General features: G+C 40.0%; 42 protein-coding genes. 19 read left to right on the top strand and 23 right to left on the bottom strand.

Annotated elements, in window-relative coordinates; genetic code table 11:
* Window positions 1-257: 257 nt before the first annotated feature.
* Together msrA and acs are read right to left on the bottom strand one after the other, a co-directional pair.
* The gene (gene msrA / locus ABD985_RS02680) at window positions 258-890 is read right to left on the bottom strand and encodes a peptide-methionine (S)-S-oxide reductase MsrA (protein WP_345368975.1); all 633 of its coding nucleotides are present in this window, start codon (window positions 888-890) and stop codon (window positions 258-260) included.
* Between the two features lie 161 nt (window positions 891-1,051).
* Complete coding sequence (gene acs / locus ABD985_RS02675; RefSeq protein WP_345368974.1) at window positions 1,052-2,974, bottom strand: acetate--CoA ligase; 1,923 nt, start codon at window positions 2,972-2,974, stop codon at window positions 1,052-1,054.
* Window positions 2,975-3,375: 401 nt separating this feature from the next.
* Here acs and ABD985_RS02670 point away from each other — a divergent pair, with 401 nt between their 5' ends.
* Both ABD985_RS02670 and ABD985_RS02665 read left to right on the top strand, forming a co-directional pair.
* Window positions 3,376-5,010, top strand: coding sequence for an acyl-CoA carboxylase subunit beta (locus ABD985_RS02670; protein WP_345368972.1), 1,635 nt, complete (start codon window positions 3,376-3,378; stop codon window positions 5,008-5,010).
* A 176-nt stretch (window positions 5,011-5,186) separates the two neighbouring features.
* The gene (locus ABD985_RS02665; RefSeq protein WP_345368970.1) at window positions 5,187-6,440 is read left to right on the top strand and encodes a spondin domain-containing protein; all 1,254 of its coding nucleotides are present in this window, start codon (window positions 5,187-5,189) and stop codon (window positions 6,438-6,440) included.
* A 254-nt stretch (window positions 6,441-6,694) separates the two neighbouring features.
* On the opposite strand, the gene ABD985_RS02660 is transcribed toward ABD985_RS02665, so the two are convergent.
* The 4 genes from ABD985_RS02660 to ABD985_RS02645 all read right to left on the bottom strand — a co-directional run bounded on the left by ABD985_RS02660 (window position 6,695) and on the right by ABD985_RS02645 (window position 12,940).
* Window positions 6,695-8,086 carry a SpoVR family protein gene (locus tag ABD985_RS02660; RefSeq protein ID WP_345368968.1) on the bottom strand — a complete coding sequence of 464 codons (1,392 nt, stop codon included), beginning with the start codon at window positions 8,084-8,086 and terminating at the stop codon, window positions 6,695-6,697.
* A gap of 148 nt (window positions 8,087-8,234) precedes the next feature.
* Complete coding sequence (locus ABD985_RS02655; RefSeq protein WP_345368966.1) at window positions 8,235-9,407, bottom strand: YeaH/YhbH family protein; 1,173 nt, start codon at window positions 9,405-9,407, stop codon at window positions 8,235-8,237.
* Window positions 9,408-9,500: 93 nt separating this feature from the next.
* Window positions 9,501-11,426 carry a hypothetical protein gene (locus tag ABD985_RS02650; protein ID WP_345368965.1) on the bottom strand — a complete coding sequence of 642 codons (1,926 nt, stop codon included), beginning with the start codon at window positions 11,424-11,426 and terminating at the stop codon, window positions 9,501-9,503.
* Between the two features lie 479 nt (window positions 11,427-11,905).
* Window positions 11,906-12,940 (bottom strand): LacI family DNA-binding transcriptional regulator, encoded by a 1,035-nt coding sequence (locus ABD985_RS02645; RefSeq protein WP_345368964.1) that lies wholly within the window; start codon window positions 12,938-12,940, stop codon window positions 11,906-11,908.
* 576 nt (window positions 12,941-13,516) lie between these two features.
* Between ABD985_RS02645 and ABD985_RS02640 the strand changes: the two genes are divergently transcribed.
* The 5 genes from ABD985_RS02640 to ABD985_RS02620 all read left to right on the top strand — a co-directional run bounded on the left by ABD985_RS02640 (window position 13,517) and on the right by ABD985_RS02620 (window position 21,233).
* Entirely contained in the window at window positions 13,517-16,498 is a 2,982-nt protein-coding gene (locus tag ABD985_RS02640; RefSeq protein ID WP_345368962.1) for a SusC/RagA family TonB-linked outer membrane protein, read from the top strand.
* 15 nt (window positions 16,499-16,513) lie between these two features.
* A complete protein-coding gene (locus ABD985_RS02635; protein WP_345368960.1) occupies window positions 16,514-18,145 on the top strand; it encodes a RagB/SusD family nutrient uptake outer membrane protein in 1,632 nt (543 codons plus the stop codon).
* 49 nt (window positions 18,146-18,194) lie between these two features.
* The gene (locus tag ABD985_RS02630) at window positions 18,195-19,241 is read left to right on the top strand and encodes a SusE domain-containing protein (RefSeq protein WP_345368959.1); all 1,047 of its coding nucleotides are present in this window, start codon (window positions 18,195-18,197) and stop codon (window positions 19,239-19,241) included.
* A 220-nt stretch (window positions 19,242-19,461) separates the two neighbouring features.
* A complete protein-coding gene (locus tag ABD985_RS02625) occupies window positions 19,462-20,604 on the top strand; it encodes a THUMP domain-containing class I SAM-dependent RNA methyltransferase (protein WP_345368957.1) in 1,143 nt (380 codons plus the stop codon).
* 101 nt (window positions 20,605-20,705) lie between these two features.
* Window positions 20,706-21,233: an NUDIX hydrolase gene (locus tag ABD985_RS02620; protein ID WP_345368955.1), complete on the top strand. Its 528-nt coding sequence runs from the start codon at window positions 20,706-20,708 to the stop codon at window positions 21,231-21,233.
* A gap of 29 nt (window positions 21,234-21,262) precedes the next feature.
* Here the strand turns inward: ABD985_RS02620 and ABD985_RS02615 are convergent, their stop codons facing one another.
* The 4 genes from ABD985_RS02615 to hemL form a co-directional block, all read right to left on the bottom strand.
* Window positions 21,263-21,757: an inorganic diphosphatase gene (locus ABD985_RS02615; RefSeq protein ID WP_345368953.1), complete on the bottom strand. Its 495-nt coding sequence runs from the start codon at window positions 21,755-21,757 to the stop codon at window positions 21,263-21,265.
* A gap of 112 nt (window positions 21,758-21,869) precedes the next feature.
* Window positions 21,870-23,009 (bottom strand): ABC transporter permease, encoded by a 1,140-nt coding sequence (locus ABD985_RS02610; RefSeq protein WP_345369028.1) that lies wholly within the window; start codon window positions 23,007-23,009, stop codon window positions 21,870-21,872.
* A gap of 392 nt (window positions 23,010-23,401) precedes the next feature.
* A complete protein-coding gene (gene rfaD / locus ABD985_RS02605; protein ID WP_345368952.1) occupies window positions 23,402-24,367 on the bottom strand; it encodes an ADP-glyceromanno-heptose 6-epimerase in 966 nt (321 codons plus the stop codon).
* Between the two features lie 299 nt (window positions 24,368-24,666).
* The gene (hemL, locus tag ABD985_RS02600) at window positions 24,667-25,962 is read right to left on the bottom strand and encodes a glutamate-1-semialdehyde 2,1-aminomutase (protein WP_345368951.1); all 1,296 of its coding nucleotides are present in this window, start codon (window positions 25,960-25,962) and stop codon (window positions 24,667-24,669) included.
* Window positions 25,963-26,303: 341 nt separating this feature from the next.
* On the opposite strand from hemL, the gene ABD985_RS02595 reads away from it, so the two are divergent.
* Together ABD985_RS02595 and ABD985_RS02590 are read left to right on the top strand one after the other, a co-directional pair.
* Complete coding sequence (locus ABD985_RS02595; RefSeq protein WP_345368950.1) at window positions 26,304-26,936, top strand: TetR family transcriptional regulator C-terminal domain-containing protein; 633 nt, start codon at window positions 26,304-26,306, stop codon at window positions 26,934-26,936.
* A 19-nt stretch (window positions 26,937-26,955) separates the two neighbouring features.
* Complete coding sequence (locus ABD985_RS02590) at window positions 26,956-28,269, top strand: ABC1 kinase family protein (protein ID WP_345368949.1); 1,314 nt, start codon at window positions 26,956-26,958, stop codon at window positions 28,267-28,269.
* A 34-nt stretch (window positions 28,270-28,303) separates the two neighbouring features.
* On the opposite strand, the gene ABD985_RS02585 is transcribed toward ABD985_RS02590, so the two are convergent.
* From ABD985_RS02585 to ABD985_RS02575, 3 genes are all read right to left on the bottom strand, one after another.
* Window positions 28,304-29,206, bottom strand: coding sequence for a DUF58 domain-containing protein (locus tag ABD985_RS02585; RefSeq protein ID WP_345368947.1), 903 nt, complete (start codon window positions 29,204-29,206; stop codon window positions 28,304-28,306).
* 74 nt (window positions 29,207-29,280) lie between these two features.
* Window positions 29,281-30,720, bottom strand: coding sequence for a septal ring lytic transglycosylase RlpA family protein (locus ABD985_RS02580; RefSeq protein ID WP_345368946.1), 1,440 nt, complete (start codon window positions 30,718-30,720; stop codon window positions 29,281-29,283).
* 84 nt (window positions 30,721-30,804) lie between these two features.
* Window positions 30,805-31,545, bottom strand: a complete 741-nt coding sequence (locus ABD985_RS02575; protein WP_345368944.1) for a septal ring lytic transglycosylase RlpA family protein — start codon at window positions 31,543-31,545, stop codon at window positions 30,805-30,807.
* 393 nt (window positions 31,546-31,938) lie between these two features.
* On the opposite strand from ABD985_RS02575, the gene ABD985_RS02570 reads away from it, so the two are divergent.
* The 3 genes from ABD985_RS02570 to ABD985_RS02560 all read left to right on the top strand — a co-directional run bounded on the left by ABD985_RS02570 (window position 31,939) and on the right by ABD985_RS02560 (window position 34,787).
* Window positions 31,939-32,250 carry a DUF3276 family protein gene (locus ABD985_RS02570; RefSeq protein ID WP_345368943.1) on the top strand — a complete coding sequence of 104 codons (312 nt, stop codon included), beginning with the start codon at window positions 31,939-31,941 and terminating at the stop codon, window positions 32,248-32,250.
* Between the two features lie 199 nt (window positions 32,251-32,449).
* On the top strand, window positions 32,450-33,601 hold the full coding sequence (locus ABD985_RS02565; RefSeq protein WP_345368941.1) for an AI-2E family transporter: 1,152 nt from the start codon (window positions 32,450-32,452) through the stop codon (window positions 33,599-33,601).
* 469 nt (window positions 33,602-34,070) lie between these two features.
* Window positions 34,071-34,787 carry a response regulator transcription factor gene (locus tag ABD985_RS02560; protein WP_345368939.1) on the top strand — a complete coding sequence of 239 codons (717 nt, stop codon included), beginning with the start codon at window positions 34,071-34,073 and terminating at the stop codon, window positions 34,785-34,787.
* A 174-nt stretch (window positions 34,788-34,961) separates the two neighbouring features.
* Here ABD985_RS02560 and sufD read toward each other — a convergent pair whose 3' ends face one another.
* The gene (gene sufD, locus ABD985_RS02555; protein WP_345368937.1) at window positions 34,962-36,278 is read right to left on the bottom strand and encodes a Fe-S cluster assembly protein SufD; all 1,317 of its coding nucleotides are present in this window, start codon (window positions 36,276-36,278) and stop codon (window positions 34,962-34,964) included.
* Window positions 36,279-36,288: 10 nt separating this feature from the next.
* Window positions 36,289-37,053, bottom strand: a complete 765-nt coding sequence (gene sufC, locus ABD985_RS02550; RefSeq protein ID WP_345368935.1) for a Fe-S cluster assembly ATPase SufC — start codon at window positions 37,051-37,053, stop codon at window positions 36,289-36,291.
* Window positions 37,054-37,421: 368 nt separating this feature from the next.
* On the opposite strand from sufC, the gene ABD985_RS02545 reads away from it, so the two are divergent.
* From ABD985_RS02545 to ABD985_RS02535, 3 genes are all read left to right on the top strand, one after another.
* Window positions 37,422-38,522: a leucine-rich repeat domain-containing protein gene (locus ABD985_RS02545; RefSeq protein WP_345368933.1), complete on the top strand. Its 1,101-nt coding sequence runs from the start codon at window positions 37,422-37,424 to the stop codon at window positions 38,520-38,522.
* A gap of 91 nt (window positions 38,523-38,613) precedes the next feature.
* Window positions 38,614-39,957: an adenylosuccinate lyase gene (gene purB, locus ABD985_RS02540; protein WP_345368932.1), complete on the top strand. Its 1,344-nt coding sequence runs from the start codon at window positions 38,614-38,616 to the stop codon at window positions 39,955-39,957.
* Window positions 39,958-40,370: 413 nt separating this feature from the next.
* The gene (locus tag ABD985_RS02535) at window positions 40,371-41,276 is read left to right on the top strand and encodes a DMT family transporter (RefSeq protein WP_345368930.1); all 906 of its coding nucleotides are present in this window, start codon (window positions 40,371-40,373) and stop codon (window positions 41,274-41,276) included.
* Between the two features lie 132 nt (window positions 41,277-41,408).
* On the opposite strand, the gene ABD985_RS02530 is transcribed toward ABD985_RS02535, so the two are convergent.
* From ABD985_RS02530 to ABD985_RS02500, 7 genes are all read right to left on the bottom strand, one after another.
* Window positions 41,409-42,335: an alpha/beta hydrolase gene (locus ABD985_RS02530; RefSeq protein ID WP_345368928.1), complete on the bottom strand. Its 927-nt coding sequence runs from the start codon at window positions 42,333-42,335 to the stop codon at window positions 41,409-41,411.
* A gap of 87 nt (window positions 42,336-42,422) precedes the next feature.
* A complete protein-coding gene (locus ABD985_RS02525; RefSeq protein ID WP_345368926.1) occupies window positions 42,423-42,809 on the bottom strand; it encodes a DUF302 domain-containing protein in 387 nt (128 codons plus the stop codon).
* A gap of 174 nt (window positions 42,810-42,983) precedes the next feature.
* Entirely contained in the window at window positions 42,984-43,937 is a 954-nt protein-coding gene (locus ABD985_RS02520; protein WP_345368924.1) for a mechanosensitive ion channel family protein, read from the bottom strand.
* 315 nt (window positions 43,938-44,252) lie between these two features.
* Window positions 44,253-46,607: a DUF2309 domain-containing protein gene (locus ABD985_RS02515; RefSeq protein ID WP_345368922.1), complete on the bottom strand. Its 2,355-nt coding sequence runs from the start codon at window positions 46,605-46,607 to the stop codon at window positions 44,253-44,255.
* A complete protein-coding gene (locus ABD985_RS02510) occupies window positions 46,604-48,133 on the bottom strand; it encodes a proton-conducting transporter transmembrane domain-containing protein (RefSeq protein ID WP_345368920.1) in 1,530 nt (509 codons plus the stop codon). Before ABD985_RS02510 ends, ABD985_RS02515 begins: the two co-directional genes overlap by 4 nt.
* Window positions 48,134-48,629: 496 nt before the next feature.
* Window positions 48,630-51,302, bottom strand: coding sequence for a calcium-translocating P-type ATPase, PMCA-type (locus ABD985_RS02505; protein ID WP_345368919.1), 2,673 nt, complete (start codon window positions 51,300-51,302; stop codon window positions 48,630-48,632).
* A 489-nt stretch (window positions 51,303-51,791) separates the two neighbouring features.
* On the bottom strand, window positions 51,792-52,661 hold the full coding sequence (locus tag ABD985_RS02500; protein WP_345369027.1) for a sterol desaturase family protein: 870 nt from the start codon (window positions 52,659-52,661) through the stop codon (window positions 51,792-51,794).
* Window positions 52,662-52,916: 255 nt separating this feature from the next.
* Here ABD985_RS02500 and ABD985_RS02495 point away from each other — a divergent pair, with 255 nt between their 5' ends.
* Both ABD985_RS02495 and ABD985_RS02490 read left to right on the top strand, forming a co-directional pair.
* A complete protein-coding gene (locus ABD985_RS02495) occupies window positions 52,917-53,948 on the top strand; it encodes a DUF4856 domain-containing protein (protein WP_345368918.1) in 1,032 nt (343 codons plus the stop codon).
* 158 nt (window positions 53,949-54,106) lie between these two features.
* A complete protein-coding gene (locus ABD985_RS02490) occupies window positions 54,107-54,649 on the top strand; it encodes an acyl-CoA thioesterase (protein WP_345368917.1) in 543 nt (180 codons plus the stop codon).
* 96 nt (window positions 54,650-54,745) lie between these two features.
* Here ABD985_RS02490 and ABD985_RS02485 read toward each other — a convergent pair whose 3' ends face one another.
* Window positions 54,746-54,889, bottom strand: a complete 144-nt coding sequence (locus tag ABD985_RS02485; protein WP_345368916.1) for a hypothetical protein — start codon at window positions 54,887-54,889, stop codon at window positions 54,746-54,748.
* Window positions 54,890-54,943: 54 nt separating this feature from the next.
* On the opposite strand from ABD985_RS02485, the gene ABD985_RS02480 reads away from it, so the two are divergent.
* On the top strand, window positions 54,944-55,921 hold the full coding sequence (locus ABD985_RS02480; RefSeq protein ID WP_345368914.1) for a hypothetical protein: 978 nt from the start codon (window positions 54,944-54,946) through the stop codon (window positions 55,919-55,921).
* A gap of 663 nt (window positions 55,922-56,584) precedes the next feature.
* Window positions 56,585-57,193 (top strand): toxin-antitoxin system YwqK family antitoxin, encoded by a 609-nt coding sequence (locus ABD985_RS02475; RefSeq protein ID WP_345368912.1) that lies wholly within the window; start codon window positions 56,585-56,587, stop codon window positions 57,191-57,193.
* Window positions 57,194-57,671 lie beyond the last annotated feature (478 nt).

Here is a 57,671-nt window from a genome sequence, read left to right as displayed (position 1 = left end):
ACGCTCCATTTTTTTAATCGATTGGTTTTGTGTTAAATAGTTATTTGTCGTGTGTTAGGTGTAATATTTACACTACTAATGAAAGAAGAAAAAATAGGACTTGCAAGAGATCTCACTAAGGGTAGGAGTTGCAACCGGTTTCGATTTGAAAAAAAATAAAAATTGTTAAGGAAAGAAGAAAAAAATATCCCAAAGATAGGATTGTTAGATCACATCTTCGGGAACGTATGAATAAAATAGATTGAATAGAATATGGTCTATTTTTCCTTGAGTAAGTTAGGGAACTCACTTTCTAGCTTCTTTAATTTTGGAACAATCACAATGGAGCAATACGGCTGGTTTTTGTTTGTATTGTAATAATTCTGATGATAATCCTCTGCGACATAGTAATTACTCAATGGTCTAATTTCTGTCACAATAGGTTTATCCCATAAGCCGGAAGCATCCGTTTTTTTCAAGGAAGCTTCTGCGATTGCTTTTTGCTCTTCATTGTGATAATAGATACCTGAACGGTACTGTGTGCCTTTGTCAGCTCCCTGTTGGTTAAGGGTCGTAGGGTTGTGTGTATGCCAGAAGACTTCCAAAATTTCCTTAAAAGTAACAACCTTGGGGTCGTAAGTGAGTTGTGCCACTTCTGCATATCCAGTCATACCCGTACACACGTCCCTATAAGAAGGATTAGGAACTTGTCCGTTGGCATAGCCTGACTCTACTTTAACAACACCATTGACACGCTGAAAGACAGCTTCCACACACCAGAAGCATCCTGCTCCTAAAGTGATTTGTTCGTATTGATTATTTTCCATTTTCTTTGATTTCTGTGCATATCCTGAACTGCTCAACAAGCTGAAAGTAAATAAGGATAGAATGAATAAGATACCTTTTTTCATATTGGGATGATTTTAAGTGAGCATATCATTATTTACCTTGATTAACATCGCTAGGGAGGAGTTGTTGCGATTTTAAGAAAAAAAAACAGGACGATACATGATCGTCCTGCCCAATGTTTATTGAAGAGTTAAATTTTTCCCAACTCCTAACTCTTAACTTATTATGCGTTCACCGGTTGGTCTCTTACAACACCTTCCTTGATCGCCTCTACAATACTAGGGTCTAATAAGGTAGAAGTATCTCCAAAGTTGCTGGTTTCTCCTGCGGCGATCTTTCGAAGAATTCTTCTCATAATCTTCCCGGAACGTGTCTTAGGCAACCCTCTTACAATTTGTATCTTATCAGGACGTGCGATAGGTCCGATTTTCTCATTAACCGTTGCGGCGATTTCTGCTTTCAGGTCATCCATAGTAGAAACTTCCATCTTGGCAGCATCGCAAACCACATAGGCATAGATACCTTGTCCTTTGATGTCGTGAGGATATCCCACCACTGCTGATTCTACCACAGCCTCATGCATGTTGATCGCATTCTCAACCTCAGCAGTACCCAATCGGTGCCCAGATACGTTGATTACATCATCTACACGACCCATGATTCTATAGTAGCCATCTTCATCTCTACGGCAGCCATCTCCTGTGAAGTAATAGCCTTTATAAGTAGAGAAGTAGGTGTTTTTACAACGCTCATGGTCTCCCCAGGTTGTACGGATCATACTTGGCCAAGGGAACTTGATGCATAGGTTTCCTTCTACACCGTTTCCTTTTAGTTCGTTGCCCTCACTATCCAATAGTACAGGTTGAATACCTGGTAATGGAAGTGTTGCGTAAGTAGGCTTGGTAGGAAGTACTCCTGCAATTGGAGAAATCATGATACCTCCTGTTTCTGTTTGCCACCAGGTATCCACGATAGGGCATTGGTTTTTACCAATATGGTGATGATACCAATCCCATGCCTCACGGTTGATAGGTTCTCCTACGGTACCTAGTACTTTAAGACTATCCAGTTTGTATAGTTCAACATACTCTAGACCTTGTGCCATTAGTGCACGGATAGCAGTAGGTGCGGTATAGAAGGTATTCACCCCTAGACGGTCGATGATTCTCCAGAAACGTCCAGCATCCGGGAAGGTTGGTACCCCTTCAAACATAACAGAAGTAGCTCCTTCCAATAGTGGTCCGTATACGATATAGGAATGGCCAGTAATCCATCCGATATCGGCGGTACACCAGTAGATATCGTCCTCTTGGTACTGGAATACGTTGCGGAAAGTATAGGCCGTGTACACCATATATCCTCCTGTGGTATGAACAACCCCTTTCGGTTTTCCAGTAGAACCTGAGGTGTAAAGGATAAATAGAGGGTCTTCTGAGTCCATGATTTCTGGTTCGCAGAATGTCTCTACTTTTTCAAGCTCTTCGTGCCACCATTTATCTCTACCCGCCTTCATTTCTACGGCATCATCTGTTCTTTGAAGGACGATAGCTGTTTCAATACCAGGGCAGTTTTCCAATGCTTCATCAGCAATGTTTTTCAGTCCGATTTTCTTCGACCCTCTTGGTCCAAAGTTCGCAGTCAATAATATCTTCGCTTCAGCATCATTGATACGTCCGGCAAGGGCGTCAGCTGAGAACCCACCAAATACGACAGAGTGAATCGCCCCGATACGAGCACAAGCTAATACAGCAATCGCTAGCTCAGGAACCATAGGCATGTATAAACACACACGATCTCCTTTTTGTACACCATTGTTTTTTAGGACATTGGCGAAGCGAGAAACCTCTTCGTGTAGCTGCTTATAAGTAAAGATTCTATCTTGTTCTTTAGGGTCATTAGGTACCCAATGAATAGCTGTTTTATCGCTGCGATTCAATAGGTGTCGGTCAAGACAGTTCTCTGTGATGTTTAGTTTACCGTTCTTGTACCATTCAACGTTATAGTCCTCAAAGTCATACTCTAATACGGTGTCCCATTTTTTTCTCCATACGAAACGTTCTGCTTGATAAGCCCAAAACTTTTCAGGTTCTGTGACACTCTTTCGATAGTCGATAGCGTAGTCCTCTAGGTTGTTCATCTTGTTCATGACGTAACTGTGTGTTTTTTAGTTTGGATGAAATGTTATTATGCTGTCTTATTATTTGTATAGTGTGTGTCTTTTTTGTCTGTTGACATGTTCCGTTGATGAGGGTTTTTTCAATCTATTATTCCGGAACATTCGCAAAATCTAATGATTATTATAGGAAAAATGATAGTCGTCAATTGAAATATATAATCATAGTCATGTAAATCCCGAATATCAGGGAGCTTCATACTTCACTGAATATTAGGATTTATCTTTTCTGTGTGTAGGTAATCCTATGGTTTGCCCAATACAAGGATTTTATAGGATGGATGGGGGAGATTAATAAATATATGTTAACTTAAAGAAGCTCTTATAACCCGAGTGAAAACAAATTACCCAATGAAAACACATTGTACTAAACCATGATAAGCAACAAAGAACTAACGCAAAATGAATTGCAGTTTTATGAACTGCTACAAGAGTTACAGCGTCGACAAGAGGAAGTGAGGAAAGGAGGAGGGGAAAAGAAAATAGCTTCCCAGCATAAAAAAGGGAAGATGACCGCCAGGGAACGTATTGATTATCTTTTGGACCGGGATACGGAATTTTTGGAAGTAGGGACCTTTGCCGGAGATGGAATGTATAAGGAGTATGGAGGCTGTCCTTCTGCAGGTGTAATTGTGGGGATAGGCTATGTCAGTAATAGGCAATGTGTGGTGGTGGCTAATGATGCCACCGTAAAAGCAGGTGCCTGGTTTCCCATTGCGGCCAAGAAAAACCTAAGGGCACAAGAAATAGCCATGGAAAATAAGCTTCCAATTATCTATCTGGTAGATAGTGCCGGAGTATTCTTGCCTATGCAGGATGAGATCTTTCCAGATAAAGAACATTTTGGGAGGATCTTCAGAAATAATGCCGTGATGTCTTCGGAAGGGATCATACAAGTAGCTGCTATTATGGGTAGTTGCGTCGCTGGTGGGGCGTATCTCCCAATCATGTCAGATGAGGCAATGATTGTAGAAGGTACAGGCTCTGTATTTCTGGCAGGGTCTTATTTGGTGAAATCAGCAATTGGAGAACAAATTGATAATGAGACATTGGGAGGAGCGGTGACCCATTCGGAGATCTCAGGGGTGACAGATTATAAATGTAAGGATGACAAAGATTGCTTGGATCGAATTCGAAGTATCTTTGATAAGATGGGGGTAAACCCTTCTGCGGGTTTTGACCGAAGTGAGCGTGCGTATCCTCTTAAACCAGCAGAAGAGTTACTGAAAGATATGCCGGTAGATCGGGCCAAACCCTATGATATGTTGGAGGTAATTAAGGCGTTGGTCGATCGCTCAGCGTTTGAGCCTTATAAAGAAGATTATGGGAAGACCTTGTTGTGTGGATATGCTCGTATTGATGGGTGGGCCGTAGGGATTGTGGCCAACCAACGTACTGTTACCAAAACCAAGAAAGGAGAGATGCAGATGGGCGGGGTGATCTATTCAGATTCGGCAGATAAGGCCGCTCGTTTCATTATGAACTGCAATCAGAAAAAGATTCCTTTGGTGTTTTTGCAAGATGTATCCGGCTTTATGGTAGGAAGCAGAGCGGAACATGGAGGTATTATAAAAGATGGCGCCAAGATGGTGAATGCCATGGCTAATTCAGTTGTGCCTAAGTTTACGATCATTGTAGGGAACTCCTATGGAGCAGGAAACTATGCCATGTGCGGTAAGGCATATGATCCTCGACTGATTTATGCGTGGCCTACTGCGAAGATGGCTGTGATGAGTGGAAATGCAGCAGCCCAAACATTACTGCAAATCAAAGTAGCTTCCTTGAAAGCCAAGGGGAAATCCATCACTCAGGAAGAAGAGCAAGCTTTGTTGGAAGATATCAAGAGCAAGTATGAAGAACAGTTGTCTCCATATTATGCTGCAGCACGCCTTTGGGTAGATGGGGTTATCGCTCCAGAGGATACCCGAAAAGTGATCTCTATGGGAATAGAAGCGGCTAATCATGCGCCTATTACCAAGCGTTATAATGTAGGGGTCATTCAAACCTAAAAATACTTATTTGAATAGAAATATTATGTAAGGTTACTGTTCGTTACAGTGACCTTTTTTTGTCTGTAAACATTCGTTTACTTAATACATAACCTACTAAGTTAGTAGGTAAATATTATCTATGAGAAGTGATATGTATAAAGTCACTTATTTATTAATCCTTATAAAAGAAAACCATGAAAAGAGTATTGGCATTATGTCTACTATTTACCCCTTTCTTATTTATGGCTTGTGATGATGATGACGATGATAATGGAGGGAATGGCATGGCTACCTTTACGGTTACCATAGAAAATGTAAATCCAGCATATGATTATTTCAGTACAGATTCATTGGACGCGGTAGCTCCTGGAGAGAGTCTGAGTTTTAGCTTTAATGCAGGACAAGGACATTACTTGTCTTTTGCAAACATGTTCGTGCAAACCAATGATGTATTTTTTGCTCCGGAGGCAACAGGAATTGCGCTTTATGATGAGAGTGGGGTGGCGCTTACAGGAGATATTACGGAGTTAATAGCTTTATGGGATGCAGGCACAGAAGAAAATGAAGCTCCGGGAGAGGGGCCCAATCAAGCACCTCGTCAGGAAGCTCCCAATACAGGCACAGATGAAGGTGGGGTAGTCTCTTTACTTTCGGATGTACAGGATGGTTTTACGTACCCTGCTGTGAATGAGTTGATACAAGTAACCGTTGAACATGATGGTGGAACACTATTCACGGTAACCATTGCGAACTTATCAGACAATTCTAACTTGCCGAGCCCTGTTTCTCCTGGGGTATATGTTATTCATTTTACAGATCAAATGCCACTGTTTGAGGTGGGAGAGAAAGCATCTGAGGGATTAGAGGCAATTGCTGAAGATGGTATGAGCACCACCATGTTTACGGACCTATCTGAAAACAGTGGACTGGTTACGCCATTTGCTCCCGGAGCATTCTTCGTAGGTGAAAGCAATGAAATATTTATGATGTCAGAAGCTGCTTCGGCAGCGTTGGAAGCATTGGCAGAGGACGGAGATGTTGCTGAATATACGGATGTATTTAATACTCCTGAGGGAGAGACTGCGGTAGGGCCTATTGGACCCGGGGGGGCTTATACCTTTACCTTTGAAGCCGAAGATGGAGACAGACTTTCATTGGCAACGATGTTCATACAGTCTAACGATTGGTTTGTAGGACTGGATCAGTTATCATTGTTCGATTCCAATGGTGAGCCGATCAGTGGTGATGTTACAGAGGAAGCATTGCTATATGATGCCGGTACAGAGGTGGATGAATATGCAGGGGCAGGAGCAAATCAAGCACCACGTCAGGCAGGGCCTAATACTGGTGAAGATGAAGGAGGAGTGGTAGAAGAAGAAACCTCCCCAAGTGCTAATGTACCTGAAGAGGTATCTACTTACCTTCGTATAACTATTGAGGCTCAATAGATGAAGTATCATATATAGTATAGATGAGTCATCCCATATTAACACTTAAGGGATGGCTCATTTTTTTTGCTTCGTTTTTCATCCGGGCCACGGTGGCAAGGAAAAAATGAAGAAGCTTATAAAGGGCTTGTGATATAGTTGTAAAGTGATGAATTCTTAGAAATCTAAGTCGTATTGTTAATACGGGATGATTTATATTTTTTAAGGAAGTACATCTCCAAAAATAAAACATCCGAAAAGACCTTGAATACCTTTTAACTTTCTTCTACAGTAAAGTTATTGTTTTTAAAGGTACAGGTAACTTCCCGATTATCAATGATGGTCTCTAGCGTAACGGGTCTTTTACTCCAAAGTCTATAAATATATTCCATCGTTTTGCGGACGTAATTCAGTTCCAACTCTCGGTCATCATACTCGTGTAATAATTGAAGTGTATTGGAGAGTGGATTAATACCTTTTACCTTGATAACAGGAATGCCATTCATTCCCGTATTTTTAATGAGTGTATCTCGCACGGTTTCCCAACCATCATCATCACTGACATCGCTTACTGTGACCCGATTGCCTCTTTGTTTGTATTCAAATAAATGTAATTCTTGAGCCAGCTCTTTGGTCAGGAATCGTCTAAGGAAAGAGGCATCTCTATCTATAGTCCTGATGTCGAATATTTGAGGGTTAATTTCGTAGTCGATTTGATGACCATCACTACCAGCTAAACGGGTGAAGATAGAGTATCCTACGTGATAAGGGTTCAGTCCACCAGGGTGAGGACGTATCACCTGATTATGAGCCCGTACAAAATCCATATGCAATTCTGGAGGAAGATTCAAGCGATTCAGAATAGTGAAATGCCAGAAACTGGCCCATCCCTCATTCATAATCTTGGTTTCCATCTGCGGCATAAAGTAAAGGGTCTCTTCCCTGACGATATGCATAAGATCTTTTTCCCAATCTTCCAGCTCCTTATTGAATTCGCTGATAAAGCCCATTAAGTCTTCTGTAGGTTCAGGAATAAAAGCATCTGTGGTCGCACTTTCTTCTTCTTTACTATGCAAGTGATTCCACGGGTCAGGCTCCTTATTGAGTCGTTGGTAGAATTGATCTTTTTGTTCCTCTTCTGATAGTTGCTGTATTCTTAGGTTTCGGTTGGTATGAAAGCTGATGGCATGGGCTGCATCCAGAATATTTTCTACTTTCTCATAGCCTATACTAGGAGTTTCAATATAGCGTCTTACCCGATCAGCATGAGTCTTAAACATTTCCAATGCCAGTTCAGGGCGTGTATGAGCGAAATTGATGTTATTCTTGAAAAAGTCATTGTGTCCATATACGTGCGCAATGGTCAATACCTGTATAGACAACGGGTTGTCAATCATCAGGTACGCCAAACATGGGTTAGTATTGATGACCATCTCATAAGCTAAACCACCTACGCCCAACTTATACATCGTCCGTTGCTTTTCGAAGGATTTTCCAAAACTCCAATGAGGGTAGCGGGAGGGCATTCCTACATAGGATTGATATCCCAGCATATCATGGTAGTCACACACTTCAAATTCTTGAGGAAAACAATCTAATCCTAGCGATTGTACCAGCTCCTCAATTTTATTATTCCATTTCTCTAAGTCTTTTACCGTCCAGTCCATGATTGTCATTAATTTTCAATTATAATTTTCAATTTTTAATAACTCATGAACAGCTTCTGCGATTGATCATTGGTAATTAATAATTGAAAATTAATAATTGATTATTAAAAATTAATAATTGAAAATTGATAATTAAAAACTGACAGGGTTATTCCATAAGGGAGTTGCTCTTGTCCAGCGTAAGGAATTTCTTAAGGGCAGGCCAGATATTTTCCTTGTTCCGTATTTTAAGACAGATAAAGTTATCGGCTTCAATACCCTTGAATTCGTCAATCATACTTGACCAGGAGTAGCTTGTATTAGGTTTGATCTCCCCATATCCAAAGAGGTTACAAACATCAGCCAAACGCTTGGCATATTCCTTTGCGGAGCGATTGTCACTACTAAAGTTATCTCCATCAGAGCAATGGAAGGTATAGATGTTCCATAGGACTGGATTATACCTTTTCTCGATAATTTCCAGTACTTTCTTGTAACCGGAAGAGATCATGGTGCCGCCAGATTCTACCTTGTGGAAGAAGTCATCTTCGGAAACCTCTTTGGCTTCCGTATGATGAGCAACAAAGACAATTTCTGTGTTTTGATAGCGGTTTTTCAGAAAGGTATAAAGAAGAAAATAGAAACTTCGGGCAAGGTATTTCTTGGTTTGGTCCATAGAGGCACTAGTATCCATGACACAGAAAACCACAGCATTGGAATGTTCCTTGATGTCTACGGTCATGCGTTTGTATACCAGGTCATCATTATGGAAAGGGTAGGAGCGTTCCTCCTCTGACTCTTGTTCCCGACTACTGAGCACGATCTTTCGTTTCAGTCGGTTTTTCATGGTTTTTTTCTTGGAGAGACGTGCTCTTACGCCTTTTTTCTGGTATCCCTTGAATTTTTTGAAGACCTCTGTTTCTGTAAAGAAATACTTCTTTCGTTCTAACTCAGGAAGTTCCAGGTCCTCAAACATCATATTGATAGCTTCTTCTATGGTGATTTCGGTTTCATACATATCCTCACCAGGTTGATTCCCTGCTTCCCCATACTCTCCTTTCTGTGGGTTTCCACGTCCATCTTGTATGATTTGCCCTTTCTCTTCTTGTCCCGTTCCTTGAGCCGTTCCATTGTTATTTCGCCCATAGATAAAGCGATATTCTTTGATGCCTTTAATAGGTACTTTGATGACTTTGTTTTTATTCTTGCCGATGATTGCTTCTTCAGCAATAATGTCGGCAATGCCTTCTTTGATTTTTTTCTTGACGAGTTCTTTGTGTCGCTGACGATCCGAGGCGGACCGGTCTCGTTTTTGTGTGCTGAAATCTCTAAAAATAGCCATAAAAAGGTAAGAGGTAAGAGGTAAAAGGTAAGAGGTAAGAGGTAAAATGGAAGAGGTACTTTTTACCTATTCCCTTTTACCTCTTACCTTAAATCAATCTTTCCAAAGGTTATTAGCGGCAAAGTTGAGTACGGCTTCGCAACTCTCTTCGTTGTAGCCGTTATTGATCAACTGTTGCGTCATCGCCTCATACTTTTTCTTCTGTTCCTTATCACGGGTTTTTGATTTCAGAATGATGCGGGTGATATCCTTCACGGAAGCCATTAGTTTTTTCTCAATCGCTTCTTTTAGAGGCTCATAACTATAGTAATGAAGTGTTCCTTTGCGTCTTAGGATATGCGTAATGTAACTCATCACATCTTGTCGGAAACCGTCGGAAGCACTTCCTGTGATACCAATTTGTTCTTCGATGGAGGCTAAGAATTTCACATCCGGTGCCATCTCACTTTTTCCATCATTGACTTTTCTTTTAAGAACATAAGCCTCTACATGATCCAGATAGTTTTGGAATAGGGTTTCGGCTTGTTCCTCGTAAGCATGGACAAAGGCTTTGGTAATATCCGCTTCTAGCATTTTAAGGTATTCTTTGTAAAGAATATCCTTCAGGATATGCATATAATGTTCCTTGGTGTCTTCTGGAAGCGGTTCTTCTTTCAGCTTATTTTGCAGCGCATCCAATACGGAGATTGGGTGAATAGTATTGGTCTCACTATCCGAAAGAGCATTATCCAGCGCTTTCATGATAAAACGAGTAGAAATACCGCTCATTCCTTCGTCAGGGTGCTCATCTTTTAGTTCCATCACATTGATGTGCTTGGTTTGTCCTCTTTCAGTCACCTCATCCCCATTGTATAACTTGAGTTTGGTAAGGAGGTCACATTTGGCTGTAGGCTTTAGACGAGTAAGGATGCCAAACATGGAAGCGATAGCCAAGGAATGTGGAGCGATATGAGCATTGAAATCAGAACGGTCGATGATTTTTTGATAGATCTTCTTTTCTTCTGAAAGCTCTAGTACATAAGGAACTTCAATCTTTACGATACGATCTAGAATGGCTTCGTTAGTGTGGTCAGCTTTGAACTTGTTCCACTCTGCCTCATTGGAGTGCGCAAGGATTACTCCATCAAAATAAATCATACCATGCTTGCCGGGGGCAGGAATACGCTTCTCCTGTGTGGCAGTAAGCATGACATGCAGGTATTCGATTTCGTTTTTGAATACTTCTATAAACTCTACCATTCCTCTATTGCCGGCATTGAAGGCACCGTTCAGAGTTAAGACACGAGGGTCATCTTCTGAGTAGCGGTCAAGCTTGGAGATGTCTTCTGATCCGATCAAAACAGAGGTATCCTGGTTGTTTGGGTCTACTGGAGGAACCATGCCAATACCTAGACGTTTCTTGGTGCTGAATCGCATCATAGCGACATTGAACTTGGTGAAGTCTCCTTCAAATTCTTCGTCTAGCTTGTATTGGCTTATGGGGTCTAATTCACCTTCTATTTCCACTCCTAGGACTTTCTCCATTTCAGGCCTTAATGCTTTAGGAATGGCACAAAGAGGGTTGATATGCATAGGAGAACCTTCCAGATAATAAATAGGGGAAGCTTCCTCCAGACCTTGTTTAAGTTTTTCGATGAGGGAAGATTTTCCTGCACCTACAGGTCCTACCAAAAAGAGTACTTGTCGGCTTTCTTCTCCTTTCATGGAAGCCGAGAAGAAGTAGCGTACTAGCTTTTGAAGTACTTGTTCAATACCAAAGAACTCATCTCTGAAGAAATTATAGCTTTTTACTTGGGTATTGGCACCAAAAACTCTTCGAAGCCGTATATCTGTTTCAGTATCTAATAGTTCAAAGCCTTTACCTGTAATGGCATTAAACATGCGCTTGTGTGCTAGACAAGAAAGGCTATGGTCTTTTTTTACAAGTTCCAAGAACTCCAGAAATGGGATTACTTTTTTCTCTTCGGCCTTGGTTTTGTTATAGTCGTCAATAAGTTTTTTGAATTCGGCTTTGCTCATAGTCACAAAATTATGGGTTGAATATTACCGGAAATATTAATGGGGAATCGTTTCAATTAGGATAAAAGCAAGAATAGGTTCTTTGCAGTTTACAATTGTTAACTCTATTAAATATAGGGGTTAATCTGCTTTTCATCCAATAATTCAGAAGAGAATTTAAGGTGTAGGATTGTGTATCAAGAGGATTTATTACACTTGATATAGTGGCGTCGTGAAGGTATTAGAAGTGATGTTTACAGTGTTATTGTTGGGTTTTGATTATCCAATGAGATTATTTTAATAATCATTAAATGTTTCCATCAAGGAAAGGTACATTGAAAATCGGCGAATAAAAGCACAAGAAAACAAGATAGGATTGAGAATGTAAAAAGAAAGGCCTGCAAAAGCGGCCTTTTATAGAAGATGTACTTCGGTTATAGCTTATCATTTTTGATTAAAATCAGTTTCTTAATCAAGAATTGAAAAATTAATAACTTTCTTTATTTTTTTTCTCGATCAGAAGATTCCCTTACCACTAACTCTAGCGGCATTACTTTGGTAGAGGCCGGGTAAGAGACATCGCTATCGGCGTTAATTTCTTCCAATAGAAGTTCTGCCGCCATCTTGCCCATTTCATACCCTGGTTGGGCAACAGATGATAAAGGTGGTTCCACAATAGTAGCCATTTGCCAGTTACTGAATCCCACGATAGCAATATCTTCAGGGATGCTCAGATGATGCTTTTTGGCAGCTTTTTGTGCGCCAATAGCAGCAATGTCATTAGAAGCAAATAAGCCATCAACTTGATGTCCTTTATCTAATAACATAGAAAGAACTTTTTCTCCTTCTTCTACTGTCCCTTCCGGACAAGGAATAATCAGGGATTCCTCTACGACCATATTATGATCTTCTAGAGCTTTTCGATAGCCATCCTCTCTACTTTTACTGAGTGAAAGGGTTTTGGGACCTGCCAGATGAGCAATATGTTTACACCCTTGCTCGATCAAGTGTTGGGTTGCTTTATAAGCTCCTCCAAAGTCATCTGTAATGACTTTGCTAACTTCTAGTTCACTAGTGGCACGATCAAAAAACACCAAAGGAATACCTTTACGTTGTATTTTTCGTAAGTGATCAAAGTCGGTGGTTGCCTTGGAGACAGACATCAACATTCCATCTACTCGGTTAGAGAGTAGGGCATTCGTGTCTTTCACTTCTATGTCAAAATCTTCATTCGAGATACAGATCATTACATTGTATCCTGCCTTGTAAGCGACATCTTGAATTCCACTAATAACATTGGCGAAAAAATGATGTACGATTTCAGGAACAATTACCCCGATAACAAAAGAACGCTTATGTCTAAGACTCAAGGCAAGGGAATTGGGTTGGAAATCGAGTTCCTTAGCCAGTTCCATTACTGCTTTCTTTGTTTTATCACTGATGTCAGGGTGGTTTTTCAAGGCTCTAGAAACCGTTGACTTTGATATCCCAAGCTGATCAGCAATGTCTTGCATCGTAAGTTGTCCCTTCTTCATAGTACACAATGGCTGTAGTCTAAAAATTAATTCTTAGGTAAATCTAATTAATTGTTTGAAGATTTAAAATTTTACTCAGATTCCTTTTAAAGTCGTATGACAGTGTAATAATAGAAATAAATAAACAGGGCACGAATGATGAATACTTCTATTGTTTTGTTTTTGATACTTACATGTCTACATGTGTTTGTTAAAATGTTGTTTGTACATTTTATATAGAGTTAATTGTACTTGTGTGGTAAAGTATGGTATAAACCCAATTCAGGTGAGTAAAATCATATTGTGAAGTGGAGTATATGGAACATCATCATTTGCATGAAGTGTAAATGTTACTAAATTCAATGAACATAATATTATCTAATATTAAGACTCAATCAGCGAGATGACTCTCATAAAGACTTCATTGATCAAGATGAGATAACGTTAATTTGATAACCCAATCCGATGATTCTTTATAAACTCATTATTAGGCCCCCCTCTTGAAAAGGGTAAGAGCGATTATGCTTATAGGGAAAAAGATTTAACTCAAAAAACAATCAGCATTCACACTATACTATTACTCAAAATATCAACCATATGAAAAAGGTTTGCAATACCTTATCACATTATCTCTTGGGGATAATGTTGATCTTGTTGTTGCCCAGTGCAATGTGGGCACAAGACAAAGTGGTTTCTGGTACAGTAACCGATGAAAATGGAGATCCACTTCCTGGGGTATCTGTATTGTTAAAGGGAACTAGCAAAGGAGTCGCAACAGATTTTGATGGTAATTATACATTGCCGTTGGAAACGGGACAAGAAACGCTGGTCGTCAGTTATGTAGGGTATCAGACACAAGAAGTTACCGTAGGTAACCAATCAACGATGAATATACAACTCGTACCGGACTCAGAGCAAATGGAAGAGGTGGTCGTAATTGGTTATGGTACGGCTAAGAAAGAAGACGTTACAGGTTCTGTGCAAGCAGTAACTGCTGCAGACTTTAACCAAGGAGCGATCAACTCTCCACAGGAACTACTGAATGGTAAGTTGCCTGGGGTGCAAATTACGACAGGTGGTGGTGCGCCAGGTGCTGGGGCAACAATCCGTATCCGTGGTGGATCCTCTTTGAATGCCAATAATGATCCTTTGATAGTCATTGATGGTGTACCATTGGATAACGATGGAGTGTCAGGTATGAGAAACCCATTGAATACCATTAACCCTAATGACATCGAGACATTTACCGTACTGAAAGATGCTTCTTCAACAGCCATCTACGGATCAAGAGCTTCCAATGGTGTTATCTTAATTACGACCAAAAAGGGATCAAGAGATCGTGTGTCGGTAGATTATAATGGTAACGTTTCAATTTATACCCCGATCAAGACCGTAGATGTATTAGATGCAACGCAATATCGCGCCTTGTTTACAGAGCAATTTCCAGACAATGTAAACCTTTTGGGAGATGCGGATACAGATTGGCAAGATGAGATTTTTGAAACAGCTGTAGGTACTGAACATAACGTATCCGTTTCAGGAACCATTGCAGATGGCGGCTTGCCTTACCGTGCTTCTGTGGGATATAACAATACAGATGGTATCCTGAAAACAGAGAACATGGAAAGGATTACTGTAGGTTTGAACTTAAACCCTACGTTTTTCGATGAGCATTTGAAAGTGAATGCTTCCGCTAAATATATGTATGTAGACAACCGGTTTGCGAGCACGGGAGCGATTGGTAATGCGATCTCTATGGATCCTACTCAACCCGTTAGAACGGCTAATGGAGAGTTTTACTATTGGCCAACAGAATTGGTTTTGGATGATGGAGAGACAGTTATATCACCTAATCCTATTGCTCCTGGGAACCCAGTATCAACCTTGGAAAGACGTAGAGACCAGTCACAGGTAGATCGCTTTATCGGTAACTTACAGGTAGATTATCGTTTACATTTTGCTCCGGATTTCAGAGTGAACTTGAACTTAGGTGGAGATTTTTCGGATGCAGAAGGAGATATTGTAGTGGCACCTAATGCGGTTCACGATCAAGGAGCGTTTATCAACGATGGTTTCTTTAGTAATTACTCTCAAAATAAATCTAACGAGTTATTGGAAACTTATCTGGCCTATGAAAGGGATTTTGGGGAAAGTCGCTTGAATGCCTTGCTTGGGTATTCTTGGCAACACTTCAGAAGGGATAGTAAAAACAATCAAATGTTCGGAAATGGTACTGGAGTATTGAATACCATTGATAAAACAGAGAACTACTTAGTGTCTTTTTACGGACGTTTTAACTACTCTTTGTATGATAAGTATGTGATGACATTTACCCTAAGAAATGATGGATCTTCCCGTTTTTCAGAGGATAATCGTTGGGGATGGTTCCCAGCATTGGCATTGGCTTGGAACATGGAAAAAGAGGATTGGTTTGGAGATGCAGATTGGCTAACTCAGTTGAAGCTAAGAGCAGGGTATGGTATTACAGGACAACAGGATATACCGGGAAATGACTATCCTTATATTGGAACCTATCAAGCTTCTTTGGGAACTGCTCAATATGTTTATTATGGACCAGCCGGACCTATTTATACGACCACTTTCCGAGCGAATAAATTTAATGAGGATCTGAAGTGGGAGGAAACAACAACATTTAACGTTGGTATAGACTATGGTTTCTTTGATGACCGTATTACAGGTTTGATTGATTGGTACTATAGAAGAACGGATGACCTATTGAGTCAGGTGCCGGTGTCAGCAGGTTCTAATTTGGGTAATGAGTTGATTACGAATGTGGGAACCATGGTAAACCAAGGTATTGAATTTGCGATTGATGTAAGTATTCTGAGATCTCAGGATTGGCGTTGGAGTGTAGGGTATAACATTACTTACAACAAGAATGAGATTACTAAGCTTTCTGGTGGGGGAGACGACTTTGTAGGAGTGCCAACAGGAGGTATCAGTAGTGGTACAGGTAACCTGATACAAATTCATACGGTAGGACATCCGGCACGTTCATTTTATGTGTATGAGCAGGTGTATGATCAGGATGGTCGACCAATTGAGGGATTATATGTAGATAGAAATGAGGATGGAGTAATCAATGAGTTTGATAAGTACCATTACAAAGACCCAGCTCCAAATATGTTGATGGGGTTAAATTCTAATCTCGGTTATAGAAATTGGGACTTTAGTGTGGCCGCTCGTATAAACTTGAATAACTATGTTTATAACGATATCAATGCGGGACGTTCCTTCTATCAGCGCTTGCAAACGTCGGGAGCATTTGCAAATAATGTGACAGAAGAAATCTTTGATACACAATTTAATAACCCACAATACTTCTCTGATCACTATGTAGAGAACGCTGGATTCTTCCGATTGGATAATGTGACCTTGGGATACAACTTTAATCGCTTGTTTGATACACGTTTGAACGCCCGCTTATATGGTACTATCAATAATATGTTTGTCATCACGAACTATGATGGGATCGATCCAGAAATCTTCAGTGGTATAGATAATAATTTCTATCCACGTCCAAGGACCTATACTATGGGAGTTAATGTCTCATTCTAACCTAATGTATCAATCATGAAAATTATAGATATCAGAAAACTATTAATGATAGTGGGGGTACTGTCGGCTTTTCTACTCCCTTCTTGTCTTAATGATCTGGATATACGACCGATAGATCCAGATATACAAATAGCCGAAGATGTATTGACTTCTGAAGAAGCTTTTCAGGGAGCATTGTCTAAAGTGTATGCGGGTTTTGCTTTGTCTGGGCAACAGGGGCCTGCAGGACAAGGAGACCTGGATGGGTTTGACGAAGGACATAGTCAGTACTGGAGAGGGTATTTTGTATGTCAGCAGTTGCCTACGGATGAAACCATCAATGGATGGGCGGATGGTAATTTGCCAAGTATGAGTCAATTAAATTGGGATGCTTCCAATGAGTTTATTCGTTCCTTTTACTATAGAGTGATCTATCAAGTTTCTTCAGCTAACGAGTTTATTCGTCAGGTGAATGATTTGGGAAGAGATGAATTTACCCGTTTACCACAATATGTAGCGGAGGCACGTTTTCTTAGAGCATTGGCTTATTGGCATGCGTTGGACTTGTTTGGTAATGGCGTTCCCTTTATTACAGAGGGGAGTAGTGTAGGCTCTACAAACCCTCCTGCAGCGGGAGATAGTCCTCAAGGACCTGAGTTGTTCAACTATATCGAGTCGGAACTATTGGCCATTATAGGTGAAGGGGATGAGACAGAGCAGGTTTTATTAGAACCAGGAGCTGGATTAGTAGGACAGGCTGATAAAGGAGCTGCGTGGATGCTTTTGGCAAAGCTTTACCTTAACCATAATACGTACTTGGGAACAGAGAGTAATACGTATTATGAGCAAGCGAGAGTTTATTTGAACCAATTGTTTGAGGCAGGTTACTCCCTTCAAATGGAAGATGGATCGGGACTAAATGCTTATGAGTTGTTGTTTTCTGCGGAGAATTTCCAATATGATAATGAGATCATTTTCTCTTTTAACTATGATGGAGATAGCGCACAAACGTTTGGAGGAACAACTTATATTATCAATGCTTCTATTGGAGGAGCTATGATAGCTTCAGATTATGGTACTTCTGCCAACTGGGGAGGTAATCGTACGACGAGTGCCTTTGTAAATAAGTTTCCGGAAACAGGAGATAGTCGGGCGTTATTCTTTACGGAGGGGCAGTCTTTGGAAATTTTACAGCAAGAGCAGTTTACACAAGGGTATGCTGTTACGAAATTCAAGAACCTGAATGCTGATGGTACGCCGGGTATAGGTGCCAATCAAGGGCAGTCTAGTGTCAATGTGCCAGTATTTCGATTGGCAGACGCTTACTTGATGGCTGCGGAGATAGATCTTCGTTTGGATGGAGCAGTGTCTGCACAAAACTTGGCTTTTGTCAATGAAATTCAGGATAGGGCAGGGGTGCCTCCATTGGCCGTAGGAGATGTGACGTTTGATTTTATTATTGATGAGCGTGCCAGAGAGTTGTATTGGGAGTGTCACCGTAGAACGGATCTTATCCGTTTTGGCCTATTCACAGGCGGAGATTATATCTGGCCGTTTAAGGGAGGGTCTCCTGAAGGTGGAAGTGTTCCTCGTTTCTATGATCTGATGCCTATTCCTCAGACTGATGTGAACCTGAATGGGAATCTGGAACAAAACCCAGGGTATTAGTCATGAACACACTCTTGAATTCATCTATTTACTATTGAACTTTAATGTTATGCATTATATAAATAAATATTTGGGAGTCCTCTTGCTTTTTGCAGCAGGAATAGTAGCCTGTGAAGAGAATGACCGAGAACCAAAAATTTCCAATGAATCTGTGCCGCCAGCATTGATTACAGAGTTGGAGGGGACAGAGGTAGTGTTGGACGCTGTCGCGGCCACTGATGTATGGGACACCATTCGTTGGGAAGCCGCTGACTATGGAGCGACACTTGCTACGAATTATACGCTGGAGTTATCAAATGATAATTTTGAAACAGCAGCTCCAATTGTATCGACGGGCCTTACAGAGGTAGCTGTCACCAATGAAGAACTGAATAATGCAGGAAACTTGTTAGGAATGGAGGCTGAGGTTCCCGTTCCTGTGAGTTTTCGAATTATAGCTGATCCTGGGGCTGGCTTGGTACCGGATACTTCCGAAGTACAAAACTTTACCTTGACCACTTATCCGGCCAACTTATCGTTTCCAACACTTTGGGTGCCTGGTGCACATAATGGCTGGGCACATAATGATGACGATGTGATCAAGTCCTTGGATAGTGATGGGATTTTTGAAGGCTACTTGTGGTTAGAGAGTGAATTTAAGATCACGGATGAAGCTGGATGGGGCGGTACCAATTATGGTGATGGCGGTGCAGTAGGTACATTAAGTACTGATGGAGGTGCGGGTAACTTGATGGTAGCAGAAACAGGTTATTATCGACTGATCGCTACGCCATCTTTATTAACTTACTCTGTTACAAAAACAGAATGGGGAGTTATCGGTAGTGCGACACCTAATGGATGGGATGGTCCTGATATAGATATGGAATATGATCAGGCTACAGGCTTATGGACTGTAACTGCAGATCTTGTAGAAGGTGAAATCAAGTTCAGAGCCAATGATGACTGGGCGATCAACTATGGAGATGAGGGTGGAAATGGCACATTGGAGCTAGATAATCCTAATAATATCGTCATAGATCAAGCCGGGAATTATACAATCATTCTCAATTTGAATGATACACCAATTTACCGTTACTCCCTGCAGTTAAATGAATAGGGTACTGACGGAATGATTTACAGAGTATAATTGTTACACTGAGCCGCTGGATTTATTAAAATCCGGCGGTTTTTTATTTTATGAAGTCTCAAATCGATAGAAGTATGATAGAAACCTACTTATAGTATATAGAATTACAATTGGAGTGATTAGTAAAGTCATTTTCCTTGTGTAACTTGCGACCTTTAATAAGATAGATAAAACAAAAAATATAAATACTGTGAAGGAGAAGGAGTTTGATATGACTGCCAAGACCTTTTTTGGCTTAGAAGATTTAGTGATAGAAGAGCTAAAGGAGATTGGTGCTAAAGATATTCAAAAAGGAAATAGGGTAGTGACGTTTAAGGGTGATAAAACGGTATTGTACCGTTCTAACCTATGGTTGCGTACGGCCTTGAAAGTATTGGTTCCTGTAGCTCGCTTCAATGCCCCTGACGAGGAAATGCTTTATAAACACGTAAAGAAGTTTAATTGGGGTAGTGTGATGTCGGTAGATCAAACGATTTCTGTAGACAGTACCGTGCTTTCCGATACGTTTACCCACTCCAAGTATATTGCCCTTAAAGTAAAAGATGCGATTGCGGATTATTTTAGAGCAAGAACAGGAGAGCGTCCATCAGTAGATATAGAAGATCCAGATATCCGTGTACACATTCACGTGGCAGGGACACAATGTATTCTTTCTTTGGATGCTTCAGGAGAACCATTGAATAGAAGGGGATATAGAAAAGAACAAAGGGAGGCCCCTTTGAATGAGACTTTGGCGGCAGCACTGGTTAAACTATCAGGCTGGACAGGTGAAGGTAACTTGGTAGACCCTATGTGTGGTTCGGGGACTATTCCTATTGAAGCAGCCATGATTGCATTAAATATGGCTCCCGGTCTAAAACGAAAGTTTGCCTTCCAAAACTGGAAAGACTATGATCCAATGATTTGGAAAAGGCTATTGGGAGAAGCCTTGATGAAACGTAAGCGCTTTGATCATATGATCTATGCTTCTGATATTTCGGATGAAGCGATTGAGATAGCCATTAATAATATGACACGAGCAGGTATAGAAGATTATGTTCGTGTAAGTAGAGGAAACTTTATTGACAAGGCAAAGCCGGCAGGAGAGAATGGTGTAATGATCGTCAACCCTCCTTACGGAGAACGTATTGGCGATCGAGTAGAGGCATTGTATGAAGCGATGGGCAACAAGTTTAAGCAAGGCTATGAGGGCTTTAAGGTATGGATGATTACATCCAACAAAGAAGCCCTGAAGAAGGTAGGCTTAAGGCCAAGCAAGCGAATGACAGTTCACAATGGAGGTTTAGAGTGTAAGTACGTTTGCTACGATATGTATAAAGGAAGCAAGCGATAGTTGCTAATGAAAAATTAAGAATGAAGAATGAGGAATTGTCAATATTTAATTAAAAATTGACCATTAATAATTTTTCATTCTTCATTCTTAATTAAAATACCATGCATCCTAAACATCATATGGAGTACTGCCCCAAATGTGCAGCAAAACAATTTGACTTTAAGGAGTTTGGAGCTTTTGAGTGTGGTAGCTGTGGTTTTCAGCTATTCATTAATGCATCTGCGGCTGTAGCTGTTTTTATTATGGATCAGCAAGGGAGGTTACTGCTTACCCGAAGAAAATTTGACCCTATGGCAGGAACTTTGGATTTGCCGGGAGGGTTTGTCGATCCCATGGAAAAAGGAGAAGATGCTTGTCGTAGAGAGATCCAGGAAGAATTGAACCTTTCTTTGGATGAGCTGTCTTACATCGGTTCATTTCCTAATGAGTATGTCTATAAGGGTATGTCTTATTATACATTGGACTTGGCGTATACTGCTGTAGTCAATGATTTTACTCCTCTAAAAGTAGCCGACGATGTTGCTGAAGCCTTATTTTTATATCCAGAAGAGATCAAGCTGGAGGAAATAGGGTTGGGTTCTATTAAGGTGATGTTGCAAGAGTTTATGATACAAAATAAAAGGCCTTAGCAATACGCTAAGGCCTTTTATTTAAAAGATTACTTCGTTGCGTTGTAACGCTCGATGCTTTCTTTGTATTGCTTGATCGCTTCGTTCTCGTCAGCCCATCCTTCAATGTTTACCATTTTACCTTTTTCAAGGTCTTTGTATACTCTGAAGAAGTGCTCGATCTCTGCTTTCGTTTGCTCGTTGATCTCTGAAAGTTTTGTATACTGACCCCAGAATGGATCGTCTACTGGTACACAAAGAACTTTTGAATCAGGACCTTTCTCGTCTGACATATTCAACACACCTACAGGTCTTACCTCTACAACAACACCTGGGAACGTAGGCTCAGTGAATAGTACCAACACATCTAGAGGATCTCCGTCCTCTGCCAAAGTATTGTCTACAAAACCATAGTCCGCAGGGTACTTCATTGAAGTGTAAACCATACGGTCAAATCTCATCATTTTCAAGTCTTTGTCGTACTCGTATTTGTTACGACTCCCTCTTGGGATTTCAATTAGTGCGTCGAATGTAATTTTTTCCATATTCTTTTTTCTTAAAAGAAACTTTATCACGTTTCAAAAACAGGTGCCGAATTTATGAAATAAATGTGATTTTTAGCATGTATTTTCCAATTAATTGTACACACTTCGCTTTTTAACTGAATTTAATCGACTTGATCGGCTTGATTCCTCCTACAATAGCTGTTGGAATTAATAGAGAGGCAGAGATACACCCAAATAGTAAAGCGTTGAGCCAAAAGATGGTGGACCATTTCATAATGACAGGTACATGGTCGATATAATAGGTCTCAGGATCAAGAGGAACTAGCTCAAAGTGAGTTTGCAGGATACAGAAGAGTATTCCCACGATATTACCCCAGAAAAGTCCTTTCAGTGTCATACGCATCCCGTTAAAGATAAACACTTTTTGAATCTGCCAGTTTTTAGCCCCCATTGCCTTTAAACTACCAATCAATCGAACCCTCTCCATGATGAGAATTAGCAGAATAGAGGCGATGTTGAAGATAACCACAAATAGAATGATAATGATTAAAACGAATACGTTTTGTCTCATCATCTCAAACCAATTGAAGAAATGGGCATAGTTGTAGGTGATTTTTCCCATTAATAAGTTGAGGTCTACTTCATCTCTGAGCATGCTGGCATATTCGTCTAGGTACTCAAAGTCATCCACAAATATTTCCAGTCCTCCGACCATATCATCTTCCCAGTTATTGATTTGTTGTATGGTACGGATATCAGCAATGGCTAATAAATCATCAAATTCTTCTAATCCAGTATTGTAAATGCCGGAAATGGTCAATCTACGTGCTCTTGGAGGCTCTTGAATAAAGTAGAGAATGATTTTATCATTGACTTTGAGTTGCATCTTGCGAGCCATACGTTGGCTGATAAGTACTTCTCTTCCTACTTTTTCCTCATAGATATTAGGTAGACGTCCTGCAACCAGCGCATTATGGAGCCTTAAGGTATCATACTCTGCCCCGATGCCTTTGATTAAAACACCCGAAACCTCTGAGTCGGTTTTTAGTAGCCCCCACTTATGGGCATAACGCTGGATTTGTTTGATGCCAACGATGGTGTCTGCATCCTGATAGATATGTAAATCCTTGACAGAAACAGGCATTTCCTCCCTGGAGTTCGTAATCGAAAAGCGCTCTAGCTGAAGGTGGGCAGCATGCGTCATGATTTTCTCTTCGATCGCATTCCTGAACCCATAATAGATGGAGAAAGCAATGATCAAAGAGCATATACCAAGCCCTACACTACTAATCGCAATTTTGGCGATGGTAGCGGAAAAGGCTCCTTTCTGATTATTACGAATTCTTCTCGATATAAATAGTGAAAAGTCTATGGCTTTAGTGATATAAGGTGAAAAAGATAGTTTATCGCTTAATTAAGTTGGAAGAAGTAGTTATTATACTGCTAACTGGCTTTGTTGAATCGTTGAATTTCACCTTCGGTGAGTTGAATTGAGCTTCGCTCGTTGATTCGAGTTGATATGTTTTTTTGAGTGTTAGTATATATTTCAATTAACAGTTCAACTCGAATCAACGAGTGAAGCTCAATTCAACGAATCAACGATTCAACAGAGCTAGTCAGTAGTATGATGGTCGCTTCCTCAAGCTTAATGAAGCGATAGGTAACAAACCTACTAAAAGCAAATTAATAATACTTTCCGTCCAATAGGTAATTTTTAACATAATCTTCAACGCCTTCTTCTAGCGTATGGAATGGACGGGAATATCCTATACCTTTCAGTTTATCCATATTGGCCTCTGTAAAGTACTGATACTTGTCTCGAATGTCCTCCGGTGTATCTACAAAAGAGATATTCTCCTCTACATTCATGGCCTTGAAAGTATTAGTTGTTAAGTCCAGGAAGGTTCTGCCTTTTCCTGTTCCCAAGTTATACAGCCCACTGTTTTTGCGGTGGTGCATTAGGAACATCATGACTTCTACAACGTCCTTTACGTAAACAAAGTCACGCGTTTGCTCTCCATCCTTGAATTCAGGGTTGTGTGAACGGAAGAGTTTCATTCCGTTGGTGTCGGAGATTTGGCGGAACGCGTGTAGAATCACAGAGGCCATACGTCCTTTGTGATACTCATTAGGGCCGTACACATTAAAGAATTTTAGACCTGCCCAGAAAAAAGGTTTTTCTTCTTGCTGCATAGCCCATTTGTCAAAATCATTTTTGGAAACACCATAAGGATTTAGGGGTTCCAGGTCATAAATGATTTCTTCAGAATCCTCGTAACCGTGTTCTCCTAGTCCATAAGTAGCTGCCGAAGAAGCGTAAACCAATGGGATTTGATAGTCACAACAAGCTTTCCACATCTTTTTGGTATACTCCAGGTTAAGATGATTCAATAGCTCTACATCAAACTCTGCCGTATTGGTGCGGGCCCCCATATGGAAGATAAACTCTACTTCCTCATGGTTTTGCTCCAGCCAGTTAAAGAACTCTTCTCTCTCTACTTTTTCCTGAATATTTTTACCTTCCAGGTTCTTGTTTTTTTCTGGAAAAGAAAAATCGTCTACAGCGATGATATAATTAAAATTATCCTGATTCAGACGAGATATCATACAGCTGCCTATAAATCCGGCAGCACCGGTTACAACGATCATAATGTAATTTGTGGTTGATGTAGGTGTTTTTTGTAAGAAATGAGATAGGCCTGATTGGTTTTGAATATCTATTCGGCATACTACCAACTCGCTTTGTTGAACCGTTGAATCGTTGAATTGAGCTTCGCTCGTTGATTCGAGTTGAACTGTTTATTGAGTTCAATCAACAGTTCAACTCGAATCAACTCATCGGAGATGAAATTCAACGAGCGAAGCTCAATTCAACGATTCAACAAAGTAGGTTAGTAGCTCGACGGTTATTTATTCGACCTTAGAAAACCTATCTCTAAGCGAAGTGCTTATTTACCATGGATCTCTTTTAAAGACTCGTGGTTAGCCTTGATGATTCTATCCAAGTCGTTGTCGATCAGTGCAGTTGATAGGAATAGACTTTCAAACTGTGATGGACCTAAATAAATACCTCTGTCCAACATTGCATGGAAGTATTTTCTAAACAGCTCCAGGTTAGAGGTTTTTGCATCCTCGAAATTATGAACTTCTTTATCTGTAAAGAAAAGCGTATTCATAGACCCTACACTATTGATGGTGTAATTTAAGCCTAGATCTTTTAGCGATTTCTCATATCCTTCTCTAAGGTAAGCTCCCTTTTCATCCAAAGAGGTATATACCTCAGGATTCTCATTTAGTAGGGATAGCATTGTCAATCCGGCAGCCATAGAGATAGGGTTCCCAGAAAGTGTTCCTGCTTGGTATACAGGTCCTGCAGGAGATACATAGTCCATGATTTCTTTCTTACCCCCATAAGCACCTACTGGCATACCTCCACCAATAATCTTACCCAATGTGGTCATGTCAGGAGTCACACCGAAACGTTCTTGAGCACCTCCCGGAGCAAGACGGAATCCGGTCATTACCTCATCAAAAATCAATACAATACCATGCTCATCACATAGTTCTCTCAGCCCTTCTAAGTAACCTTCCTTAGGGAGCACACATCCCATATTCCCCGCAACAGGCTCGATAATAATGGCAGCAACCTCATCCTTGTTATTTTCTACTACCTTACGCATAGCTTCAAGGTCATTGAAAGGCGCTAGTAGAGTATCTTTGGCTGTACCTTTCGTTACTCCGGGGCTATCTGGTGTACCCATAGTGACTGCACCACTACCTGCTGCAATTAGAAAAGAGTCTCCGTGTCCGTGGTAACACCCTTCAATCTTGATAAACTTGTCTCTTCCAGTGTATCCTCTGGCAACACGAATTGCTGACATTGTCGCTTCTGTACCGGAGTTCACCATTCTAACTTTTTCAATGGAAGGAACCATGCTTACGATCAATTCTGCGATCGTAATCTCACGTTGCGTAGGTGCACCAAATGAAAGGGAATTCTGAACGGCATTTAGGACTGCTTGCTCAATTTTAGGATGCTTGTGTCCTAAGATCATTGGTCCCCATGAGTTGATAAGCTCTATATATTGATTATCGTCTTCGTCGTAAACATAAGCCCCTTCTGCTCTTTTAATGAATAGAGGAGTACCTCCAACGGATTTAAATGCCCTTACTGGGGAATTTACTCCACCGGGAATAAATGCTTGTGCTTGTTCGAATAATGCGCGGCTATTGTCTGTTTTCAATGTATCTTTAGTTTAAATGAGTAAATCGATTCAAAAAGGAGTGAATTACCTATCACTACAAAATTACAAATTCTCATTTATTAAACACTATTCCCTTTTCATTCGTTGTCATCATAGGGCTTAAGTGTATTATTTAGCTGTTCTGAATAAGTTCTATTGGAGAGATGAGAGAAGATGCTATTTATTATTGGAAAAGTACAAATTACCTAACTAAGGCGCAAATAAAAAAGAAACCCCTAAATATTAGAGGTCCCTTTCCACTTTAATAAACTAAACTAACAAACAAACTTCAATTGAATATAACATAATTATTTATAAAAAGTTTGTTTTCTGTGAAAAATATGAGAAAAAAAATCGTAGATGCTTATGTGAGGCATATTTTATCGAAGGGCGCTCCTCCAGTGTCTATTTTCCATTTTATGTATGAAATGGGAGAGTCAGAAGCTGAATTTTACACACATTTTGCTTCTTTTCATGCTGTAGAAAGTTCTATTTGGGAAGAGTTTATTCAAGATACTCTTGGAAAAGTTAAAAATGAAGAGGTGTATGCTGACTATATGGTAAGAGAAAAGGTCCTCTCCTTTTACTATACTTTGTTGGAAGAGCTGAAACAACAACGGAGTTTTGTGGTTTATTCTTTTAGAAAGCGACCACGAAATGGTAAATGGTCATCGGCATCTTGTATGAAGTCCTTTAAGGAGCACTTTCAGGAGTTTATAAAGGAGGTGTTGTTTGAGGGAGAGCAATCGGGAGAACTGGCTGAGCGCCCCTTTATTCAGGACCGTTACAAAGATCTCTTCTGGTTGCAGTTATTATTCATATTGGATTATTGGACAAAAGATCATTCGGAACAGTTCGAGAGTACGGATACCCTGGTGGAGAAAGCAGTCAACTTAGCATTTGATCTAATGGGGACAAATATTCTGGATGCTTCTGTAGACTTTGTCAAGTTTATGATACAGCACCGTCCTTAAACCATTAAATAGAAACCCGATGTCAGAAAAGCAACCCTCCCAGAATAGTATACCTGCCTCTAAAGTGCAAAGGGCTAGCCGTTTTATGCAAACAGGTGTCAAGGTAGGATCAAATTATGTAAAGCATTATGCCAAAAAATTGGTAGATCCCAAGGTAACCAAAGAGGATTTGCATCAGGAAAATGCCAAAGACATTTATGGCGCTTTGAGTGAGCTAAAAGGGAGTGCTCTTAAGGTAGCTCAAATGATGAGTATGGATCGGAATATGCTTCCTACAGCATATTCTGAGAAGTTTCAGATGGCACAGTATTCAGCTCCTCCGCTCTCATACCCTTTGGTGGTGAGAACCTTCCGTAAATCAATTGGGAAGTCTCCTGATGAGTTGTTTGATACCTTTAGCAAGGAGGCAATTAATGCAGCTTCTATTGGTCAGGTACATCAAGCATCTTTAGGAGATAAAAAGCTGGCGGTAAAAGTGCAATACCCTGGTGTGGCGAATAGTGTCAGTGCAGACCTCAAGCTGGTAAAGCCATTTGCAGTAAGAATTATAGGACTTAATGAGAAAGAAGTTGATTTGTATATGGAAGAAGTAGAGGAAATGCTTCTTTCGGAAACAGATTATCACCTAGAACTAGAACGTTCACTGAAATTGACCGCAGCTTGCCAAGATATCCCTAATGTACGATTCCCTAACTATTACAAGGAATATTCTTCTGATCGAGTTTTGACAATGGATTGGTTAGAAGGGTTGCATTTGGATAAGTTCCTAAAAACTAATCCATCACAAGAAATCAGAAATCAGATTGGGCAGGCATTATGGGATTTTTATGATTATCAGGTACATACCTTATTGGAAGTGCATGCCGATCCACATCCGGGTAATTTCCTGATCGGAGAAGATGGTATATTGGGGATTATAGATTTTGGTTGTGTAAAGACATTACCAAGAACATTTTATGATCAATATTTTGCCTTGATGTATCCATCTCAAAATGGAGGGCCTTCTATACAAGAGCTATTTTATGCACTTAAATTTATTCATCCAGAAGACTCTGCAGAGGATAAAGTAATATTGGAAGAGACCTTCAGTCAGTTGATTGAGTTATTAAGTAGACCGTTTCGAAATGATATGTTCGATTTTGGAGATGATCGTTACTTTGAAGAGGTGTATGCCTTCGGGGAGCAGTCGTCTAAGATAAAACCTTTACGTGAAGCTAAACGTCCAAGAGGAGCTAAGGATGGCCTATATCTGAATAGGACATACTTTGGACTTTATTCTATCCTCAATCAATTAGGAGCGAATATCAGAACGGACTCTAAAATTAAAAAATAAGGGTGTCCATCATGGACATCCTTATTTTCTATGTTTATCTCATATTTCGACGCTTAATCAGATAAGGCAATAATACCTGATCTACATCTTTACGACAGTCAGCTTCTATGAAATCAATTTTGTATTGTCCACAACGGAGCTTAATCTGATGATATCGTTCTAAAATTTGCTTACGATAATAATCTCTGATTTGTGCAGGTTGTACTTTTTCTTCTACACCGGTTTCTACATCGACAAAAATCGTAGGCTTTTCAGGGAAATCGAACGCCATCTCCGTAAGACTATCGGTGACGTGGAATAATAAGACCTCGTGGTTGTTGTGCTTCAAATGTTGTAGCGCTGCAAACGTTTCCTCCAAATTATCATCTGAATCCATCATGTCACTGAATATTACGACTAGGGAACGTTTGTGGATACGCTCGGCTACATGATGAATAACTTCAGCCACATTGGTTCTTTTCTTTTCGTTTTTAGGGGCATCCTGCAAGCGTTGCATTTGCAAGAAAAGATTGTGAATGTGTTTAGGGGTAGACTTGACGGGAGTCATTAGGTCTATTTCTTCATGAAAAGTACATAGTCCCACCGCATCTCTTTGCTTTTGCAGCATATAGGCAATGGCTGCACCGGCCACAAGACTAAAGTTTAATTTTCCTGCATCCTGAAGGGGGTAATACATAGAGGAGGAGACATCGGTCACAATCATGGCTCTGAGATTGGTTTCCTCTTCATATCGCTTGGTGTATAGCCTGTCGGTGCGAGCAAATACTTTCCAATCGATATGTCGGGTACTATCACCGGGGTTGTAGAGGTTGTGCTCTGCAAATTCTACTGAAAATCCATGATAGGGTGATTTATGAAGACCGGTAATAAAGCCCTCTACAAGTTGCTTGGCAAGCATTTCAAGATTGCCGTATTCCTTGATCTTATTGAAATCCATAGTTAGGGTTGGGGGGATTAGGTGTTGGGTGTTAGGGATTAGCGGCTAATTCTTAGTCGCTAATCCCTAGTATCTTACTTATAAAGTTTAAGGAAGGCATCTTTGTAGCCGAGATCTTTTACGGCGTCTAGCATAATACCGGCCTCTTCTTTAGTGTAGGCACCAAAATAAACACGATAGCATTCCATGCCTTTGTGTACCCCTTTGTGGATGTAAATGTCTTCCATATCTTTTGACATTGCATCTGTAGCGGATTTTAGTGCTCTACGGATATTGTAGTGCATGGCAAGTTGTATACCATAGCTGTTGGCAGGCGTAGTGGGCTTTCCTTGTACGTTATAATATTTTCCTCTCTTTTTGAATAGGGAGTAGTCTGCCGTAGGCTCCATGAATAGCGTTTGCTTTACCTCTTTCTCAGGAGCACGGGTCACCGTATTATGAATACTTTCAACAGTAGGCTCTGGAGTGGTGGTTTCTTTTACAGGAGAAGCCACTGCTACAACATCCTGTACAGCTTCTTTATGACCTACACCTAATCCACGACCTCCTACAGTTTGTAGGGCAGGGAGTCCGGCTGGAGTGTTAGGATCAAGCGCAGGGGTTTCAGCAGTGTTGGATGCCAAGGCTTCATCTTTTTCAGGAGTCGTTGCTACCGTTTCAGGAGCGCTGATCGTTTGTACAAATACCCACATCTGACTGTTGAAGTCCAAGTTAATCTGGCTCGCTACCTTTTGAGATACCTTAAGGGAAGGAGTTTTGAATTTTACCGTAGCAAAAGCAATTGCATTGGATTGTTCTTTTGACTTGATCAATACCTCAGCACCAGCAGGTAGGGTAGGGTGACCACAAATATTCATGTCCTTGTATTTTAAGTCACCTTCTTCCTCAAATTCGTTAAGCTCTCTTCGGTTGAAAACTGTGGCTTTCATCAATACATCATCAGTACCTACATTAGCTGCCGGAACTGCAGCTACAGTACTTTCCATACTTTGAGCAGTTTGTTGTACTGCTTCCTTTTGCTCTAATGCTCCTAGCTCACCTCCTGCAAGTAGTGTTCCTTGGTTTTGAGGAGGTGTCTCAGTCACATTTGTTTTAAGAGCCTCTACTTTAATGTTAATTCTACCTTCTCTAATTTCTGCAATCTGCTTGAAAGCAGCTTTTGTCAAGTCAATAATAGCCGTTGAGTTAGGGTTCAGGGCATCATTGGATTTGACGATGACTGATTTCCCATTATCAATATTAGTAACCTTCAACAGGGTGTTTGAATCAAACATGGAACGCTGTACTGCACAGGTCATTAGGTTATTATCAAAAACATCACCATTAAGGGTCTCTCTTCCGTTGTATCGGTCGGCATAATAGGTGGCTGTGCCAAGCTCTACTTTTCCTACAAAAGATTTTTGGGCATACATTGAGGTACTGCCTAGCATAACGACTAAAAGTGTTAGGGCAGTGCGGATCCAAGGGTATTGTACAATATTAATCATCTCTTTATCTGTTAGTGATGCTTTCAATCGTTTGTTTTGATTATTCTCTGAATACAAAGGTATGTCTTATTGTTAAAATATACGTAATAATTGTAAATCGGGATACATAGGTTAATAATCAAAGGCTTCATAAGCCTTGATATGTGCACCTATTTTATTTTGATTGAAGAATTTCTGTAAAGGAACAGCTTCTTTTGGCTGTAAGTAAGCACCTATAAATAAGCGGTAAATCTTTTGTTGATTAACCCAGCTTACCTGTATGATAAGATCGCGGAACATCATTTTGTGATATTCTACGGCTTTTTCTAATGTATATTCTTTATTGGTAGAGGCACTTACCTGTACTCCATATCCTTTAGGTGAAATAGGTATACCTTCCAGTGTATAGAATCCTTCTGTGGAAAATTGCATAAGATATTCATCTTTAAACTCAGGTGTGGATTGTTGAGAAACAAAAGGAACTGCATTTTTAATGCCATTACCGTTATCCATGACCTGTACGCTTATATCAGAATAGGTTTTGCCTAGCATATTCAATTGATAGGCGGCCATATAGGTTAGTTCCAATAGGTTGGCGGGGTTTTGGGTACGGTCATTAATCTTAACCGTGATTTCTTTGCCATTGTCATTGTTATGGACCTTAAGCTTAGTACCAAAAGGCAGGGTGGCATGGGCTGCGGTGAGTTCATTGCGATCATATTTTTCTCCACTGGCGGTGATGCTTCCATCGGGGATAGCCGTGAAGGTAGCTCTACCTGTGGTTGTTTGGGCCATCACTGGAGATACCCTCAAAACAAGAGTGTACACCAATAGAAAACTAAGTAATAGAAAAGACCGTTCGTTTGTCATCATTACGAAAGATATAGTGGTTTTGATTGAGCAAATGTTTCTGGGAGGAAGTTTTTAGACCCCGCCTACTACTCAAAGCTACTAATTTTTCCTGAAATCTTGATAATCTTATATCCTCAACAATAAAGGACAATGGCAAAAGATCATATGGTGTATAGGGGCGAAAGGGGTGGGATAGTATTAAACAAAGGTTAATGTGTGTTGAAATGGGGAAAAGTTCCTTTAATGCTAAAAAAAAAAAAGAATAGTTTTTTCGGATGAAAAATTTGTATATTTTAGCCATCGTACGGATTCATTCCGTTAGGGTGACGACCCGAGGCTTTCTTTTCGATCCTGTGTTGGAAGGGAAGTTTAAGATTGTTTTTTTATCCCTGTTGAATTAACCATTTAAGGACTGTGGAAGAGAATAAAGAAAGAGAGGAAATCTACTCAAAGCGCGTACGCGCAGGAAAAAGAACGTACTTTTTTGATGTAAAGGCGACACGTTCCAATGACTATTACTTGACAATCACTGAAAGTAAGAAACGTTATAGGGACGAAGGGCACTTCTACGAGAAGCACAAAATTTTCTTGTATAAAGAAGATTTCAACAAATTCGTGGATGCGCTGAATGAGTGTGTTGATCATGTGAAGGAGGAATTGATGCCTGACTATGATTTTGCAAGACTTGACAGCGATAACATTGACGACGAATTGAGCTGGGATTAATTCTTTGTCAAGAGCATGAAAAACCCTTATCTGTGAATTATCAGGTAAGGGTTTTTTTGCTACTGTAGTGTTCCATGTAACTATAGACTTTCAGCCTAACCCTGTCGGAATATTACAGTTTAGAGATACCATGTAATGTCTATCATTTACAAGCTCTAAACATAAGTAATGTAACAATATCAACCTTAACTACTAGATAATGGATAAACGAATCAATTTCCTGCTTAATTTCACGACTATTCTTGCAATGGGTGTACTGGTTTTTGCAGTACTTTCTTTAGGGTGGTATCTGGGGGATATTTTGAGCTATTTATTGATTTCTTTGGTGATATCTGCCTTGTTGAGGACTCCTACTAACTATTTAGCAAACATACAGCTAATGGGATTGAAAATGCCAAGAGGAGTGGCCGTAGCAGGAGCATTTATTTTGTTGTTTGGGTTGCTTTCTTTGTTTGTTTATTTGTTTGTCCCCTTGGTTTCTCAACAAATTAAGCTTATTGGCCGAATTAACTTCAATGACTTTTTTGATTCTATAGAGGTTCCCGTACGTAATTTCGAGGAGTTCTTGATACGCAACAAGTTACGTTCGGGAAATGAAAAGTTCCTATTTGAGGATTTAACGAGCAGTATTGCAAATTTATTCAAGGGAGGAAAAGTAGAGAAGTTTGTTAATGGCGTGCTGCAGTTTACAGGGAATTTCTTTTTCGGAATTATAGCGGTATTGTTTATTACTTTCTTTTTTCTGTATGAACCAGGGAATTATAAGAAGTACTTCATTTCACTTATTCCCAATAAATATTTTGAAGTATCGATTGCTGCAGTAAGTAAAACAGAAAACTTACTTTCTAATTATTTACTGGGATTATTCGTACAGATGATCAGTATATTCTCATTGGCCTCTATAGGTCTTTTGATTGTAGGGGTGGAGTATGCTGTAACAATAGCTGTATTTGCAGCTGTTGCCAACTTGATTCCTTTTATGGGGCCTATTTTAGGAGCTATATTCGGATTAATTGTAGGGATTTCTACTAATCCAGGATTACCCACAGAAGAGTATCTTATTATCATTGTGAAGATCGTCTCTGTTTTTGCCGTAGTACAATTGACAGATAATATCTTTTTGCAACCCATGATATTTTCTAAAAGTGTAAAAACACACCCCTTGGTGATCTTTCTTGCAGTAGTGATTGGTTCTTCAGTAGGAGGGATATTGGGGATGATTCTGGCTATTCCTACTTATACGATGTTAAGGGTAATGGCAGGAGAATTTTATAAAGGATATAGGGAGTATCAAGTATTTAGGAATGATGATAGCTACGGTAAGGTGAGTAGGAGTGTGTATAGAGAATAATCAATAGAGCTTATCACGGTTTATTTCGTCTGAGTAGAGAATATATCTCTAGTTCAAAAGTAGTACGTATAAACCTTAATCGATGTAGTAAACCACTTGATCCAAGAGTAATTCCTTACTCGTACCTCGTTCGGAATTTGAACTCTTGGACCAGTTCAGTACTTTTTCCTACTTATAAACAACTAACCGTGATAAACTCTAATCATTGAAAATTGAAAATTAATCATTGAAAATTAAATACCACCGTGCTAGCCGTTTTAACTGCAGAGCATTTACTCTTACTGCTCATTGTTCACATTTGAGGCGATTTCTTACGTAAGTAGGATTGAGAAGAGATTGATTTGCAGTTCATAACATTATGTGTAAAATTATACTTCCTGATTTTATAGCAATGGACCATTGATTGGTTTATGGAGAAAGAAGAGTATCAAATATTTTCTGTACATCAACCTTTATTAGTCAATCAACTATGAGTAAGCACAAAGTATTGGTTATCGAAGATGAAGACTATCTTAGAGAGAGTCTTATTGATATGTTAAACTTTTCTGGAGAGTATGAGGTGTCAACAGCCCGAGATGGACTGGAAGGGATTCATCAGATCAAGGAAGTGAAGCCAGATTTGATTTTATGTGACGTGATGATGCCTCGATTAGATGGGTATGGTGTTCTGGAGTATGTACGGAGTCATCGTACATTAACCAACACACCATTTATTTTTCTTACGGCCAAATCCAGTTTGAAAGATATTAGAAAAGGCATGAATCAAAGTGCCGATGATTATATCACGAAGCCCTTTGAATACGAAGATCTTTACGATGCTATGACCACTCGCCTGAATCGAATTGATAAGATCAAGAACGAAGTAACAGAGCTGGTACATGAGACAGTCGATCGTTTGGGAAGTCTAAGGGGGATAAGTGAACAAGAGTATCAGTCCATTGAGGAGATTCGTCGTCTGAAGATTCTTTTGGATATGAAGAATGAAGCACTAGATCAGTACTGTCATTTGAACTCCCATAAAGTAAGGGGCCCTTTGTGTCGTATTATGGGGCTTATCAAGTTGATGGAAAACGGAGAAGAGCAATCAGGGCAACTGTTTGATATGATTCGGGAGTCCTCTTATGAGTTGGATGAGGTGGTCAAAGAAATTAATACGGTACTGGCCGATGCGGCCATTAGTACTTAAATTTGATAGAAATGAATAGGGGTGTAGCAGATACTCAATAAATTTATAGCTAAGTGCTGTTTTCAAAGGGTTTAAGTAAAAAGGAGAAAGGATAATAATCATCCTTTCTCCTTTATTTATTTGGAAGTAGTACTACCCCTTTATTTCCTGCCAGAAGGCTTAGTGCTTAAATCACTAGTCCAAGTCGTAGTTCAAACGCTTCGCAATGATACGTTCGATATAACTCTTCAGTGCAGGTACTTTTACTTTCTCTAATACGTCTCCAGCAAAGGCAAACATCAAAAGAGCTCTGGCTTTATCCTCAGAGATACCTCTAGCTCTTAGGTAGAACATAGGCTCTTCATCCAATGCACCTACCGTACATCCGTGAGAACAGCTTACGTCATCTGCCCAGATCTCTAGTTGTGGCTTGGTGTCACAGTTGGCTTGATCAGACATCAAGATATTTTTGTTGGACTGGAATGCGTTGGTTTTCTGAGCGCCCTCTCTTACGAAGATCTTGCCATTGAAAACTCCCGTCGATTGTCCATCCAAAATACCTTTGTAAAGCTCGTTACTGTTCGAGTTAGGTTTCTTGTGGTCTACAGCAGTGTGGTTGTCTACATGTGTTTTACCATTCAGAATGTAAAGGCCATTCATGTGGTTCTCACAATGCTCACCCAAAGCGATATTCAGATTGTTTCTGATCAATCCACCGCTAACCGTGATGACTGTGTTGTTGTAAACACTTCTGTCAGATTGCTCAACAGCAGTAGTAGATACCTGCATCGCGTTAGTCTCATCGTTCTGGATCTTGTAGTGATCAACAATAGCGTTAGGTGCTACAAAAACCTCAGAAACAGCATTAATGAAAGCAGTGTGCTCCTCACCAATGGTTTGGCTGTTCTCGATGAACGTAAACTGTGCATTCTCTTCTACAACTACCAAGTTGCGAGGTTGTGAAATCGTATCAGCAGTGTTGGTATCTACCACATATAGTGCATATACAGGTGTTTCTACAGCAACACTTTTAGGAACGTGGATAAATACACCTTCCTCCGCAAAAGCAGTGTTCAGGGCCGGGAAAGACTCTTCTTCTACCTTAGCATAGGCACCGAAATGTTTTTCAACTACTTCCGTGTGTGATTTAACCGCTTCGCTCAATGGTGCAATGACCATCTTGCCTGTTTCCTTGATGTTGGATAGATCAGCACGGTATTGCCCGTTGACAAATACCAATACATGTGCTTCCAGATCCTTGATCAACTCTAACTGCTCTGCAGTAATTGCACTATTGCCACCAAACTGATAGTTTTTAGAGATCAGCTTCTTGACATTAGTATATTTCCACTCTTCGTGCTTGATGGACGGGAAGTCCATTTCGCTGAATGCTTCCGCTGCGGAACGACGCTTGCTAGCGATTTCTCCTTCCGCTTCAAAAGCTTCTGCAATATTTTCAAGATGCGATAGTGCGTCATTTTTTAACGCTGCATCTACATAAAACTTACTCATAGTGTCAGGCTTATTTAGACTCTTTTTCTTCAACTTCTTTAATGATCCAGTCGTATCCTTTCTCTTCTAGCTCAAGTGCAAGTTCTTTAGTGCCAGATTTTACGATCTTACCTTTGTACAATACGTGTACGAAGTCAGGAACGATGTAGTCAAGAAGTCTTTGGTAGTGTGTTACAACGATGAACGAACGCTCTCCGTCTCTAAGGGCATTAACGCCGTTAGCTACGACCTTCAATGCATCAATGTCCAATCCTGAGTCAGTCTCATCCAAGATTGCCAATTGTGGCTGAAGCATCGCCATATGGAAAATCTCGTTACGTTTCTTCTCACCACCTGAGAAACCTTCGTTCAAGGCACGGCCCATTAATGATTGATCGATGTTTACGATCTTCATTTTTTCTTTCATTTCCTTAAGGAATGTTACCGCATCGAATGGTTCTTCACCTCTTGCCTTACGGATCTCATTTACAGCCGTTTTAAGGAAGTTGGTATTGCTTACCCCTGGAATTTCTACAGGGTACTGGAACGCAAGGAACAATCCTTTCTGAGCTCTCTCCTCAGGAGACATTTCCAACAATTCTTCTCCCAAGAATTCTACATCTCCTCCGTTTACTTCATAGTCCTCCTTACCGGCAAGTACGGAAGCTAAGGTACTTTTTCCAGAACCGTTAGGTCCCATGATGGCATGTACTTCACCCGGTTTAACTTCTAGATTAATTCCTTTAAGAATCTGTTTGTCTTCAATGGACGCCTGTAAATTATTGATCTTCAGCATTCTATTTATATGTATGAAAGTTGATGATTTTCATTAAGCTATATCTGCTTATTTAAGCATTTGACTTCTCTACCCTTGAAAAGGCAGTTTTATAACCTTTTTAAGAACAGATTGTTCTATCGGAGGGCAAATTTATTTAGAATTTTTTCAAATAAAAATAATCATCACTTCTTTCCTTGTCTAATTTCCTGTGAAAGGAGCAATATTTTCTAAGTATAGGGGTTAAGGAAAATAGGACTAATAATAGGCAATTTTTCCCTTTTTATATATTTTAGGGGTAAAGGGCTTAATATTTGTCTAGTAATGGTGAATACTAGCCAATGATTAATAGTTGTTCCTGTACCAACGAAAATACTAACAATTAAAAAATGAGATACAAGAATATTTTATTACTGTTTGCCTTTTCTTTGTTGCCTTGGACACTTTCTGCAAAAGACGGAGTGTCGATGGATTGGTGGAGTGGTTTGAGCAAAGAATGGAAAGATGTTTTCAGAAATGAGATAGGGTTTATGGGCATGGGCATCTCTGCGGATGGCCTTCAGCAAATTGGAGCCCTAAAGACGATCAACTGTGCAGGGATTGATGACTTTGGAGAAAACCGCAATATCCACTCTCTGGAGCCATTGAAGGCTTTACCTTATCTGGAAGAAGTAGATTGCTCTTATGCAATGATTAAAGACCTGACTCCTCTGCAGTCTCTAAAGCGATTGAAGAAGCTTAATCTGGCTTATTGCCCTATTTCGGATATTTCAGCTTTGGCAACAGTGACTTCTTTAGAGCGATTGTTTCTTTCGGGTACTTCCGTAAAGTCGATCGCAGTCTTGGAGGAATTGGAGAACCTGAAAGAGATTGATTTATTTGAGAATAAGCAGTTTAATGATTGGGAGTCTATCGCCCTATTTGATGATCTGGAGGTACTTTCTTTGGATGATACCAACTTAAAAGATATCAGCTTTATCCGAAAGATGAGGGATTTACGTACGCTTAAGATCTCCTATACTAAAGTGGAGGACCTTTCTCCGTTGAAGAAGCTTAAGAATCTAGAGCAATTGCAAATGCAAAAGATTCCAGCAGAGGATATTTCAGCCTTGAGTCGCCTTAAAAAACTTCAATACCTGAGTATGAATAGTTGTAAAGGGATTACAGATTTGTCTCCTTTGGAAGATCTTACTCATCTGGAACATCTATTTATTTCGTTTACAGGAGTAACAGACTTATCGCCTCTGGCTAGTCATAAAACCTTAAAAGAACTTACGTTTTCCTCTACAAGGGTACAGGACATTACTCCTCTGTCAAAGTTACCTTCTTTGAGTATTTTAATCTTTACCGATTCTAAGGTGACTTCTGTAGCAGCAGCTGGCGCAATGCCTTCATTGACGGTACTTTATTTCAGAGATTCTAAGGTGCCAGAAGACAGTATTAGAGCCTTTCAGGAAAAATACCCTAAGATTGAAACGGACTTCTTTTAGGCAGTAAATAAAAAATACTTATTTTTGCAGCGCAAAGGCCTGAGGCATTCAGGCCTTTTTTAATTAAAAGAACTTAAATCAATTATTGGTTATGTTGTTGAACGATCTAACTGCGATCTCACCAATTGACGGCAGATACAGAAGCAAAACTTCTGATCTAGCTGCGTATTATTCAGAATTTGCTTTGATCCGCTACCGTGTTTGGGTAGAGATAGAGTATTTTATTGCACTGTGTGAATTGCCACTTCCACAGCTTGAAAACTTCGATAAGTCGTTGTATCCATCCCTAAGAGAGGTATATGAGAACTTCTCAGAAGAGGATGCGATGAAAGTGAAAGCGTTTGAGAAAGTGACAAACCACGATGTGAAGTCTGTGGAATACTTTATCAAAGAAAAGTTCGACAACTTTAATATCAGTGAGTATAAAGAGTTTATCCACTTCGGATTGACTTCTCAGGACGTAAACAACACGTCTATTCCATTGTCTCTGAAAATGGGTAATGAGGAAGTAATGTTCCCAATGATTGAGGAGGTAGTGAACAAGATTGATACTTTGGCAGAGGAGTGGGCAAACATTCCTATGTTGGCTTTGACACACGGACAGCCAGCTTCTCCTACACGTATCGGTAAGGAGATGAAAGTATTTGTTTATCGTCTTCAGGAGCAAATCAAGCAATTGAAAGCCGTTCCTTACTCTGCGAAATTTGGTGGAGCAACAGGTAACTTCAACGCACACAAGGTGGCTTATCCTCAGAACGACTGGGTAGCCTTCGGTAACGACTTTGTAGATAATACGCTAGGATTGAAGCGTTCTCAGTATACAACTCAGATCGAGAACTATGATAATCTGGCGGCAATGTTTGATGCTTACAAGCGTATCAACACGATTTTGATCGATATGTCCAGAGATATCTGGCAATACGTTTCTATGAAGTACTTCAAGCAGAAGATCAACAAGAACGAGGTAGGATCTTCCGCAATGCCACATAAAGTCAACCCAATCGACTTTGAGAACGCAGAAGGTAACTTGGGTATTGCGAACGCTATCTTTGAACACTTGTCGTTCAAATTGCCAATCTCTCGTCTACAAAGAGATTTGACAGATTCTACGGTATTGAGAAACGTAGGAGTGCCAATGGGACACGTAGTGATCGCATTGCAGTCATTGTTGAAAGGCTTGAACAAATTGGAGCTTTCTGAAGCACAATTGAAGAGCGATTTGGAAGATAACTGGGCAGTAACTGCCGAGGCAATCCAAACGATCCTAAGAAGAGAGGGATACCCTCAGCCATACGAGGCATTGAAAGGGTTGACTAGAAAGAACGAAGCAATCACAGAGCAGTCGATTCAGGAGTTTATTGAGACTCTTGAAGTTTCTGATGATATCAAAGCTGAGTTGAAGCAAATCACGCCATATAACTATACTGGAGTTTAATTTCTGGAACATATAGTTGCTAATAGATGAAACATGAGTCACCCCATATTAACATTTAAGGGGTGACTCATATTTTTTTCTTTAAAAAGTGCCTTTATATACTTAAAAACGGCCTTGAAGAATTGCCGTTAAAATTTCTAATCGCAAAAGCGTTAAGAAAATTCCATTGTTTGAGCGCAGCGAGTTTGGAATTTTTAGCTTTTGCGATTAGAAATTAGGCAAATTCTTCAAAGCCTTGATTTTTTTGCTTCGTTTTTTCATCAAGGAAAAAATGAAGAAGCTCATAAAGGGCTTGTGAGATAACTGTAAAGTGATGAATTCTCAGAAAGCTAAGCCATTTGTTAATATGGGATGATTCATGTTTTTTTTGATACCTTGCCACTATTATCACTGAATCAACAATTATTTAGACTATGAAAACATTGGCGCCATCCAAAAAGCCAGTCATCACGAATAAAGTGCAGGCAGTATTATTACTGCTTTTGTTGTCTTTGATCTGGGGGAGCTCTTTTATTCTGATAAAAAAGAGTCTGCTAGCCTTTACTCCCCTGGAGGTAGGTACTGGAAGAGTATTTTTTGGCTTTACAGGAATTATCCTGATTGGCATGAAGGAACTAAGACAGATTCCTTTGAAAACATGGAAGCATATTGTCGTGGCAGGATTGATAGGCAATCTTTTTCCGGCATTGTTATTTGCGGTAGCGGTAACAGGTTTGGAAAGCTCTGTGACGGGCATTTTGAATGCAATGACACCTCTATTCACCTTTGTATTGGGCGTATTATTTTTCCAGTATAAATTTCAATGGAAGCAACTGTATGGGTTGATGATTGCATTGGCGGGTACACTGCTGATCTCCTTTATTAATGCTAATGGGAATATAGGCAGCTTTAATGAGTATGCTTTGCTGGTGATTTTAGCGACCGTCTTATATGCGATCAATGGACATTATATCAAAAAATACCTGTCAGAGATGCCTTCCGTGAGGGTATCGGTAGGGATTATGTCTACGATAGGTATTCCGATGTTTTTTGTTCTATTGTTCTCAGGTTTTTTTAGCAAGGTTGGGACACATCCAGAAGGAGTATCCTCCTTGGTCTACCTGATGATCTTAGGATGTGTGGGAACGGGTTTTGCTGTGTTGATATTCAATTACTTGATTAAGATTGCCCCAGTGGTGTTTGTGAGTACAGTTACTTTCCTGATTCCTATTGTTGCTTTGGCATGGGGATATTTGGACAATGAGGCTTTTTCGGTGTGGCATATGGGATGTATGCTGATGATCTTGTCAGGGGTATACCTGGTCAACCGCTTTAGTTAAGGTTTTGTTCATGATGTTTAATTGTAGTTACTGCGTAACTACGTTCATAATGTTTAGTTGTTATCTTTCCGATAAACCAAACAACTAAACATTATGAACGAGCGAAGCTCAACTAAACATCATGAACAAAAACTACTTTCCTAGTAAGAAAATTAGAGGGACATGCAGTCGCTCTTTCCATGCTTCCTCACTATGATTCTTCCCCGGATAATAACGTGTCATCCAAGTTTTTTTATCATATCCATGCGAGCGCATGATCTTGTCAACTTCTTTTTGGATTGGAGGATAGAACCTGTCCAATGTTTCATCTCCACAATCAAAATAGATTTTTCTGTTTTGTGCAGGAGGGAGGTTCTCTTTTAGATAATCTTGAAAGGCTTTGGGAATAGGATTGTTTTTATCTGTAAAGGTACCAATCCAGTGGGTAGATAAGCATGCAGCTCCTCCAAACACAGAAGGGTATTCACAGAAGGCATACATGGATATCAGTCCTCCCATACTGCTTCCTGCAATAAATGTATGCTTTTTGTCTGTGTGAACGGCATACGTTTGGTCAATCAAAGGTTTAAGTTCTGTAACGATAAACTTCAGGTAGCGATCGGAGATAGGTTCAAATTCGTTTTCCTGAGTCCTTCCTGCTTGCTTCAATTGACTTAATACACTATCTCTTTCCACCTCGGAAAGGTGTTCATAAGGCTTTTCCGGAAAGTAATTTTGATGTCTAAGTTGGGGACCAGGATTCCATATCCCTACGACAATAAAATCCTTAACCTTTCCTTCTTTCATTAATTTAGCACCTATATCATCTACGTCCCAGGCTTGCCCATTCCATGTGGTGCTAGAGTCATACAACATCTGCCCGTCATGCATATAGAGTACAGAAAACTTCTTTTTGCCATCATAGTGTTCTGGAAGCCATACATCAATATTTCTGGGAGTAACCAAATGAGAGGGGAAGTGTTCTATGCGTTCAATCTTACCAGAACTAGCTTGTTGTGTTGTTTGTGAAAAAGATACGATAGAAGTAAAGAATAATAGAAGTGGTAGTAATATTTTCATAACTAAATGTTAAGCCTAAAAGTAATACTATAAAGGTATGGATATTTTCTTGTGATGAAGAATGATTCCGGTCATTACCGATAACCGTTATAGTTGAGCAATAACCCTTTTAAGCTTTTCCCTTACTTCTCCGGCAATATGCTCTAGTTTTGGATTTTCAATGGACATCATCGATGCTGCAGGATCGACCGCAGCTACTTCAATACCACCATCGACTTCTTGCACAATTACATTACAAGGAAGCATGGTGCCAATTTTATTTTCTTCCTGTAATGCTTCGAATGCAAAGGAAGGGTTACAAGCTCCAAGAATGGTATAAGGGGGAATATCCTTTTCCAGTTTTTTCTTCATAGTGGCTTGCATGTCAATTGTGGTGAGTACACCAAAGCCTTCTGTCTTTAGTGCTTCTGTGACTTTTTCAATGGCATCTGAGAAGGAGGTGTTGCGAATGATCGTTTCTTGGTAATACTTCATGGGTTGTTTGATTTTTTTTATCTTGAGGATAAAGGATAAAGGATAAAGGATAAAGGATAAAGGATAAAGGATAAAGGATAAAGGATAAAGGATAAAGATAGCACAGGGCATCGCCCTGTGTAAAAGTAACCCCGAGAACTAAACATCACAAACAGCTGTAGGTATAACAGGAAATTAAGAAGTAACTTCCTGTCGTGCTTGATTAATCTGTAGCTCCAGCGGAGAAGTTTTCTCTCCCCAATATACAGTAGTATGTGGGAAAGGAATCTCAATATTATGCTCATCAAAGGCTACTTTAAGGCGCTTACGATACTCTCTACCTACTTCCCATTGCATGATAGGTTTAGTTTTAAGGCGAGCTTTGATCACCAGCGCACTATCGGCAAACTTATCCAAGCCAAAGATCTCGATAGGCTCCAGAATCTTGGGGCCAAATTCAGTATCGTTTCTAAGCTCTTCCCCAATCTCTCGCATAATTTCCATCACCTGAGAGACATCTTCTTTATAGGCAACACCAATATCAAAAACCATAGCAGACCAGTCTTTGGTCATATTGGCCAATGTATTGATTTTACCATTCTGGAAGACATGAACTACTCCTGAGAAATCACGCATAGTGATCGTTCTAAGCTCAATTTTTTCCACTAATCCACCTGTTCCATTAATGATGGCCACATCCCCTGTTCGGACTTGGTTTTCGAGTAGGATAAAGAATCCGGAGATCATGTCCCTAACCAGTTCTTTAGCACCGAAACCTACAGCAAGTCCTACAATACCCGCACTGGTAAGAATAGGGGTAATATCTACGCCAAAACGTTGAAGCATCATCATAAGGTAGGTAGAAACCAAGATGATTTTGATGACACCATGAATAATATTGGTAAGTGTATTGATCCGTTTTTCGGATTCTTCTGCTTCTGCAGTACTATGTTGCTTATAAGTGTTTTTTAGAAATACGCCTTTTAGACGTTCTACAAAAAAGTTGATAAAGCGTAAAGCAATGAATATACCGATCGTCATTAATACAATTACGGGAAGATCAGTGATCACCCAGTTCTGTATTTTTTCTAAGAAATTGGCAATAACTTCCGCTTTAAATACCCCTTTGAGGGTTGAAATAAATTCCATAGTTGGTAGTAAAGTTTATTTTTTAGTAGATCCAAAAGAAATAAACAAACAACTACCATCAAAAGTTTTGTTCATGATGTTGAATTGGGCTTTGCCCGTTCATGGTGTTTAGTTGAAATATTAAACTTTAGTGGCAAGTTGCTTCATTGAAAATTAATACACTTGACAAGTAGTTCAGTAGGCTTTTTTACTCATAGACGATTAACCGTGATAAACTCTAATATATCACTTAAATCAATGAGCGAAGCTCAATTAAATACTTCAACTAAACACCATGAACGGGCGAAGCCTAATTCAACATCATGAACAAAAAGGTTAAGATTTTGCTCGTACGGTAATAGCCGACACATTCGCCCATTCAACCTCTTTGCTATAAGGGAATAGCTTATTTTCAGCAGTAGGGTCCATGACCATCAAGTGAATCCATTGGTTGTGCAATAAACGTTGCAGGGCTTCACTCTCATTGATAATCTTGATCACTCGTTCCCTTGGTGCCTGAATGCATACCGTTAACCTTAGGGGCTGGTGGTACATTTCGTCATCTGACTTCATTATAGACTGTAATGGAAGGCCAATTTTTAGGTCACCATTATTTCCTTGTACTACCCCAAATTTACCCGTTACATTATGGATGACCTTGGTTCCTCCTCCGAATACGTCGTTGTCAACGGTAGCGAAGTAATAATGGTTATTGATCCATTGTGTAACGACCATTGGTCCATTCATGATGGCTGTTAAGGCCTTGCCTTCAGGGTCTCTTTGCCAGTCATAAGAGTGCATAAAACAACGACCATCCAGATGCATATGCTCTGTTAGTTCACGAGGAGCGACAATGAAACCGGCATTGTTGGCGAGTCCCCATTCAGGTCTGGTCTCTGACCAGTCATTGGCTTTTTGCAGTACTTGCTGTATGCTTTGCTCCGGAGTATTGCGCATACGTTCTGCTGTAGCCGTAGCCTGTGCTTTTTGCAGGTCATTCTTAAGCTGCTGAAGCAATGGCTGATGAGAGGCAGGTACCTCCTCATCAAAGAGCGTGATGGCATCTGTAGTGGTATTGTGCTCTCCTCCTACGAAGAAGGTGTTGGCAGGGATTTCGATGCCATATTCTTCTGACAATACAGCCCTTACTTCAGGTTCATTGGAAAGGTAAGCTAAGGTACGGGCATTATGCCTTCCGGGACTGGCAGCACAAGCACCACAGTCGAGACTGGAGCCAAAAGGGTTGTTGCTGGTATGACTTCCATGCCCTACAAAGGCTACTAAGGGAGCAAAATGCTTCCATCCCATTAACTCAAAACCTCCTTTAACCAAAGCGGCTTTCTCGGCAAGAGAGATCTCTTGTCCTATCATACCTTCTTTGTTCTTATAAGTAAGTACAGGACGGCAGTTCGCCTCATAAGCAGGTGTTGTTTTTTGGTTTTTTACGTATAGATTCTTGGAGAAGAAGGTCTTTGCCAATAGAGACCATCCATAGTATACACCTGCTCCTTCTACAAAGCCAAAAGCAGCTGGAAGGATATTCTTCATACTTTTGAAAAGTTTCTTGCGAGAAGCTTTTCTTCGGGTATACTTACGATAGTTTGTTAAGGCTTTTGCATCAGGACTTTTGGGAGTTTCCTTGACCTTGTAGGTAGACTCTAGAATAGGAGGACAAGAAAGGCGACTTTGAGTAGACTCAAAGGTTTCATAATCCATAGGAATGCCAAAGAATCCGGCATACCCAAAGGTTTCATAATTTCCTTTCTCTTCAATATGTCTTCGAATAGGCTCTGAGCGAGTATCGATACAGAATACCATTTGTACATCGACAGGGAGAATTTCCCTTGCATTTTTACCACTCTCCTTAACCGCTTTTTTCAAGGCAGTTCCTAAGGTTTGTTGCCATGTTTTTTCCCAAGCAGTTAACCAAACCTTTTGTAGGGAAATCTTGTGCTCATCCTCTGCCTTTTTGAAGCTAGGTAGTAAGGCATATCCCATTTGTTTCGCTATAATCAATCTTACCGCCAGGTAATCAGCGAGTGTGATCGGATAGCGTTGTTGCCATTCGGAGGCCGATTCCATTCGGTACTTGATATACCCTGTCCATCCGGGAAGGCAAGCCATATGGAACTTAAAAATATCAGTATAGCTATCTGTAGGATATCCTTCCAGCATGGTTTGAATCGCTGTCAGACTATCTTCTGGAAGCTTCTTCAAGCTGTGGTCATTTTTAAGCTCATGATCGTAGGGAGCTAAGGCTTTCCAAGCACCGTAAAACCCTTTCTCTTTTCCTGGAATAGTCCACTCTCCTAATCCCTCATCCATAAATACCGATAGCCATTTGACCATCAGTCGGTCCACTTCATGATAAGGGTTCGTCTGTATATTTTCTTTCCAGTTAAGCATTTCTTCCAGATAGTATTCTGGACTCTGGAACATCATCTGAGTGGCCAGCTCTTCTTTGATGAGGTTACGGTCAATATATCCTTTATCCCAGGCTTGCTGATAGAAGTGAGGAGAAGGGTAGCCATTGCCACCCAAAAGTGTTTTTGCTTCTTTTACTGCCTCATCAAAGGGTAGGTTTTCGTACCCAGAAAGTGGATTGGAGGTGACAAAAGAATACAGGGGCCATGCTTTAGCTGTTAAAGCGGATGCCTTGGCAATACTGGTTTTTATTTTGTTCTCAATCATGATCTGGATTTTTTAAAAGCGGTAACAGTAAGAGATGCAGGTTGCGACATATTTAAAAACAAGACGTATAATCTCGGAAAGTGCAGATACCATCTGAATTGCATACTTAAAAATCCGAGCAGGTATACGCCTGCAATAAGATAGTGCTGCAGTTCAAGGGCCACAGGTTGGTTTACCAAAGGCATATCTCCCATCAATGTGGTTACCCCATTATACATTAATGCATACAGGATAATAGCTGGAATAACCAAAACAGGTAAGGCTATCAGCTTGTAGGTAAAGTTGACATTCTTCTCGTTCAGGATATATTGTGTTGTTTGTGTTACAGTAAGGGCGACGATAAAAGTGAGGAATAGTCCGCTATCCAATGCTGTACCTTTGCCAGTGATCAAGGCAAATAAAACCCCTCCAATTATACCGGATAATAAAAGAACGGGGAGGTGTAGCCAGCGGAATACAATAGGCTTTTTGTCAAATGGCTGTGTTCTTTCGATCTCTGAGCCTGCAGAGAAAAACAAGTAGGCTTTATAGCACCCGTGAAGGAGTAGGTGAGCAATAGCGGCATTAAAAAAGCCTAGTCCACATTGTGCCACCATAAAACTCATTTGGGCTACAGTGGAGCAGGCTAGCTTTTGCTTGACACTACTTTGGATCAGTTTCCAGAATTGCGCCAGAATAGCACCTATAGCCCCAAACATAAACAAGAAGGGTAGAAAACCAGCCTTGACGATCAAGGGAGCAAATAAGGTAAAGAGAATTCCCGCTGCATTGACAAAGCCTGCGTGCATCAATGCCGAAGATGGTGTAGGGGCCGTCATGGCGGAGATCAACCATTTGTGGAAAGGAAATAAGGCGGATTGTATCAAGCCTGCAATGACAATTAAGGTAGTGGCCCCAAGGGTGAGTAGCGAAAGGTCTTGTTCCGCTAGTGCCAGTAAATCAGGGAGGTAAGTCGTGCGTGTTTCTTCCCAAAGCAATAGAAGACCTAACGCCAGAAGAATACTACTTCCGGAGAAGTATTTTAAGCTTAAGATGGAAGCTTGCTTACCTTCTTCCCAATGTTTTACACTTCCGATCAATCTGGACATGATTCCCCCCATCAACATCCAGGAAATCCCCATTAATACAATGTTTTGGGAAGCAACGAAGAGCATTACTGAAAAGGTGAAGGCGCTACATTTCAGCATGAAAGAAGTGTAGTAGCGAAACCCTGTCATATACTTCAGAGCATATCGGTGTACGAGCCCGCTGAAGAAGGTGATGCCACTCCACATCATCAGGGTAAAAGGGTTGATACGGATAAGGCGGAAGAGATCCCATCCTTGACTGTTATGGAAGGTAAGGGTATAGACTAATCCGAGTACACTAAGGAAAAATATCCCCCATATCATACCCATTAAGCTACGTCCGAGTAATTGTTCGTTTGTGTTTGTTTTTTTAGTAGCATAAGGAGGGGTTTCCGGTCCTCCCGCAGTAGCAATCCGTGTATCATTTAGTTGGTACATCGTATTGTTTTTAGAATGCATAACATCTAACGTTATAAGTTGAAATTGGTGTTGGTTACATAGGGACACACCCTAACTATTAAGGCAAAGGTGTTAAAATTGATTCATAAGTTTTTATTTATAAAAATTATAAAAAATATAAATTTAACTTATGTTAAGGTGTAAAGGGTTGATTATTAAAGGATAAAGGATGTGAATGTGGGCCCTTGCGTCACGCGAGGGCCCACGAACCAATGAGGGTGTTATTAGTTCTAACTACTAGTCCTAGCGTCCTCGCTAGGACTTTAAACATTATTTGAGCGTCCACGCTCAAACGGGAGCATTACATGTCGTGCGAGATGCTCCCATTATGTTTTGGTCTTTGCGTCCTCGCAAAGACCAGTGTCTACTATTCCATTAAGTTGACGGCATTGTGTGTCACGAAAGGGCCTACATTTTATCATTAGAATAGAAAATAACTTTTATGAATAGGCCCTGATAGTTATTGTTACTCATCCATATATGTAATAGCTTCCTATTACCTATTACCTATTACCTTTTTAATTAAATCGACAGGAATAATACTTCCGGCAATCAAAAAAATCATACCCCATTCTGAGGGCATCAAAGGAGTGGTACGCAGGATGCTTCCTCCTATATAAGTAAAGGTTACCTGAAGGATAATGATTAATCCCATAATCATCAGAAACATACGGTTCTTGCCAATGTTCTCTAGTAGATTGAGCTTGTGGGTACGTATATTGAAGGCATTGAAAATAATAAGGAAAACAAATACATTGAAAAAGGCGGTCATAAAGACTGTGGAGCTTGTATTGCTTTCACGCTGAAATAGCTCTTTGAAGAAGTCGAGGTTTAGGAAAAGTAAGGAAACGATAACGATGTAAAGTCCTCCTGTAAAAATCGTCTGTTTCATATCTCTGGATAAGATAGAAGCTTCCCGATCAATGGGCTTTTCCTGCATATAACGCTTCAAGGCTGGCTCACTGCCAAAGGCCATGGCCGCTAGGGTATCCATAATGATATTGATCCATAAGATCTGTATGATCGTCAAGGGAGCATCAATACCAAAGAACTGACTTAGGAAAATGGTGAGTACGGCAGCAACATTGACAGTAAGCTGAAAGACAATAAACTTCTGGATGGATTTATAAATGGTACGTCCATACCGCACGGCATTGGTAATGGACTGAAAGTTATCGTCCAGAATAACAATATCTCCGGCTTCTTTTGCTACTTCTGAGCCGCTGCCCATGGCAAAGCCCACATCAGCATGCTTGAGGGCAGGGGAGTCGTTGACACCATCTCCGGTCATTCCTGCTACATCGCCTATTTTCTTGGCAATACGTACTAGCCTACTCTTGTCGGTAGGGAGAGCCCTGGCAACGACCTTTAGGTTGGGAAGCATCTTCTCAAGTTCCTCATCAGAAAGTTGTTGTAGATCGGAAGAGTTCAAGACAATATCTTTGGGACTGTTAATTAGTCCGATTTCTTTAGCGATGGCTTGAGCGGTTCCCTTTCGGTCTCCGGTGATCATCACGACATGTATTCCGGCATCTAAAGCTTGTTGTACAGCTGTAGCAGATTCTTTCCTTAGATCATCACGGATACCGATTACACCTATTAGAATGAGTTCATTAGGCAGTTGCTCATTAGTATCGATAGAAGCTTTACTGACAGCAAGTGCAATCAACCGGATACCTTTGTCGGCAAGTTCATCGGTTTTAGCGAGCAGGATATCTTTACTTTCTAGAGGAATGACTTCTCCTTGCTCATTAAAGGTATATTGACATTCCGCAAGAAGAATCTCTGTGGCGCCTTTTAGAAAGGTGACCTGTTCCTGCCCAAAAAGTTTGGGAAAGGCTTCAGCAGCGGTTGCTTCGGTAGCGGAGAATTTTCGACTACTATTAAAACGGATTTGTTGGACCACTGTATGTGTTTTATATGCTATCCTTTCTTCTTTGGTAATAAAACCTGCGAGTGCTCGCTCAGAAGTATTTCCTCCGATAGTTTCTCCTTCTTCCGAAATTACGGTGTAGCTATTTTCCAGAATAGCTGTTTTGGCTAATAAGCGTAAAGGATCAGGAATTTGCTCATACCCTTCATAGGTATGGGTGTCGTGGGTAATAAAGTATTGGGCTTCCATTTGCCCTTTGGTCAATGTCCCCGTTTTATCGGAGAATAGTAGTGTTAGGCTTCCGGCGGTCTCTATCCCCAGTAGCTTGCGCACTAGGACTTTTTCTTTGAGCATCTTACGCATATTGAGGGAAAGGACCAGAGCAATCATCATCGGCAATCCTTCCGGTACCGCTGCGACAATAATAATAATGGCTAGAACAATGGCATGCATCCCATCTGTCAGTACCATAGTCCAGTCCGAGAAGTAAGTAGCGATTAGCTCAGGATCGAACTCTTGGGCTATGACACTCTTCTTAAACATAAAGGAAAAGGCAATGACGATAGCCCCTATATATCCTAGTTTACTGATCAGGTGGGCGAGCTTTTCGAGTTTCAGTTGTAGGGGAGAGAGACGCTCTTCTTTCATTCCTAGTTCACGGGTAAGTTGCCCGTAAAAGGTATTCATACCTACGGCATCCACCAGCATAATCCCTTCTCCGTCATCAATGGTAGCGCCTCGGTAGAGGTAGTGAGGGTCATTGAAGTCTTGTTCCTTGGGCGTGTAATCTGCCGAAGTGCTTTTTTTGGATACTCCTTCCGATTCGCCATTAAGGGAAGCTTGGTTGACCTTAAGGAAACCGTCGATTAATATTCCTTCTGCAGGAATCATTGCTCCAGATTGGAGTAATATATAATCTCCCTTGACGACTTCTTCTATGTTAATATTTTGAATATGCCCATCCCGAAATACGTTTACGGCGATTTGGGAAGCTTCTTGCTGTAACGCTTGAAAGGAACTTTCGTTTTTGTATTCTGAAAAAGTGGAGACCAATACCGCTAGGGCTACAGCGGTGGCAATTGCCAGCGCTTCAAACCATTCGGTTAGCCCAAAGAAGGAAAGGGTCAGGATTAAGATCAGTGCGACACAAAGAATAATGATAATGGGATCCCGAAAGTTGTCTAGAAGCTTCTTCCAAAAGCTTTCCGTCTCAATTTGCTGTAGTTTGTTACTCCCAAATTGCTGGCGATGTAGCAGAACAGTTTCTTGGTTTAGTCCTTTGTAGTTGTATTGCATGTGTGGTGTTGATTTGGTAGAGTAGTTCTTATTTGGGTAAACGGGTATATGAAAAGAGGGTTACGCCATAATTGTGAGCCAGGTCACTAGTTATTATTGATTGTTATCTGTAGAGCCGTCTTACCAAGGAGGCTAAGCACGATGAAAGAGGAACAATACAATTATATACTAGTATAAAAAATATAGGAAATTCATACAGCTTCTTGAGAGCCATTCGAATAGAATAATTATAAAATATATTTATATATTAAATCAAATATATAAATAAAAATATATAAACTGAAATTCCTTTATTTGTAAGCATCAGGAAGGTATTAATCGATTGTGTGATGGCAATTTAATTAATACAACAGTCATGATAACTATTTGGAATGTATGACATCCTAAGTCTTTAAAAAAATCCATAACCTTTGTGATAGTCCTCTTTGGACTGTACTAATTCCGTAAATAAGAAAACCCACCGGAGCTTCCGATGGGTTTTTTCATGAACTACTTTTTAAATGGTTCTGCCATTTGTCCCATAAAATCTTCCGGGTAAGTTTCATCCTCTTCAAACCCAAGCTCAATGTCTTTTCCATCTTTGGGAATTACCGCAGTACCAAACAAATAGTCCCATATGCTTAATGAAATCCCGAAGTTGATACCGTAGGGGTGGGTTTCAGGCATTTCCTTGGCATGATGCCAGATATGCATCTTAGGGTTATTCAGGATATATTTCAATGGACCATAGCTCCAGTTGAGATTGGCGTGATTTAAATGGCCTATCAGTACGGTAATGATATGTACGATAAAGAAGTCCTGTATTCCGAAACCAATCATGGCTAATGGAATATACTGTATGGTTTTATAGACGATGGTTTCCATCCAATGGAAGCGAAGGTGTGCCGCAAAGCCCATTTCTTTTACGGAGTGATGTAACTTATGAAATTCCCATAGCCAAGGTACTCGATGCAATAAGCGGTGAGTATTCCATTGTATAAAGTCAGCAATCAAAAACATCACGAATAGTTGTACCCAGGAAGGCAGGGCTTGCACCTCTAAGGCGACAAGATTTTCTATTCCCAATTGCCCAAGGAGTTGATTGAAGAGTTCAACCCCTACATTGGAGAGGGCGTTATATCCAATCAAGGAAAAAAGGAAAAAGTTGAAAAACATATAGAAACCATCTAACCAAAAATCTCTTCGTATTGGCTTTTGGTATTTTCTCCAAGGAATGACTACTTCTAATCCCCAAACCAATACGGACAAACCCAGCAGCCAATAAAAGTAATTATGGACCTGTGGATGTGTGATTTCGTAGACTAAGTAGTTCCAGTAACCTGTATAAGCGTCACCGATTGTTTTTAAATATTGCATGATATAATTGAACTATTGATGGATGCAAAAATAAACAAGCTGAATTATATCTGTGTGATAAGTGTCACCTTTTTATGATGATAGTCATAGATAGGGTATGACGAACATCATGCTTAACCCTTCTTAAGGCCAGTTATTTTTGCATTCATAATTTTTTTTATAAAAATGGAACTTTTTATTTGGATTAATTCTATATAGCCTATACCTTTGAATCGCTATTTGAAATCAATCTAAATAAACTTAATAATAAACAGATAAATGAACTTCAACTCTATCATCAAGCGCGCATCCATTGCACTACTAGCAGTTTCACTATACTCATGTAATGGAGAGGAGATGGATACGGTTAAAACAACCTATGATTTTGAGAATGTTTCTTATTCTGGACAGACAGCTAGAATCCAGATGTTGGACTCTCTATCTAAAACGATTAAGGCAGGAACGTTGATTAACGTAACAGCAGATCAGCTTTCTTCTATTTATGAAAATACTTCTGGTGAGCTATTCGGGTCATCTAAAGACCTGAAAAGTAAAACATTCCCTGGAGCAGTTGCAGCGATCGAAGAGCAGTTCGATATCGTGGAAGCAATCAGTGGCGATGAGCAATATGTGATTGGTGGTCGTCTATATAATGCAGAGGGTGTTGAGCCAGCACAAATCGTAGAAAAAGGCTTGATGGGCTCAGTATTATACTATCAGGCAGTAACGGTTTACTTGGGTGAGGAGAAAATGGATGTTGATAATGAGACGGTAGAAGAAGGAAAAGGTACGGCCATGCAACACCACTGGGATGAGGCATTTGGTTACTTCGGTGCTCCTACTGATTTCTTGAACGAGTCTACTGAAGGAACAGTATGGTTCTGGGCAAAATATGCCAATGGTAGAAAAGACGTGATGGACTTCAGCACGCCAATCTTCAATGCATTTATCGCAGGTAGACAAGCGATCAACGATAAGGACTATGAGGAAAGAGATCGTCAGATTGCAATCATCAAAGAGAACTGGGAAAAGGTAATTGCAGCAACGACAATCCATTATGTGAATGCTTCTATTGCAGATATCGCAGCGGAGGATATGGGTGCATTCTACCACCACTGGTCAGAGGCAAAAGCATTTGCAGATGCATTCCTTTATAATATCGATAGAAAGATTTCTACAGAAGAAATGGATCAGTTGGCAACATTGCTTGGTGATGTACCAGCAGATGCAACGACAGAAGATCTACAAGCAGTAAACACTTTACTACAAGAAGTATTTGGTTTTACAGCGGACGAAGTAGCGCAGTTCTAAGAAATTAGTTATACTGATATATAGAAAAGGGAAGTAGCCGAAAGGTTACTTCCCTTTTTTGTTTGGGTATGTATAATAGGTTTGTAGTCAAGTTATGACAGATGCATTGTCTGAAGTTGTTATATTTGACTGAAACATTAAACTAAACAAAACATAGAATGGAATTTAAAAAGATTGAAGATTCTCAATTAGAAATGACCCAATTAATGTTGCCTTCTCATTCCAATTTTAGCGGCTTTATCCACGGAGGTTACATATTGAGTTTAATGGATCAGGCAGCTTTTGCCTGTGCTTCTAAGCATTCTGGGCATTATTGTGTTACTGCATCCGTAAATAAGGTGGATTTTTTAAATCCGATTGAAGTAGGAGACTTACTTCGATTGAAGGCCTCGATCAATTACACAGGAAGAACCTCTATGGTGGTAGGACTGAGAGTGGAATCAGAGAATATCAAAACGGGAGTGATCAAGCATTGCAACTCTTCTTACTTTACGATGGTCGCAAAAGGGGAGGATGGTAAAAGTACAAAAGTACCCGGACTGATTTTGAATACGGAAACAAGTGTTCGGAGGTTTGCTAGAAGTATCATCCGTCAACAACAGGCCAAAGAGAGAAAAGAAAATTTTCATGACTCTGAGTTTAGGATAGAAGATAATCTGCAGCATTTAAAGGGGCAGAATGCCATCGTCGAAATAGGATAATCATACTAGTGGACTGATTGCTAAGTAAACTTATAACTGAGAGCTACTTTCAAACAATTGAAGGATCAAGGAAGAAGGATTATTATCCAGAGACTCCTATACCTTTATCCTTCTTCTTTCCTCCTTTATCCATTTGAATGCAGTCCCTTTATTTCCATCAGAAAACTTAGCGTTTAGACCACTAGATTTATAGTTCTTGGCACCAATAAACAGGTAAATTGATTGTATAGTAAAATCCATAGATCAAAATGACTTAATTAAATTTATAAGTGGAGGATATTAAACAATGAAATTATGCGACTTGTAAAAATTTTTGGATTGCTGTATAGTCTTTTGCTATTAGGTTATGGGTGTACTACAGATCCAAAGCATAGTCAAGAAACACAGGCTGTTAAAGGAACAGAAGATCATGGTATTATAGGGTATTACGTCTCTGCTGATTATGACAAGCGGCAGGCAGGGTATGATTGGGTTGCAGTTCGTGTGATGCAAAAAGATAGTACATCTTTGAAGGTTTCAGTACGTTCCAGAGCAGATCGAAAAAAGCCTACCTGTACATTTGATGCCCCTATTTTTCCTATTGAGGATAGTCTATATGAAGCAAGAGTAAATGATAAAACAATTCTCTTTCATTTCACAAAAGAGCAGCTGACTATCGATGCCAAAGAGAAAGGGGATGAAGAGATTCTACAGTTTTACTGTTCAGGAGGAGGAACGATAGGTGGTCAGTACACAAAGCTTCAAGAGCCTATTGATAGTACTCAGATTGATCAAACACAATTCAGTAAGCATTTAAACTTACAGGGAGTTGATTTTAATGTTAAGTCCTTATCAAAGGAAGGGGTGCAGCAGTTAGAGATTATGACAGCTGGATTGCCCAACTCCTTTCAAGAAACGATGGCCATTGAAAATCAAGAGGTGGTTGCCGCTGAGGTTGAGGACTTAAATTCGGATGGATCTCCTGAGTTACTCGTTTTTACGGTAGCAAAAGGGCCCAATGAGGAGGCAATGGTATATGCTTTTTCAGTAAATAATGGTCAGTCAATGAGCAGTGTCTATTTTGAGCCGACTAAGCAGAATATGAAAGTCAACGAAGGGTATGAGGGGCACGATGAGTTTGCTGTGGTAGAAAACCGTTTGGTGCAGCGTTTTCCCATTTACAATCAAGGGAAGCTCACAGGAACGATCAAGCAAATCAGCTATCGTTTAAAAGACGGAGAAAGCTCTCGGATGTTTGTTGTGGATCAAGTGGTTGAGTATGAGGTGGAGTAGTATATTAATCGCCAAAAATAGAGAAGACTTCCAGAATGACTTTAAAAATAGCGTAGAAAAACTCAAAAATAGTGAAGACAAAGTCGAATAACTCCAGAAAGCTTTTTAATGAGTCAAGAATAACATTGAAGGAGTTTTTCAAGTAAGTCAAAAAAGAGGGTAATGGGTTCACAGTTTAATGGTTTTAAAGTTGAATGAGGACATTTAGTTTGTCAATTATACAAAAAAGAACACTCCTTTTAAGGTGTTTCCATTTTATTCTTCATTGAAATTTTCGATGGGTGCTATACCATAGTTGATACAAGCTTGTAGCTGTGCTAACTTCCTCTGTAGATTGCATTAACTATCAGGTATAAGTGAAGTTATCAATCGTCCAAGCTCATTTATGGATTTAATCGCAGGGAAGTACTTCTGGAGTAAGGTCAGGTAGAAGACTCTTATATTCCCCCACATGTTAAAAGTAGTGCTGGTCTCATGTCCTCTTCAAATATGGTGCAAAGATCACTTGTTGGGCAAGTATATAAATCAAGTAACTCAAGTTAAAAACAGAGACTGTATTTATTAAAAGATCTCAAGCAACAATTTTACCTTATATTGAAAGCAATCAGGATTTGCAAATAATGTATCAACTTGACGCTTTGAAAGTTCAACAAAGTTATAACTATGAATAAATACAATTATATTCTGATCATTCTTCTTACTTTTTTATGTTTTGTCAGCTGCAATTCTTTTAACACAAAAAACAAAGAAATTAGAAGTATAGATGATCTAGAACTTATTAATGATCACTTTTACCTTAATGGGCAAAAGTTCAATGGAATTATACAGGTTAATGCAGATAGCGGAGGCATTATTTTATCAGAAACTGTTGATGGTAAAGATCAAGGAAAGTATAAAGAATATAGCGAAGATGGTAGCCTTTTAACTGAGGCTAATCAGAAAGATGGCTATTTTCACGGTAAAATGACTGTTTATCATGAAAATGGAAGTAAGGCCTTTGAAGCAGTGTATAAAAACGGTAATTTGAATGGGAAATATATAGAATGGTATAATACTGATGAAGTAAAAGTAAAAACCACTTATAAAAATAATCTTGAAAATGGTCCTTATGTCCTTCAGGCTAAATCCGGAGATATTTTACTTAAAGGTAAAATGGAAGATGGTTTAAGAGAAGGTGAGTGGTATGAAACCACATTACAATTACCAGTTTACATTATAAATAAATATCATAAAGGGGAAGTTATAGGGGAATCTAAGAAGTATAAAAAATAATACCCGTTCACACACAGTATCTCTGAATAGACAATATCAATGGAAGGTTAGCTATATTTGCTGACCTTTCATTTTTTATATAAGTATTTTGGTGTAAGGAGCTCAGTCCTATCAATCCTTTTCAATCTAATGTCAAATCCCATTTATGGATGCCATGTAATGGGATAATTAATCTTAGCGGTGGTTTTTTAACCCATCGACTGCGTAAGAATAGTAGTTATTAAAAGGTGAATAATGAATATCAAAAATTAGGATGATGATTGTTTTTATTGATTTGTAGACGCACCCGACGGGGGTGCGTTCACGAACCATACAGTTTGTGTTTAATAATCACGATTGAAAATATGATTCGATTATTTCCAATAAACCGATAGATCGGTGCACACCTAGAGAAGATCACCCCCGTGGGGTGATCCTAGTTTGCCCCGCATGCAAACATATCTGGCAGCTTGCAAGAAAGCTGTGCCGCCTAATCGGA

This window comes from Algivirga pacifica (assembly GCF_039543525.1).
GTDB lineage: Bacteria > Bacteroidota > Bacteroidia > Cytophagales > Flammeovirgaceae > Algivirga > Algivirga pacifica.
Note: the sequence above shows the minus strand (reverse complement) of the source record. Positions and strands in the feature narration are given on the sequence as shown.

What these genes read in the sequence shown, in the direction of transcription:
- msrA (WP_345368975.1), bottom strand. Translation starts at nt 890, where the DNA reads ATGAAAAAAGGTATCTTATTCATTCTATCCTTATTTACTTTCAGCTTG.
- acs (WP_345368974.1), bottom strand. Translation starts at nt 2,974, where the DNA reads ATGAACAAGATGAACAACCTAGAGGACTACGCTATCGACTATCGAAAG.
- ABD985_RS02670 (WP_345368972.1), top strand. Translation starts at nt 3,376, where the DNA reads ATGATAAGCAACAAAGAACTAACGCAAAATGAATTGCAGTTTTATGAA.
- ABD985_RS02665 (WP_345368970.1), top strand. Translation starts at nt 5,187, where the DNA reads ATGAAAAGAGTATTGGCATTATGTCTACTATTTACCCCTTTCTTATTT.
- ABD985_RS02660 (WP_345368968.1), bottom strand. Translation starts at nt 8,086, where the DNA reads ATGGACTGGACGGTAAAAGACTTAGAGAAATGGAATAATAAAATTGAG.
- ABD985_RS02655 (WP_345368966.1), bottom strand. Translation starts at nt 9,407, where the DNA reads ATGGCTATTTTTAGAGATTTCAGCACACAAAAACGAGACCGGTCCGCC.
- ABD985_RS02650 (WP_345368965.1), bottom strand. Translation starts at nt 11,426, where the DNA reads ATGAGCAAAGCCGAATTCAAAAAACTTATTGACGACTATAACAAAACC.
- ABD985_RS02645 (WP_345368964.1), bottom strand. Translation starts at nt 12,940, where the DNA reads ATGAAGAAGGGACAACTTACGATGCAAGACATTGCTGATCAGCTTGGG.
- ABD985_RS02640 (WP_345368962.1), top strand. Translation starts at nt 13,517, where the DNA reads ATGAAAAAGGTTTGCAATACCTTATCACATTATCTCTTGGGGATAATG.
- ABD985_RS02635 (WP_345368960.1), top strand. Translation starts at nt 16,514, where the DNA reads ATGAAAATTATAGATATCAGAAAACTATTAATGATAGTGGGGGTACTG.
- ABD985_RS02630 (WP_345368959.1), top strand. Translation starts at nt 18,195, where the DNA reads ATGCATTATATAAATAAATATTTGGGAGTCCTCTTGCTTTTTGCAGCA.
- ABD985_RS02620 (WP_345368955.1), top strand. Translation starts at nt 20,706, where the DNA reads ATGCATCCTAAACATCATATGGAGTACTGCCCCAAATGTGCAGCAAAA.
- ABD985_RS02615 (WP_345368953.1), bottom strand. Translation starts at nt 21,757, where the DNA reads ATGGAAAAAATTACATTCGACGCACTAATTGAAATCCCAAGAGGGAGT.
- rfaD (WP_345368952.1), bottom strand. Translation starts at nt 24,367, where the DNA reads ATGATCGTTGTAACCGGTGCTGCCGGATTTATAGGCAGCTGTATGATA.
- ABD985_RS02595 (WP_345368950.1), top strand. Translation starts at nt 26,304, where the DNA reads ATGAGAAAAAAAATCGTAGATGCTTATGTGAGGCATATTTTATCGAAG.
- ABD985_RS02590 (WP_345368949.1), top strand. Translation starts at nt 26,956, where the DNA reads ATGTCAGAAAAGCAACCCTCCCAGAATAGTATACCTGCCTCTAAAGTG.
- ABD985_RS02585 (WP_345368947.1), bottom strand. Translation starts at nt 29,206, where the DNA reads ATGGATTTCAATAAGATCAAGGAATACGGCAATCTTGAAATGCTTGCC.
- ABD985_RS02575 (WP_345368944.1), bottom strand. Translation starts at nt 31,545, where the DNA reads ATGATGACAAACGAACGGTCTTTTCTATTACTTAGTTTTCTATTGGTG.
- ABD985_RS02565 (WP_345368941.1), top strand. Translation starts at nt 32,450, where the DNA reads ATGGATAAACGAATCAATTTCCTGCTTAATTTCACGACTATTCTTGCA.
- ABD985_RS02560 (WP_345368939.1), top strand. Translation starts at nt 34,071, where the DNA reads ATGAGTAAGCACAAAGTATTGGTTATCGAAGATGAAGACTATCTTAGA.
- sufD (WP_345368937.1), bottom strand. Translation starts at nt 36,278, where the DNA reads ATGAGTAAGTTTTATGTAGATGCAGCGTTAAAAAATGACGCACTATCG.
- sufC (WP_345368935.1), bottom strand. Translation starts at nt 37,053, where the DNA reads ATGCTGAAGATCAATAATTTACAGGCGTCCATTGAAGACAAACAGATT.
- ABD985_RS02545 (WP_345368933.1), top strand. Translation starts at nt 37,422, where the DNA reads ATGAGATACAAGAATATTTTATTACTGTTTGCCTTTTCTTTGTTGCCT.
- purB (WP_345368932.1), top strand. Translation starts at nt 38,614, where the DNA reads ATGTTGTTGAACGATCTAACTGCGATCTCACCAATTGACGGCAGATAC.
- ABD985_RS02535 (WP_345368930.1), top strand. Translation starts at nt 40,371, where the DNA reads ATGAAAACATTGGCGCCATCCAAAAAGCCAGTCATCACGAATAAAGTG.
- ABD985_RS02530 (WP_345368928.1), bottom strand. Translation starts at nt 42,335, where the DNA reads ATGAAAATATTACTACCACTTCTATTATTCTTTACTTCTATCGTATCT.
- ABD985_RS02525 (WP_345368926.1), bottom strand. Translation starts at nt 42,809, where the DNA reads ATGAAGTATTACCAAGAAACGATCATTCGCAACACCTCCTTCTCAGAT.
- ABD985_RS02520 (WP_345368924.1), bottom strand. Translation starts at nt 43,937, where the DNA reads ATGGAATTTATTTCAACCCTCAAAGGGGTATTTAAAGCGGAAGTTATT.
- ABD985_RS02515 (WP_345368922.1), bottom strand. Translation starts at nt 46,607, where the DNA reads ATGATTGAGAACAAAATAAAAACCAGTATTGCCAAGGCATCCGCTTTA.
- ABD985_RS02510 (WP_345368920.1), bottom strand. Translation starts at nt 48,133, where the DNA reads ATGCATTCTAAAAACAATACGATGTACCAACTAAATGATACACGGATT.
- ABD985_RS02505 (WP_345368919.1), bottom strand. Translation starts at nt 51,302, where the DNA reads ATGCAATACAACTACAAAGGACTAAACCAAGAAACTGTTCTGCTACAT.
- ABD985_RS02495 (WP_345368918.1), top strand. Translation starts at nt 52,917, where the DNA reads ATGAACTTCAACTCTATCATCAAGCGCGCATCCATTGCACTACTAGCA.
- ABD985_RS02490 (WP_345368917.1), top strand. Translation starts at nt 54,107, where the DNA reads ATGGAATTTAAAAAGATTGAAGATTCTCAATTAGAAATGACCCAATTA.
- ABD985_RS02485 (WP_345368916.1), bottom strand. Translation starts at nt 54,889, where the DNA reads ATGGATTTTACTATACAATCAATTTACCTGTTTATTGGTGCCAAGAAC.
- ABD985_RS02480 (WP_345368914.1), top strand. Translation starts at nt 54,944, where the DNA reads ATGCGACTTGTAAAAATTTTTGGATTGCTGTATAGTCTTTTGCTATTA.
- ABD985_RS02475 (WP_345368912.1), top strand. Translation starts at nt 56,585, where the DNA reads ATGAATAAATACAATTATATTCTGATCATTCTTCTTACTTTTTTATGT.